This window comes from Streptomyces sp. NPDC051987, from assembly GCF_040680735.1.
In the GTDB taxonomy this organism is placed as follows: Bacteria; Actinomycetota; Actinomycetes; order Streptomycetales; family Streptomycetaceae; genus Streptomyces.
Genome location: NZ_JBFAXI010000040.1, coordinates 1 through 55,789, shown reverse-complemented (window position 1 = coordinate 55,789; position 55,789 = coordinate 1). Strand labels below are relative to the sequence as shown.

Below are 55,789 nucleotides of genomic sequence, written 5' to 3'. Positions count from 1 at the left end.
CGGCAAGGGCGTTCAGCACGTCCTGGGTGGTGTCCGAGCCCACGCCGACCAGCTGGCGGAAGGCACCGGCGTCCGGGTCGGCGACCGCCGGGGTGGCGAGGGCGAGGCCGCCGGCCACCACGGCAGCGGCGACGAACGCCGCCGAAGAGCGCATTCTGCGCATCGAGAGTCTCCTGACAAGAGCTAGCTAGCTGGGTGTCGCCAGAGGATCTGGCAGGGTGGTGCGAACCGTCCGCCCCGACTGCCTTTCGGGGCGGACGGCCGTCTGTGGGGAGTACCTGACTCCGGTGGGGCAGCGCCCCGTCAGGGGCGCGGGACCTTATCCATGTCCGGCTTCGCCGCGTGGGCGCGACCAGCCCCCGCGGGCCCGCAGCCGACGCACTGCCGTCCGTACGGAGGCAAGCGACAGCCGACGCCCGCCCGCGAAGGGCGCCCCGACCCCGGCGACCGCCCCGAGCGCGGCCCCCACCGGCACGGCGTAGCGCAGCGGCGTGGCCGGGTCCGCCGGGGTGTTCCCGGCCGCGGTGGTCTGCAGCGCCTTGCCGCCGTCGAAGGACGGCTTGGCGCTGGGCGAGGTGCTGGTGCCGTCGGTCGGTGTACCCGTGCCGGCGCCGCCGGTCGTGCCGCCGCCGACCGCGCCGGTACCGCTGGGGGCGCCGCCCCCGCCCGTGTCGGTGCCGCCGCCGTCGGCAGACCCGCCGGTGGAGGTCGGTCCGGTGTAGTCGAGCAGCGCGTTCGCCGCCTTCACGGTCTCGGCGCGCAGCTTCGAGGGGAGCGGGGCGTAGCCGTCGGGCAGCTTGCCCGGGTCGGCGCCCGGCGTCTGGCCGGTGCCGGAGGCGTAGTGCAGCAGGGCCGCGTAGTCCTGGCGGGCCGCCTTGCTCACCTTGCCGGGCCGGACCGCCGCGTAGACCAGCTCGGCGAGCGGGTAGGCGGCCTTGGCCGTGGCGTTGGCCGGGGTGATCTCGGCGACGCCGGAGCCGGTGGCGGTCGCGGCGGCCGCGGTCAGGCCGGCCGTGCTCGGGGCCACGTACGCGCCGGCGGTGTTCTTCAGCTCCGCGGTCTGCAGGCCGTACCGGGCGGCGGAGGCCGTGTCCGTGATCGTGATGATGAAGCGCGAGCCGACCGTCTGCGGACCCGGGCTCTTGTACGCCTGGGGGCTGGAGAGCGCGTCCCAGGAGGACTTCCACAGGGTGTCCGCGCGCCGGGTGTGCAGGGCTCCGGAGTGCATGTCGTCCACGTAGGGGTGGAAGTCGGTCATGCACTGGGTGGCCGTGGACGGCGCGTCCGAGCCGGGCGGCACCGTGCACCAGGGGTCGCTCTTCGGGTAGTCGTCGGTGCTCGCCGGGTCGAAGGCGACACCGGTCGGGTTCAGGTCGGTGTTGGTGCTGTAGTACGGGTTGACCCGCATGCCGTCGTCGTCGGGGACACCGGAGAGGAACTGCCGGGCGTCCTTGTCGGCGAGGATCCACTGCCAGACCGCGCGGGCGGTGTCGGAGTGGCCGAGGGCGGTGATCAGGTCGGTGTCGGTGGCCGGCGTCTCGGCGACGGACAGGTACTGGAACTCCGGGTTCAGGGCGATGAACTCGGGGTCGGAGGCGATGCCGGCCGGGTTGTTCTTCGTCCAGCCGTATCCCTTGGACGACGTGCCGTTGATGACCGAACCCCAGGTGGAGTTGCGATACGACTCGGTGAGCAGCTTGGCGACCAGGCGCTGGTTGAGCTTGATGGACTCGACCTTGGTGCCGGCGAGTTTCCTGATGTCGTCCGGTGCCCCGGACTTCGGTCTGCGCTCGATCGTGAACCCGATGACGGCTCCGGAGAGTGCGACCGGAGCGTACGTCGTCGTCCCCGACGGCGCCGTGGTGCCCGCGTCCGCGCCCAGTTTCCGGGTGGTGAAGGCCAGGCCCGTGGAGGAGGCGTCGGAGATCATCCGGGACCGGGTGTCGGGCTCACCGAGTTCGGTGTAGCCGTAGACCTTCCCGGCCGAGCAGAGCTGGGCCTGCCAGCTGGTCATCGCGTCCGCCGCCAGCTCGCTGCCGGTGGTGGGGCGTTCGTCGGCGCCGAGGGCGCAGTTGCTGCCGACGCTGTTGAAGTCCAGCTTGACCGCGATCCGGTTCTTCCAGTTGGTGGAGGAGACCGGCGAGCCCGCGTTGACCTGGCTCTGGTCGGCGTACGGCTTGCCGTCCAGGTCCAGATGACCCTGCGGGACGATCACCAGCCAGCAGGAGCGGGGCCTGGTGACGCCGTCGGTGGTGACGGGGACGCCGCAGCCGAGGTGGGGTGCCTCGTTGGCGGTCTGGACCTCGAAGAACTCCTTGCCGGTGCCGTTGGTACCGGTACGGGCGAAGTCGATCTCGTTGGTGGTGTTGTAGTTGAACAGCGAGTTGTTCTGGGTGTTGGTGGTGATCGTCGTGCCGTCCACCGACTTGAAGGGGACCTCGCCCGGGGCGTTCGGGTTGGCGGCGCCGTACCGGTTGTCCTGGCCGTAGTTGGTGGGGTCGGCGCTGTAGAAGATCTGCCGGGTGTCGTCCTGGCCGTTGCCGGGCCAGCTGGTCCGGTTGGTGGTGGGGGAGGCGCCGTACTGGCACTGGGTGCGCGGCGGGCCCGGGTTGGACGGGACCGTGCCGTCGTCGTCGCCCCAGCACTGCATGATCTGCACGAAGTCGGTGTTGAACTGCGTGCCCGCGAAGGTGGTCGGGGTACCGCCGGTCCAGCTCACCGTGACGGCCTGGCTGGTGAGGTCCTTGGTCTGGGAGACCGTGAACTTCATGTTTTTGAACTCGCCGCGGCCGGAGACGGTCACGGCGGAGTCGGTGGCCGCGGCCGCCGTGGGCGCGGTCTGGGCGACCGCGAGTCCGGCGAGGGCGCCGACCGTGGCACCGGCCAGCAGGCGTATCAGCGCGTTGCGCATCCGGGTGCGTCTCATCGCGAACTCCCGTCTTCCGAGCGGCTGTTCCCGTTGGTGTCTCCGTTGCCGCCCGCCCGGCTGCCCACCAGGCGGGAGACCAGCGAGGGCAGCAGGAGCAGGCCGAAGACCAGGACCGCGGCCAGCAGCATCAGCGTCTGGGTGCCGGTCCAGCCGTGCGCGGTGGCGACGGCGACGGGCTGGGCCAGGGCCACCGTGCCGCCGGCGGCCGCGCCGGTGCCGCCGGCGGCGGAACCCGTGGTGCCGTCGGGCGAGATGGTCTGGCCGGTGTCCGGGTCGACGGAGGGCTGGGCGCTGTTGCCGCCGGCCGAGCCGGAGCCGCCGCCGGTGGAGCCGCCTGCGGTGCCGGTACCGGTGGAGCCGGTCGAACCGCCGGAGGAACCGCCGCTGCCGTTGCCGGAACCGGTGGTGGCGCCGCCGCTGCCGCTGGTGCACGGGGCGGCACCCTTGCGGTCACAGGCGGGCGGGTAGGGCGCGGTCTGCGCCAGCCGGTTCTCGCCGTTGGCCGAGAAGGTGGGGTTGTTGCAGTTCTTGATGTTGATGTTCTGCGCCTGCACGCCCGGAATCCGGCGGATCTGGTCGAAGCCGGCCTGGACGAGGTTGATCGGCAGCGGCGAGTATCCGAGGTTCGGCGCCTGCTGCTGGCCCTGGCACATGAAGTAGTACGAGAACGCGCCGAGCGTCTTGCCCTTGGCCGCGGTGAAGGTGCCCTGCACCTTCAGCGGCAGGATCATGTACGAGTAGCTGGACAGCGGGTAGTTGCGCTTGTCCGAGTCGTTGTAGACGCCGTCGAGCTGCTGGGTGAGGTAGTCCGCCGAGTTCTTGTTCGTGTTGATCTTCGCCTTGAGCAGCGAGACCGCCACGTTCTGTGGGGTGGGCTCGGTGTAGTAGCCCGCGTGGTTCAGGACCTTGGCGACCGGGTAGTGCGCATTGAGCGCGTACGAGTAGTTGACGTACCCGATCGCGCCCTCGCCGTAGTTCTGGGCGACGTACCCGGCGACGCCGAGGTCACCGGACTGGGCGATCATGCCGGAGACGGTGGGGTAGTACGACGTCTGCCCGCACGATCCCGAGCGGCCGACCTTGGAGCAGTAGGCGTTCCACAGATCTTTGTGCTGGTTCGCCATCCACATCGTGAACTGGGCGGTGGAGCCGGACCCGTCGGAGCGGACGACCGGGACGATCGTGCGGTGGGGGAGCTGGAGGCCGGGGTTGTCGGCCTTGATGACCGGGTCGTCCCAGGTCTTGACGGCCCCGGTGAAGATCTTGGTGACCACGTCGCCGGAGAGGCGGAGGTTGGTGACCTTCTTGCCGTTGACGGTGAGGTGGTACATGAACACCGTGCCGCCCGCCACGATCGGCATGTAGGCGTACGAGCCCTTCGCGGGGCGTTCGGCCGCGCTGCCGTCGGTGGGGTTCGTCTGGAACGGGATGTCCGAGACGGCGAAGTCGACGGTGCCGGACAGGAACTGGCGGCGGCCGTCCGACGAACCGGTACCGGCGTAGCTGATGCGCATGCCGTTCTTGTTGACGTCGCGACGCCACTGGTCGACGGCGTTCTCGGCCCAGGTGGAGCCGGCGCCGGCGATGGGGGTGTAGGAGTCGGCCGAAGCGGGGGTGGCTGTGGCGAGGATGCCGATGAGTGCGGCCAGGATGCCCAGCCGTCTCAGGGCGTTGATGACAAGGCTGGACATCAGTGCGCGTCTCCTGTAGCGGGGTCTGAGTTCCCACCCGCACCACCCGTGCGAGTTTCGTTGTCAGGTGCGGGTGGCCCTTGTGGGGCGGGACCGCCGTCGGCGGCTGCGGGTGCGTTGTCCTCGGGGGACTGCTCGCCGTTGTCGGCTGCTGGTGCGTCGGGGCTGGGCGCGCCGTTCCCCGCGCCCCTTTCGGGGCGCTCGGTGTGGCCGCTGCCTTCAGAAGCACCGGTCTGCGCGCTGCTTTCGGGGTGCTCGGTCCCGCCGTCGGACTCCGAGGAACCGGTCTCGAACAGCTCCAGGCCCGGCGTGTGGAGTTCGGCGAATCGCGTCACGTCCCGGCGGGAGGCGCGGGCCGCCCGCCTCGCCTGGCGCTTGTTCTGGTGGCCGGGGCCGCGGCCGCCGATCACGCGGGCGATCACGAAGAGGACCAGGACGAGTGCCATCAGGACCGCCGCCGCGCCGAAACCACGGGCGATCATGGTGGGCTCGGGGGACTTGACGAAGTTGAAGACGGCCAGCGGGAGGGAGATCATCGGGCCGCTGGTCGGGTCGGCGTTGAGCGCCGCCGTGAAGCCCGCCGTGAGCAGGACCGGCGAGGTCTCGCCGATGCCGCGGGCGGTGCCGAGGATGACGGCGGTGGCGAGGCCGGAGCGGGCGGTGGGCAGGACCACGTGCCAGACCGTCCGCCAGCGCGGCGCGCCGAGCGCCTCGGACGCCTCCGTGAGGGTGCCGGGGACCAGGCGCAGCACGACGTCCGCTGCGCGGATCACGATCGGCAGCATCATCACGCTGATCGCGAAGCCTGCCGCCAGACCCGACTTCTGCATGCCGAGGTTGAGGATCCAGACGGCGTAGACCATCAGGCCGGCCACGATGGACGGCAGCGCGGTCATCGCCTCGACGATCGTGCGGACGAACCGGGAGAAGCGGCCCGGGATCTGGTTCAGGTACACCGCGCAGGCCAGGCCCAGCGGCACCGTGATCGCCAGCGCGATGGTGATCATGATGAGCGTGCCGAGCATGGCGTGCGCGATACCGCCGTCGGTCAGCGGGTCGAGCGGGCCCGCCGCCTGCATGTCCTGGGTGAAGAAGTTGGCGTGCGGCAGGGCCTCCCGGCCGCGCCACGCGGTGAAGCCGACGACCAGGGTGAGCGCGGCGAACATCATGCCGCCCGCCGACCACAGGACGACGGTCATCACCCGGTCCCGTACCGCCTGCCCGTCCTCCTCAAGCCCTGTCAACACCGCGTAGATACCTAGGAAAGAGAGGTATGCGGTGACGAAGAACCCCAGAGCGCCGGAGAACGGCGCCAGTTCGCCGAAGAGGAGGACGGCGACGCACAGCCCGGACGCGGCGGCGCCGAACACCGACAGCACACCGGAGCGGGTGACCCCGCCGATCCGGCGCGGCACGTCGGGTAGGCCGGTGACCGCGGAGGCCGCGGCGGTGCGCGGACCCTTGCCCTCGGCGGTCTGCCGGGGGATGCTCCGCGGGGCGTCCTGGGGAGCGCCCTTCTCAAGGTCTACGACGGTCATCGTCAGGCCTCGCTCTGTGCGCCGGACCGTGACCGCGCCACGATCGAGGAGGCGGTGAAGTTGACCGCCAGGGTGAGCAGGAACAGCGCCAGGCCCGCTGCCATCAGCGCCGACATGCCGAAGGTGGAGGCATCGCCGTAGTGCAGGGCGATGAGGGAGGAGACGGAGTTCGAGCCGGTCTGCAGGATGTGCGGCTGGATGGTGAAGACCGGCGAGATGATCAGGTAGACCGCGATGGTCTCGCCGAGCGCGCGGCCCAGGCCCAGCATCGTGCCGCCGATGATCCCGCCTATGCCGTAGGGCAGTACGACCGCGCGGATCATGCCCCAGCGGGTGGCACCGAGCGCATAGGCACCCTCCCGTTCACCGGCCGGCGCCTGCGTGAACACCTCGCGCATCACCGAGCACTGGATCGGCGCGACCATCAGGGCCACGACGATGCCGGCCACGAAGGTGGAGGCGGTGTAGACGCTCTGGGAGGACAGCGGCTCGCCCGGCTGGACGCCGTCGACGTGCAGGAAGGGGATCCACCCGAACCAGTCCGACAGCCAGCGGGAGAGGCCGATGACGTGCTGCTGGAGGAAGAACAGGCCCCACAGGCCGTAGACCACGGACGGCACGGCGGCCATCAGGTCGACCATGGAGACGAGTGTGCGGCGCAGCGGGCGGGGCGCGATGTCCGAGATGAACAGGGCGGTCCCGAGGGCCAGCGGCACGCTGATCGTGACGGCCACGGCGGCGATCAGCAGGGTGCCGGTGAGCACCGCCGCGATGCCGAAGCGGTGCACGTCCGGCTGCCATTCGGCGGTGGTGAGAAAGCCCCAGACCCCTCGGGTCCGCAGCGCCTGCCCGGCCCGGAGCAGCAGGAACAGCCCCACGGCAGCCATGATGGCGAGGACGGTGACGCCGGAGGCCGTCAACTGGACCCGGAAGATCCGGTCCCCGAGACCCCGGGCGGCCGACAGCTGCCTGGGCACGGGTCTTTCGGATTCCGCCCCTGCGGAACCCTTGAGCGCGGACACCACTGTGCCCCCCCTAAACGGAAACGAATGACCCCCTACGCGGCTCCAACGGGTTGCCGCGCGAGAGGAGTCAATGGCCGGTTCCTTGCGCACCGCCACGTCGAAGGTGGAGCGCAGGTGAACTGTTCATGCCGTTTCGGTGGGGGAGATGTGGGTGCCTGTGTACTGGAGGGTCACGCGGTCGGTACTCCGCGCGGCCGCCGCGCCGCTCAGCAGGCGTTCGGGCAGAGGGAGTTCGGGCGAAGCGGATGCGGTCCGGCCGGACGGGCGGTCATGCCGCCGCCCGGCCGGGTGGGCCGGTGACGTGACCGGAAGCAGACGAACGCGGGTCGAGGATCAGCCGCGGCCGGCGCCGGCCGCGCGGTCCAGAGCGCTCTTGGCGGCCTGCTCGTCCTGTCCCAGCAGGGCCTTCTCCAGGCTGTGGTCCTCGTGCCGGGAGAACCGCTCGCCCTCCGCGACGTCCTCCTTGCTGAGCACGCGTCCGCACCACTCGCCCTGGTCGCCGGTGTGGTCGTCGAAGGGCACGGCCCCGCCCTCGCCGAGGACCGCCCAGGCGCCCGCGTGCCAGCGCAGGGCGAGCAGGTAGGTGTGGCCGGTCTGGAGGCGGGGCGCGTCGGTGGCCATCTGGGCGACCCGGGTGCCGCTGGAGCGGTAGACGTCCCAGCCGGGGCCGACCACGTCGAAGGCGGGGCCGAGGCTGTGCCGGGGTGCGGTGCGCGACCACAGTCTGCTGTCGGTGCGGAAGCTCACCAGCCGGTCCGTCGCGTACGCCACGGGCCCCTTGGCGTAGGTCCGCCGGTTCGTCTCCCGCTCCCCGGTCGGACTGGCGACGACGACGTGGTCGGCGTACGACACCCAGTCCTTCGCCGTCTGGGACGGATACAGGTCCGCCGTGGTGCCGCAGCCCGCCACCGTCTCCAGCCCCGGCCTGCCGACCAGCACGCCGGCGACGACGCCGACGGCGGCCAGCAGTGCGGCGACCGGCCGGCCCGGCCGGCGCCGAGGCATGGCGAATCGTTCCCCCATGATGATGAAGCCCCCTGTGCGTCCCGTCTCCCCTGTCCGGCGGCGGAGGTGGTCAAGATCCGCGAGCCGCGTTGATCACCTTAAGGAGGGCCGAACGAAAGTGAACAAGAATCACCTCTGGTGCGCACAGAACTGTGACGTGGGAGGAGCGGCCGGGCGGCTCAGCAGCCGGCGCGGGACGGGACGAACTCCAGTCGGGCGTGGCCGGCCGCGGCCTGGGCGTCGCCGTAGACCGAGCTGCTGACCTGGTACCAGACGTCGTCCCGCCGCTTGTCGCCGTTCACGTCGTTCAGCTCCACGCACCACTTCTCGGGGCGCACGGTCTCGCGGTAGGTCTCGGTGCCGCGGTGGACCTTGGTGCAGGACCGGTACCGCTCGGTCGTGTACCAGGTACGGGTGGTGCGTCTGCGGCCGGTGCCGCCGGTGGCGGTGTGCCGGACCCGGCGGGTGGCGGTGGTGCACGTGCCGACCAGGCGGGGCCGGGTGGCCCGGGTGGTCTTCGCGGTGACGTGCCGGACGGCGTCCTTCAGCCCGTGCACGGTGTTGTCGTCCCGCACGGTGCCGTCCTGGGCGGCGGAGGTGCCACCGGAGCCGAAGCCGGTGCCGGAGTCAGTGCCGGTGCCGGTGCCGGTGCCGGTGCCCGTGCCCGTCGCCGGGTCGGTGCGGGTGTCGTCCTGTTCGTAACTGACGCCGTCGTCGCTCCCGCTCCCGCTTCCGGTCCCGTCCCCGGAGCACGCGCCCAGCGTGCCGATCAGAATCGCTATGGCTCCGCTCATCAGGAGTCGCTTACCGAACATGTATCCCCACCCTGTGAAGCGTGCCGAAGACCGGCCGATCATCGTTCGACCACCGGACGGTGATCCGGCCGATTCTGCACGGAACCCCGCCGCGGGCGCGAGACAGAGCGGGTATAGCGTCGCGCAGTGGACGAAGGAGGGTGAGCCGGATGGCCGAGCTGACCGTGGGCCGGCTGCTGACGTCGTGGCAGCCGGACGTGCCGGCGCTGCTGCTGGTCGTGCTCCTGGGCGGCCTGTACGCCTGGGGCGTGCGGCGCGTGCGCGCCGGGGGAGGCGCCTGGTCGGCGGGCCGGACCGCCGCGTTCGCGGGACTGGGCCTGGGCGCGCTGGTCGTCGCGACGATGTCGGGCCTGGCCGTCTACGACCATGTGCTGTTCTGGCCCGCGGCCGTGCAGAACATCCTGCTCGACCTGGTGGCCCCGCTCGGCCTGGCCCTGGGCGACCCGCTGCGCCTGGCCACCGAGGCGCTGCCGGCGCCCGCGGCGGCCCGGCTGCGCCGCGCGATGACCGGCCGCCTGGTCCGCCTCCTCACCTTCCCGCTGGTCAGCACGGCGCTGGTGCTGGCCACCGAGCTGACGGTCTACTTCACCCCGTACTTCGCCACCGCACTGAGGGTGGGTTGGCTGCACGAGTTGATGTACCTGCACCTGCTGGTGGCGGGCTGCCTCTTCGTCGTGCCGGTGCTGACCCGGGAGGAGACCCTGCCGGCCTGGTGCACCCACCCCGTACGGGCGGCCCTGGTCTTCCTGGACGGCGTGATCGACGCGGTCCCCGGGGTCGTCGTGATGACCCACGGCACGCTGATCGCCGGCGCCTGGTACCTGCACCACCACCCGGCCTGGGCCCCCGACGTCCGGCAGGACCAGCAGATCGGCGGCGGCGCGATGCTGAGCATCGCCGAGCTGGTCGCCCTGCCGTTCCTGCTGGCGATCCTGTTCCAGTGGGCGCGCGCGGAACGCGTCCAGACGGCGGCCCTCGACCGCCACCTGGACGAACAGCTGGCCCGGGTCCCCGCGCCCGCCCCGGCCGCCGCGTCCTCGACGGCTCCCGGCCCCGACTCTGCCTCCGTCTCCGCCCCCGTCCCCTCCGCCGAGCGGGTCCGCCCCTGGTGGGAGACGGAGGAGAACGAGGTGGCGGCGCGGATCCGCCGCCAGCACGGCGAGAAGTGACCTCGGCGGCCGCGCCCGCGGCGGCCGCCGCGGGCGCGCGAGGTGACCGGCTCACGCGGTCGCGAGGGACACCTCGGTCGCCTTGATCAGCGCCACGACCGGCGCACCGGCCGCCAGGCCGAGGTCGCCGACGGCGTCCCTGGTGATCGCCGCGGTGAGGTCCTGGCCCCCGGCCACGGCGACCTTGACCGTGGCCATCGCGCCGCCCGTGGCCACGTCGCTGACCGTGCCGGGCAGCTGGTTCCGGATGGACACCCCCGGCAGCCGGCCGGTGGCGAGCGCGACCTCGGTGGACTTCACCATCGCCCGTACGGCCGTACCCTCGGCGAGCCCCAGCTCCCGGACCGCCTCCAGGGTGATCGCGGCGGTCAGCTCCTGGCCGCCGTCGAGACGGACCTTCACGGTCGCCATCACCTCGCCCGGGGTGACGGCGGTGACCGTGCCGGGGATCTGGTTGCGGATGCTCAGACTCATGACGGGCCGCCCCTGGAGGAAGGAAAAGAGGAAGGAGAGAGAGAAGGAAAAGACGGATTGGCGGAGTTTGTGGCGACTCCGTTTCTCCAACCTAGCGCGGACCGCCTGCGCGAAGCCCAGGACGAGGCCGTGGCGCTGTCCGGGGTTTCCACGAGGAGCCGCGCCCCCCTCTGACGGTCCGTCCGTCGTCGTCGGGGCCCGGGTCGCGCCCGGCCCGTTCTCACGTCAGGTGGCGGCGGAAGAACCGGTTGCTGTCCTCCAGTTCGAACCACGGGGTGCCGGTGTGCCCGCCCAGATTGGCGTGCAGCGTCTTCTCCTTCGCGCCGAAGGCGTCGAACAGGTCCAGGGCCCGCTGCCGGGGGTTTCCCTCGTCGTCCCACTGCAGCAGGAACAGCAGCGGAACGGTGACCTGCCGGGCCTCCGCGCGCTGGGCGCGGGGTACGTAGCCCCCGGCGAAGAGGCCGGCGGCCGTGATGCGCGGCTCGGTCACCGCCAGCCGGATGCCGAGGGCCGTCCAGCCCGAGTAGCCGACCGGACCGGCGATCCCGGGCAGGGCGAGCAGGGCGTCCAGAGTGGTCCGCCATTCCGGGGCCGCGTGCTCGACCAGCGGGCCGACGAACGACTCGAAGATCTCGTCGACCGGCTCGCCGGCCCGCATCGCCCGGCGGAGGTCGGCGCGGGCCCGCTCGTCGGCGGCGGAACGGGGCCGGTCACCGCACCCGGCGGCGTCGATGGAGGCCACCGCGAAGCCGTACGCCGCGGTTTTCCGGGCTCGGGCCACCAGCCGGGCCTCGCCTTTGGGCAGGCCGTTGTTGTGGGCCATCAGGATCAGCGGGACCGGGGCGACGGATTCCGGCGTCCACAGGGTGCCGGGGATCTCGCCGAGGGTGAACTCGCGCGCGAGGACGCCGTCGTCGAGGCGCCGTTCGGAAGTGAAGTGCATGGTCGTGCCTTTCGGGAGTGCGCGGAAACGGCGCTCCCGGACGACCTATCGCCCGACCGCGACCCCGGAGGGGAGCACCCATGTCGATACAGCGTTCACGGGTACCACCTCCTCGTCTCTGGCACGGCCCGGCAACGCTAACAGCGGTCGCCGGGGCCCGCCAACGGGTTTTCGCCGCCGTCCGCGGCGGCCCAGGCGCTCCTGAGGACAGATCCGGCCCGGGGCAGGAAAATGGCAGAGGGCTGGACCGCGTGGCGGGCTGGACCATGCGCAGGGCTGGACCACGCCGCAGGCTGGACCATGCGCAGGGCCGGACCGCATGGACGGCTGGACCACCAGCCGTTTCCGCCGCCGTGCCCTGCCCGTTCCACCGCCACCGGATCGTCGTCCGGACGGAGGCAACCATGGGCGCAGTTCTCGGTGACGTGCTGGGTTTCGCGGCGGCCGTCGCGGTCAGCCCGCTTCCGATCATCGCCGTCATCCTCATCCTCGCCACGCCCCGAGGGCGGCTCAACGGCGTGCTCTTCACCGTCGGCTGGATCCTGGGGCTCGCGGTGCTCGGCGCGGTCATGCTGGCGATCGCCTCCCCGGCCGGCGCATCCGCCCACAAGCACCCGGCCACCTGGGTGGGCGCGGTCAAGCTCGCCCTGGGTCTCTTCCTCGTCGTCTTCGGTGCCCGGCAGTGGCACCGGCGCCCCAGGGATCCCGCACAGGCCCGGCTGCCGAAGTGGATGAGCGCGATAGACGGCCTCACGCCCGTCAAGATCTTCGCACTGGGAGTCGCCCTGGCCGCGCTCAACGCGAAGAACGCTCCGCTGACCATCGCCGCCGGAGCGACCATCGGCTCGGCAGGACTGCCGGTCGGGCAGCAGATCGCCGCCCTGGCGGTCTTCGTCGTGATCGCCACCCTCGGCCTGCTCGCCCCCCTGACGGTCTTCCTGGTCGGGGGAGAGCGAGCCAGGGCCACGCTCGGCAACTGGAAGGAGTGGGCGGCTCAGCACAACGTCGCCGTGATGGCGGTCCTGTTCTTCGTCCTCGGCCTGAAACTGCTCGGGGACGGCATCTCCATCCTCACCTCCTGACGGGCGCGGGCGCCGACGGGAGCACCGCGCTCGCACCCTGTCGCGGCCGACGGGCCGTGGCGTTCACTTGCGACGATCGTCATTGCGGAGGGGCACGGCAGACTATGACGGCCCGTTATGGTCACGGCACCAAAAAGGGCGAGGCCCGAAGACCCCGCCCGCCCCTAGAGGAACCTCAGCTCACGGCCACACCAGGCAGTACGGCTGATGCCCCGCCTCGTGCAACCGATGGCTGAAGTCCTGCCACTCGTGCAGCTATTGGAAGAGGCGGGGTTGTGACCTGTGCATTCTCGGTGAAACGTGCGTTGACCTGCGGGAACTCGTCTCGGTAGTTCTCACGGGTCAACGCCGTTTCCCAGGCTCATGTGCCCTGGATGCGCCCTCCGGGGACGTGGCTGGGGAGGCGCGTTCAGGCCCAGCTTTCGCGCCTAGGGCGCCGTGATGAGGGCAGTGATGCGGAGAAGGATCCCAGTCGGGCAGTGTCCGCGAGGGGTCTTGAGCTGTTTGGTAGGTGTACCCGTACGCATACGGCTTGGATGAACGCGGGGCCGCTGCATGCGGTCGAATCCCAGTGAGGCAGGGTGGGGGCCATGGTGACCTTGGCGAGTTCCCTGACGGGCGGTTCTGTGCGGGAGGCTTCTCACGCCTTGCTGGAGCCGGGCGGGCAGGCCCGAACTGTTTCTGTCTTCGGGACCGAGGCGCTGTGCTTCTACCGTCTGAACGAGGGCGAGCATGCGCGGCGCGAGGAAGTCTCCGCCGCCCGGGTGGATAAGCTGCCCGATCTTGAGTGCCTGCTGACACTCCCGGTGGACGTTCCTGTTCCGCTGCAATCGCTGGACTCGCCGGCGCGGCGGGCGGTGCGAGGGCTGCCGTCGGGAGCGGTGGAGCGAGACCGGAAGACGGTCACCCGACGTGCCGTGCGGCCCCTGCAGGTGGATCTCGCTGTGGTTCGCGCTTCCGGGTGGCGCCAGGGCCTTGAGCGAGCGGGCCAATTTGCTCCCTTCTGCCGCCGGGCCATGCTCTTGGACCGTCTTCCAGCCCGACTGGATGAGGTCCTCGTCGAGGCCGACTTCTACGGCATCGGCGTGTTCGTCGCCTCTGGAGACGAGGTCGAGCTGGTACTGGAGCCGGAGGACTACAGGCCGCCCCGGCACACCGCTGCGGCCTGGTGGTTCGTCGAGGATGTGTATCAGCGCCTACGCTCGGCGGCGGCTGTCTGAGCCGGTGTCTTGGCGGTTTCGGGAGTGGTCAACGCCCATCGATCGAGCTGCGCCGGAGGCTTGAACGCCTTCGGCTGCCTGATGGACGTGTTGATCAGTTCGTACTGATCGAGAGCTTTACGGCAGCGGTCGAACCACCACTGCTGGCGTGCTGTGCCGGGCTTGACCGAAGTCAGGGCACGCAGCCACTCCATGAGGACCGCGACGTTGTGTGCCGCCGCTGCGGCAGGAAGCTCGCCGCGGTTGCTTGTGAAGGCGTCCAGTGCGAGCTTGCCGGCACAGGCCGAGCAGAAGCAGACCGGAGCTTCGGCGCCACCGTAACGCTTGGCGATCGTCTCACCCAGGAAGAAGGCCATCAGGTCGGGGAAGAGAACGTGCGGTGACTGGACGGGGATGCTCTTGTTGGTCTGCGCTTTTTCGCCGGGGGCGACGACGTGCCGGTAGCGGCTGCTGGCGCCGAAGGCTGTGAAGGCGGCACCGAAGGCCAGCGCGCCGAATGCCGCGAGATCCGTGCGTAGCAGGGCAGCCCCGGGGACTTCCTCGATGACCTGCTTGAGATGGCTTACGGCCTTGGCGTAACGCGCCAGGGGGTCCATCTGTCCGCCCAGCATGATGGCCTTCGGCCCCTTGACCATCCGCAGGTAGGCGATGAGCTGGCGGGTCGATTCCTCGTCGCGTAGCCAGGAGACATCCACCGGAGCGGCGAAGATCACCTCTGGGTCGTCGAGTTCCAGGACACGGGTCACGGCGGCCCGGAGGGCATCGGAGTCCTCGGCCCTGATGTAGCCGGTGGGGGTCATGGGGAGCGTTGCTCCGGCGTCCCGCTGCTCGGCCAGAGACAGTTCCAGGGGATCGTCGAGGAAGAGCGTGGGCTCGACGTCGTAGGGGAAGGGGTTCTCCTCGGTCGCGGCGCTGACCTCGTACACCGCCGGGTCGATCAGGAGTGGAGCGGCGTAGCCCTCCCTGTATCGCAGGGCGCCGGCCTTCTTCACGGCGTCGGTGCCACACAGGATGAGCCCACTGCGTACCGGGTCGACCTGTCCCTGGACGTAGCCGAGCCGGGCGGCGCTGACCTGGATCAGCATGCGGCCCTGCAGACCGTTCAGGCTGTCCGGCCGGTCTGGCGCACCCGCAGCGTCGGGAGGCTCGGTCAGATCGGAGCGCGGACGAGGCAGCGGGGCGGAACGGTCGGTCATGGTCACCTTCGGAAGGCCGGGAATGATGATGAACCGGCGCCCTCGACGTACAGGCGCTGGAAGTCTTCAGGAAGCAGGTACGCGCAGGCAGCCGCATCCTCCAGAGTCATCTGGCGGTCGGTCAGCAAGGTGTTGACAAGGGCAACGAGGCGCTGCGGCTGCTCAGGGAGGACATCAACAGGCTCTGCGGTCCGGTAGCCGAGCGCTGACATCTCGATCATCAGGGTGCGGTACTGCCACTCGCTGACGGCGTTGAGCGTTTGGGCACGGCGCAGCAGCGCGCTCATGGAGACACCCCAAACCCGCTTCAGCTCCATCAGCTTGGCCAGATCGACGCCGCCGGAGAACGCCTGCCGGATATCGGAGGCAGGCATCAAGAACTCGGCAGCGAAGGCGTCGGCCTGCTTCTCCTGCGTGGACCCTGTGCCCGGCTCGTCATGCATCACCAGGTGACCCAGCTCGTGCGCGATGCTGAAGCGACGTCGGTCGCCCGGTGCCCGGGTGTTGACCAGGAGCAGAGGACGCCCGCCCGCTTCCCACTGGCTTACGGCGTCCAACAGGTCGCTGTCCAGGTCGCGGGTGATCACCAATGCGCCGGCATTCTCCAGCACCGCGACCATGTCGGGTACCGGACCGGGGGCCACGCTCCACTCCCTGCGGACTCGCCGGGCAGCGTCCTTCGGGGTGGTGAGGTCATCCAGTGGCACCCTGAAGAAGCGATGTGAGACTGGCGGCAATGCCGCTGCGGACGCCAGGCCGTTCAGCTGAATCCGTGAGAGCGCCACATGGGCGTGCACGCGTCGCAGAGCGGAGGCAGTCAGAGCTGCTTTCTTGCGGTGGTGGACCAGGCCCACCCCGATGCCGCTGACCTGCGGATCCAGGCACAGCAACTCAGGAGGGTAGCCAAGCGCGGCAGCGTACAGCTCAAGACGCTCATGTGTGACGACGAGACGACCAGCCTCGGCTCGGCTTACGTAGCCCTGGGAAACCGGCGTGGCGCCGCCTGGCGACGCCTTGGTCATAGCCGCGGCGACCTCAGCCTGCGTCAGCCCGCGGGACTCGCGCGCCAGCACGAGCATCCCCGGCTGCGCCTGCAGCTCAGTGATCGCCATACACGACACCACCTCGTATCAGACCTCAAAACAGTAGCACGAAATATTCCGCGAGTGATGCGAGGCTCTGTGGCGAGAGTGGCGCTGCGGCGTTCTTGTGCGCCCGCAAGATCTCAGCTGCGAGACCCGCTTCAGGGGGTGCCCTTGGGGCGGGGCTGTGACCTGTGGGAACGTCGGTCAGGCTGGGACAGGGCGCGGCTCGCCGTGGAAGACCTGGCGGGTGTGCCAGTCGCGGTGGGTGTCGGCAACAGGGCGCGCGCCTGGTTGTGGACCGACGATTGGGCGGCCCGCGAGGGCTATGACGTGGTCGCGAGCGGCGGGGCTGTGTCCGATAAAGCGCTGTGAGACCAGGATGCGGTGGTCGTCGCCCAGGCCGAGAACGCCCTTGTCGAAAAGCTTGTGGTGCAGCGAGCAGAGGCAGAGACCGTTCTCGATGTCATCGGGTCCGCCGAACGCCCACCAGCGCACATGGGCGGCTTCCAATCCGACGGGTACAGCGCCGATTCTGCCGTCATATCCGCGGAAGGCGCATCGATACTCGTAGGCGGTCAGCACCATCTCCCGCATCCGCCGGTCCCGCTGCCTCACTCTGGCCCTGAGCTGCTCGGCCTCCGTCGGTTCCAGGTCCAGTCCGAGGGCTTCGCACAATTCCGCGTGCAGAGAGGGTGGGAAATGCAGGTCGAGGATCAAGCGGGCGATTCTGCTGAGCAGTTCCGGTTCACGGTGCAGGGCCGCTCTCAAGTCCTGTGCGAGCCGGCCGGTGGCGCCCGTCTCGCGGAGGTCCCGTATCCCGCTGCCGGGGCTGCCCGGTCCGTGATCGGTGCGCACTTCCCAGACGCCGTCGCTGACCAGGTGGTGGAAGGGGTAGGCGGGTGTCGTCTTGTTGGGTGGGCCGTACTCGGTCAGCAGACGTTGCAGGTCCTGTTCCACCGCGGTGTATCGCAGTCCGCCCTCGGCGTCCTGCTGGAACCGGCCGAGGGCGTAAAGGAGCAGCAGCGGTTTGTGGGGGGCGCGCGTGCCGCTCCTGGTCCACTGCCTCAGCTTCGCTATCCGCTCCAGCCAGTCCATGGCGGCTGATCGTAGACGGGCCGCCAGAACGGGGGGAGTTGTCTTCCTCGCGTACTTCTGGATCGGCTTTGCTACGTGAAGGCAAGTCCCCGGAAGCTGTTGCGGATGTCGGTCAATGGCGCGCGGTCGCGCGTGTAGTAGAGCTTGTTGGTCAGGAGCACCGCCCAGCATTTCTTGGTGGGGGAGATCCACATCCCCGTGCCGGTGAAGCCGTAGTGGACCCAGACGTCCTCCCCGGTGGTGGTGCCGGGAGCGGGATGCCAGAACAGGCCACGAGCCGGCTGCAGCTCACCGGTCTCGATGGTCAGGGAGCGGGTGGTCCACTCGCTGCCGAAACCAGCCCGCACATGGGACGCGGCAGGGTCGAGCATGTACCGGAGGAAGGTGGCGAGGTCGTCGCGGACGGTGAAGACGCCTGCGATGCCGCAGACGCCGCCCAGGAGGCGGGCTGAGAAGTCGTGGGCGACTCCCTTGAGGTGGGTGTCGGTGTCCTGGTCGCGTTCGGTGGGCGCGCAGCGGGCGGCGACGTCGACGGGCAGGGGGCCGAATCGAGTGGAGGTCATCCCCAGGGGATGCCAGGTGCGGCCGGCGGCCAGCTGATCCAAGGGCTGACCGGAGAGGTGCTCGGCGAGGTAGCCGAGGATCAGGGCAGCTCGGTCGGTGTACTCGACGGCTTCTCCGGGTGTCCGGTGAAGTTGTTCTTGGAGGACGCCTCGGCGGATCTCGTGGGGGTTGGTGCCGTAGAGGTTCTTCAGCTGGGCTCGCAGTGGGACGCCGGCGGTGTGTGTCAGCAGCTGCCGGGCGGTGACGGATCCGAGTGGGTGCCTGGCGACTTCCTGCCAGAAGCTGCCGAGTGGCTGGTCGAGGTCGAGGGTTCCGTCCTCCCACAGGGCGCCGATGGATGACCAGACGGCCAGGATCTTGGTGAGGCTGGCGGCGTCGAAGACGGTGTCGGTGCGCATCGGCACGTCCGGCTCGTCGGGGTCGAGGACGCCGGTGGTGCCCTGGGCGAGGGTGCCGGTGGCGTCGCCGACGGCCCACACGGCGCCCGGATACACCTTGTCGCGGACTCCCTCGTCGAGCAGGGCTTCGATGCGGTCGCGGTCGTACGTCATGGTCTCCCTCTTCGCCGGGGGTGTCCCGTCGGTCAGCGTAGTGACGTTCGTGGAGCGGTTCGGGTAGTGACGTGTCGGGTCGTCTGACGGTCGGTTCAAGTGAGCTGTCGGCCGAGGTCGGTCAGGGATCGTGCGGTCGCCGAGAGGGGATAGCGTGCCGCGTTGGCATAGCTCGCCTGTCGGAGCGCGGTCAGCAGCCCGGGTGTCTTTCTCAGCCGGTCGAGGTCGCGCGCGAGTGCGGCGGAGTGGGTGAAGTCGGTGGCCATGCCGGAAGCGGCGAGGACTTCGTTGAGGCCGGGTACGGGCTGGTAGAGGACGGGGAGCCCGCACGCTTGGGCTTCCAGTGCGACCAGTCCCATGGCCTCCAGGGTGGTGGACGGCATGACCAGTACGTCGTGTTCGGTGAAGGCTTTCCACAGCTGTGGGCGACGGAGCCAGCCGAGGTAGTGGACTCGTACGCCGGCTCGTTGCAGCAGTGGGGCCAGTGCGTGGAACTGGGCTCTGGGCGCTGCGACGCTCAGGTCGACACCGGGCACGGGAGCCAGGCTTTTGATCAGGGCCTCGACACCTTTTTCTGCGGTCAGGCGTCCTGCGTACAGGAGCCGCAGGTGGGTGGTGGAGGTGCGTGCCGGCCGGGCGGGCGGGGCGGTGAGCAGGTGGTCGGGGATCCCCCAGGGGATATGGGTGATCTTGCGGCGTTCGATCTGCGGGGCGAGCTTGAGGAGGCGGTCGGCCATCGCGGTGGTCGGGACCACGATGGCGTCGGCGGCCCTGGCTGTTTCGCGTACCACCTGGAGCTGGTCTCGGTGGGTCTCGGCGAAGAGCAGGTCCGTGCCGTGGACGAGGGCGATCCGGGGATGCGAGGGCAGAGCCCGGATGAGGGCAGGAGTGGCGCCGAATGCGAGGTGCTGCAAGTGGAGGACGCCGATGTGTGTGGGATCGAGCGTGCCTGTAAGCGCTCTGCGCAGGGTGGCGACGTAGCGGCTGAAGGCCGTTCCTTCCAGGCATTTGCCCGCTACGGGGAGCACGTTGAGTCCGGCGGGTGGACGGGGAGCGTGACCAGGTGGTGCGAGCATGAAGGCGCGGGCCGGGATGAGGGGTTGCTGGCCGGTGTAGAGGTCGAGGAAGAGCTCGACGCTGCCGCCGCGGCTTCCGACGGGGAGATCCAGGAAGGTGGCGGCCATCGGACCGGTGGCCGAGCGAGCGTTCACCGCGCTCCTCCGTCGATCTCCTCGTAGAGGCGCGAGATGTCGATGCCTTCCGTGGACGCGTACTTGGCAGGCTGCTGCTGGTAGCTGGCCGGGGCGCCGAAGGTAGTGAGGAAGACGAGCTTGCCGAAGGTCATGCCCGGATACACGCGCACCGGTCGGGCGGCGCGGATCTCCAGCGTCCAGCGGATCGCATGGCCCTGGTGCCCCAGCGGAGCCGACACGTGAACCCAGATGCCCAGGGAGCCGGTGGTGCGGTCGCCGTTCAGCAGCTGCGCGTACGTCTCCGAACCGGTCCGCTCCAGCGTGATGCCGAGGTAGAGCAGGTCAGGGCGCAGCACGAGGCCGGCGTCGGGGATGGGCTGCTCGGTGAAGGCTGTGGGGGTTGCGGCGTCGAGGTTACCGTCGCAGACGCGGATCGTGTCGCCGAGCCGCCAGTCGTAGGCGTTGGGGGAGACGCGGCTGGGCTCGTACGGGTCGATGGTGATATCGCCGGCCTGGACGGCCGCGGCGATGGCGGGGCCGGTGAGGATCACGATGCCACCGCCCGGAGTCGGGCGAGGTCTCGCCAGTAGGCGGAGGGTTGCGGTCCTGTGGCGGCCTGGTACTTGCCGCGGTAGAGGTCGATGGCGCCGGTGGAGACGAAGAACATGATCTGCCCGATCTTCATGCCGGCGTACACGCGCAGCGGTCGGATCGGGGTGAGCATGAGCGTCCACTGGCCGTGGAACCCGATGTCGCCGATGGGGGCGGTGATCTCGACGAACAGGCCGAGGCGGCCGACGGAGGAGCGGCCGAACAGCAGTGGCACAAAGGTGTCGGAGCCGACCACTTCGAGGGTGTGGCCGAGGTAGAGCTCGCCCGGCTGGAGGATGTGCCCGTCCGGGCCGATGGTGGTTTCGCGGGTGGGGTTGGGCCGGTGGGCGTCCAGGACCGTGCTCGTGTAGGTGATCAGGGTGGGGCCCAGACGCACGTTGTAGCTGTTGGGGTTGACCTGGTCGGCGGCGAACGGGGTGATGCGAAGGCGGCCGTCGTGAGCGGCAGCGCTGATCTCCGGGCCGGTGAGGATCATTGCCTACCTCCTTCCGTGGTGTCGGGAGCGGTGAGGACGTGCTGGACGGCCTGGTCCAGACGCAGGCCGGCCTCGTGCGTGCGCTCGCCGAGGTAGGTCTCGGCGAGATAGTCGGTGGTCAGCACGGCGGTGAGGGTGTCCGGCAAGGGGTCGGGGGCGGTGACGAGCGGGCCGGCCTGGGTGGTCAGATGTGACAGCCAGCCAGTGAGGTCCCTGCGTGCCGGCTCAGGTACGTGGGCGTGTACCAGCTGGTTGGCGAACGGCTCGATGGAGAGCATGTCGCCCGGGGTGAGGGTGTCGTCGAGTTGGACGGCGCGTAGTGCCGTCTCGTTGAGGATGACCGCGTCTGATCCGAGTGCCGTACGCAGGCGGGCAGTGAGGTCCACGAGCAGGCTGCGCCGGTCGAGGGACTGGTGGCGGTAGGCCGGTCTGATCGAGCCGAGGACGCCGGCCAACTGCTGCTTGACGTCCTCGATGCGTGAGCGCAGGCCCGCAAGCTCCGTGGGAACGACGCTCGGGGCTCGATCCGGGAAGAACGTGGTGCCCGCACCCCATCCCGTGCCCACGGGCGTGGCTATGGCATAGCCGCCGGCGAGTTCCCGACCCTTGACGACCAGGGTGTCGTCGACCCGGACCGGCCCGTACTGATCGCTGTGGCAGTGCCCGGTGAAGACCACATCGAGGAACGGACAGGCTGCCACGAGTTTCCGGTCCTCGTCGAAGCCGGAGTGGCTGAGCAGGACCCAGCTGTCCACCTCGTGGTGGTGAGCGAGCATCAGCTCGCGTAGGGCCTGGACGGGATCAGTGACGCAGTGGCCGGCTCGCTGGGCGACCGGGATCGAGTGGAAGGCTTGTCGGCCGATCACAGCGGTTACGCCGATGCGACGTCCAGCGATGTCCGCGATGTACAAGCGGCGGAAGAGTGCGTCGCCGGTGTTGGCATCGACGGCGTTGGCACAGACAGTGCGCTGGTGAAGGTCCGGCTCGAAGTGGTGACCCCAGCCGTGATTGCCGGGGGCCAGCACGTCGTACAGCTTGAGCAGGATCTCCCGCTCGATGGTGCCGCGAGCGAGACGGTAGTAGCCGCTGCCTTCGAAGAAGTCGCCGCAGTCCACGATGAGCGAGGTCGGGCGCAGCGTGTGGAGGTGGGTCAGGAACGGCGTGGCGTTGTGGAAGGAGGAGTGGACGTCGGTCGTGGCAACGATCTGGCGCAGGTTCCGGCCGTCGGTGGTCATGGGGTGACCTCGCAGATGTCGGCGCCCAGGGTGCGCAGCTTGCCGGACAGGTCGGCGTGGCCGCGGCGCAGCTGGTCGAGGCCGCCGATAGTGGTGACGCCTCGGGCGGTGAGGCCGGCGATCATGAGAGCGGACCCGGTGCGGATGTCAGTGGCTTCGACGCCCGCGCCCGTCAGCTGCTGGGGCCCGGTCAGGCGGCATTCGGTGGGGGAGATCTCCTCGATCTCGGCGCCCAGGCGGGACAGCTGCGGCAGCAGGTTGCCGTGGCGGCCGGGATTGATGGCGTCGGCGAACAGATGCGTGCCGGGCAGTCCGAGGGCGAGTGCCATGAGCGGTGGTTCAAAGTCGGCGTCCAGGCCGGCCGGGCTCAGAGAGGCGATGGCCCGCAGGGGACGGCCAGTGGGGGCTGTCTCTTGGGCGCGGACAGTAAGGCCATTCGGCTCCGCATCTGCGGGGATGCCGAGCTGATGAAGGGCAGCCACGAACGGGCCTACGTCCTTGCCCTGCACGCCGTCGATACGGGCAGTACCGCGCGTCGCGGCGATCGCGCAGGCCAGCGTGGCTGCCTCGATCTTGTCTCCGGGCACTGTCCAGGCAGCGGGGGCAGCCGGCGGCGAGGAGGGCGGTGAGAGGGTGAGTACATGCTCGCCGGCGTGCGTCTCCCAGCTCACCGAACTCAGGGCGTCGAGCACGCTCAGGACTTCGGGCGAGAGGTTTGGCTGACCCAGCCGTAAAGGTCGGCCGGTTGTGAAGGCGCGCAGTGTCGCGGCCACGGTCGCACCGCGGGAGCGGAAGGGCAGTGCGATGGAGACGGTGCCGGTCTGTGAGGTGTGGGCCTCAATGCCGTATCCGGAACTGTCCTGCCGGTTCCGGTCGCCGAACGCCTCGTACACCTTGAAGTGCAGATCCATCCCGCGTGCACCGATCCGGCAGCCGCCTGGCCAGGGCAGCCGCGCCTGGCCGTAACGCGCGAGCAAGGCGGGGACGAGGTAGTACGAGGCTCGGATGTGGGCTGCCTGCGCCAGATCGGGCAGTCCCCGAGATGACTCCGTCGGCAGGATCACATAGGTAGTCGGTTCACCGACGGGCTGCGTGACATGCCAGCCCGCTTGTTGCAGCAGAACGAGCATGATCTGGACGTCCGTGCTGTCCGGGACGTTGCTCAGCCGAACCGGGCGGCCGAGGGCAGCCGTGGCGGCCAGGAGCGGCAGAGCGGCGTTCTTGGACCCGTCGACGCTCACGGTGCCGGCGAGTGGCGGCCCAGGGCGTACGACGATCACCTCGGCGGCCACGCCGGGGGCGTGGGTGGTCGTCATCATCAACTCCTCTGCAGAGGAAGGAAACAGGCCATGTCCTGGCTGGCTTTGGTGATCAGATCGATCTCGGCCCAGCAGCGCTTGCCGTTCTCCGTCGGCTCGGCGCGGTATCGGTCAGCGAGAGCGGCGACGAGAAACAGGCCCCGGCCGCCCTCACTGTCCGCATCGGGCAGAGCCGGCTGGGGCAGCACCGGGCTCGCGTCGCAGACCTCGACTCGCAGGACGGCCTCGTCGAGACAGACTGTGAGCGAGGCCGATCCGGTGCCGGCGTACTGCACCGCGTTGGTGACGAGCTCGCTGACCAGTAGTGCAGCCGCGTGCACCACCTCGGCGTCCAGCTCCGTGTCCCAGCCCGCTATCGCGACCACGGCCTGGTGCCGGGCCTCGCTCGCTGCGGCGGGCGTCGAGGGCAGGGAAAGAGCGAGCCGGTGCGCTTCCATGAGCGGCCTCCCGGTGTAGGTGGGGCCACACCAAGCAACCAGCCCGTCGCCGTATGTGGTTAGCTCGTGCGCGGGCGCTGCATGAGTTATGCAGGAGCTGCATCACCGCCAACTACGACTGATCTATGCTCGATTGAGCAGGCAGGATCAGCGACGGCGGAGGGAGCCGTGGCAGATGGCCGATGCATATGGGGAAGCGAGACGGATCGGAGAACGGATCCGTCGGGCACGGGTGTTACAGCGGCGTTCACAGCACGACGTGGCCGCAGCGCTCGGGTATCACCAGTCCAAGGTGAGCCGTCTGGAGAGCGGTCGCGGCACGGAGGACATCCGCGTATTACGCGCCGTCGCGCAGGAACTGGACATCCCGCCCCACGAGTTGGGCCTCGCCCCCGCTCAGGACGCCTCTGTCGCCGACCCAGAAGCTGATGACATGCACCGCCGCACCTTCCTCGCCGCGAGCATCGCAGCGCTCGCGACCCCGGCTGGCTCTTCCACCCCGCACACCGCCCTCGTCCAGGCACTCCTGCCCGGCCCCGGCCACGCGGGCACCGGTGGCCCACAGGACACGGCCGTCCTGTACGAACGAGTCGGATCGGCGCTCAGGCTCTTCCACACCTGCCACTACACAGAGCTGGAGCGCACCCTCCCGGATCTGATCGGTGACCTGCGACTGGCCGCCAGCGAGGCGACGGACAGGGATACGGTGTCCGGGCTCCTGGCCACGGCGTACCAGACCGCGACCAGCCTGCTGCTCAAACAGCACGACCAGGGCAATGAATGGCTCGCCGTCGGCCGGGCGATGGCCGAAGCAGAACGTTCGGGCGACCCGGTGGTCCTCGCCTCCAGCGTCCGTGTCCAGGCCCACGTCCTGGTGCGCGAGAAGCACGCCACCGAAGCCGTCACCCTGGTCCGGCACACCGCCGACCAGCTCACCGGTTCCTACGACCGGCGCTCTCCGAAGTACCTCGCTGCCGTGGGACTGCTACTCCTGCGCGGCGTGACCGCGGCCAGCAGCCGCGGTGATCGCGCGGCCACGAAGGAATTCCTCACCGAAGCCAAGGAAGTCTCCCGGTACGTCACCCTGGACCGGCCCGACGCCTGGGCCACCTTCAGCCCGACCAATGTCGCCCTGCACGAGCTGAGCGCCCTGGTGGCCTTCGGTGACGCAGGCCTTGCCCTCCAGGCGGCCCGCCCCCTCATGCGCCGGCACATCCCGGTCCCTGAGCGACGCGCCGCCCTGTGGGTGGAGGCGGCCCGCGCCTACAGCCAGCAGGGCCGTCTCGCCGACGGCTATCAGGCCCTGCGCATCGCCGAGACCTGCGCCGCACAGGACATCCGCCGCCCCGACGTCCGCAACCTGGTCGCCGACATGGCCGCCCGTGACCGCCGTCGTACGCTGCCGGAGCTGCACCACTTCAGCCGCCAACTGGGAGTCCCCGCGTGACCGAACCGACCGCCTCGGACAAGAAGCCCTTCCTGTACGTCGTCGTGTGCGCGGCCGGTGTCGCCCGTGACGTCGGCAACCTGATCACCGCTGCCCAGGAGGCGAACTGGGACGTCGGTGTCGTCGCCACACCGCAGGGCCTCGGCTTCATCGACGCGACGGCGGTCGAGGCACAGACCGGCTACCCGATCCGCTCCGCCTGGCGCTCGCCGGGAGACCCGCGCCCACTGCCCCCGGCGGACGCGATCGCCGTCGCTCCCGCCACCTTCAACACGATCAACAAGTGGGCAGCTGGGATATCCGACACCCTCGCCTTGGGCATCCTGTGCGAGGCGTACGGCATGAGCATCCCGACCGTGGCATTGCCCTACCTGAACTCCGCCCAGGCCGCCCACCCCGCCTACGAACAGAGCCTGGACCGGCTGCGGGGGATGGGCGTCCTGATCGGCTCCTGCAAACCGCACCAGCCCAGGGTCGGCGGCGGGGCGGACCGGTTCCGCTGGGCGGAGGCCCTGGAGCTGCTGGAACCTGTGATCAGCGCGGTGCAGTGACGCCATCCTTCCCCATGAGCGGGTCGCGACGATCAGCGCCAAGGTACGTTCCGTTCCAGAAAAGCAAGAACGTTCCGTAAGGAAATCACGGCTGATCCGAAAGTAGCAGCGACCGTCTGCTGGACACTCATGAGGCAACGGCAGGGATGACGGCCTGGGCCACGACCGCACGGTCTCGGGTGAGCGGGGCGACCACTTTCTGGCACGGTCCCCATGGCGGAAGCCGGGGGCGGAACCGCAGAATCTAAATCCATCGCTTCAACGTGCTGCCAGCAGTACGTTCCGAAGAAAGGCTGCGCAGACCTTGGGCGGGACAGATCACGAGACGGACGAAGAGGTCACCTCTCCTTCGCCTACGACCATGGAACAGCTCGTCCGTCGAGTGCGCACACCGCTGGTCGCCTCCCTCGGCATTGTCATATCGGTGGTAGCTGCTTAAGCGGCTTGGGCACTGTTGGAAGGCAACGGCCCCGCCTATGACAACCCCGAACGCAGTGCTTGGCTGGAAACAGCGACCACGACCGCCGCCGTCCTCCTCGGCATGTCCGGGGTGATCTTCTCCGTGTTGTGGGCGGCGAGCCGTTCTTTCGCCAGCGAGGCCGAGAGCGCACGTCAGCGTGTTGAGGGCCCCGATTCCTCTGTCCACATCTACGGCAGTGGTTCGCGGGTCTACATTCATCCCCGAGAACCGCGCTCCGAGCACAGTGGAACCGCAGCGCTCCTGGAGCCCGACGCCCAGGCGTCGATGCTGACTCAGATTTACTCCCATGGGCTCGCACAGGCCAAGGTCAGCTTCTTCGTCAGTATCGTCTTCGGCATGGTCGGGTCGGCAGTCCTCCTGACCGGAGTCGGCCTGGCGATTGGGCACGCTGACAGCAATGGGAGCCGATACGCGGCGATCGTGACACAAACCGCCGGAGCGGTCATCAACCTCTTGGCCGGAGTTTTCTTCCTGCAATCCAACCGCACTCGCCGAGACAAGGGTGCGCAGGGTGTGATGCTCCGCGACGACGGCCGCTTCGACCGCAGGCTGAAGGCCGCGAGCGTCCTGTCCGACAACATCAGCGATGAGCCCCTCCGTAATCGGGTGCGTGCCGAAATGGCCCTGCAGCTCGTCGGTGGTGAACTCGACACGTCGGCGGCTGACGACAACGAAGGTGCACCCACCGAATCAGCGCCTTCGGATGCGGCAACTAGTACTGGAACTTGACGCCAGATCACTGAGCTTTCGCAGGTCTGATTCAGCCGCAGGCAGATTCGCCCACTTCACTCCGTTGTCGACCACGTAGCGGACTGCGTCCAGCATCACGCGGTGGCAATAGCTCTCCGGCCGGCCGCCCCGTCCTTCAAGCCACGCCGGCACCGGCAGCACCGCCCGGACGACCTGCCATTCCGCGTCCGTCATGTCCGAGCCGTAGCACCGCACGCGCTCCGGCCCGTCCGCCGCGTTGCCGAACCTGTGCGCGAGGCAGTCACACGACAGGGACGACGAGTTGGACTCCACACAGGTGAGCACGAAAGACTGCGGCAACAGGGCCTCCTGGTGATCGGTTCGGTTCGCACCCCCGACCTACCAAGAGGCCCTGCTGTCATGCGCCGACCCTTGCGCGATCACCCGAACAGGAACCCTGTTCGACCAGACCAACCCCGCCATCGATAAGCGGATGGCGTCTGACGTGTACGACCGCTGGCACAAGTCCCACCCCAAGCCCACCGAGGCCGAATGCGGCGAGCACAAGAGCCGTACGAAGCGGATGGTCCCCACCAGCGACCACGGAATCGGCAAGCGTTGGCAGGTTCGCTACCGCGACCTGGAGGGCCACCAGCGCAAGGAGAACTTCCACACCAAGGCGGAGGCCGACAACCGCGCCGCCGAGGTGGACGTCGAACTCCGGCGCGGCTCCTACGTCGTACCCGCCGAGACGAAGCAGACGCTCGACGCCTACGCGCAGAAGTGGCTCGCGGCGAACTCCGTCGGCCCGACGACCGCGCTTCGCTACGAGGCGACCGTCCGCAACCACATCGTCGAGCACCTCGGCCGACGCGAGCTGCGGTCTTTCAACCAGCCCTCGACCATCCAGGGGGTGGATCCGGACCCTCCAGGACGGCGGCCTCGAAGTGTCCACGATCGAGGGCATCTTCGACATCCTCTCCAGCATCCTCGGCGCGGCAGTGGAGGACGGGCTGTTGCCGAAGAACCCCTGCAAGGCGAAGTCCGTCAAGCTGCCGACCTCGATCAAGAAGAAGATCGTCCCCTGGTCGCTGGAGCGAGTGCGTGCCGTCATCGCCGGTCTCCCGAAGCGCTTCCAGGCCGGCGGCAAGCTCGCCTTCGGCTGCGGCCTGCGTCAGGGTGAGGTATTCGGCTTCGCCGTCGAGGACATCGACTTCAAGGGTGGCTGGATCCACGTCAACTGCAAGGTACGGCTCGTCGGCACGAAGCCCGTCTTCGCTCTGCCCAAGGGCAACAAAATCCGATCGGTGCCTCTATCGGCCCAGCTTGCTGCCGCCCTCAAAGCCCACATGAAGGAGTTCCCGCCGGTCGAGGCTACCCTGCCCTGGGCCAAGCCGGACGGTGATCCGAAGACCTTCCGTCTCCTCTTCGTCGACGCGAAGGGACGGGCCTACAACCGCAGCGTCTTCAACATGGGCGACTGGAAGCGCGCCCTGGCCGCCGCCGGTGTGATTCCTCCCCGCGAGCGCGGCGCGCGCTACCTCCAGGCGGCCCCGGAAGACGGCATGCACGCCCTCCGGCACGCCTACGCCTCCGTGCTCCTGGACGCGGGGGAGAGCATCAAGGCGCTCTCCGAGTACCTCGGCCACTCGGACCCCGGTTTCACCCTGCGGACGTACACGCATCTACTGCCGTCTAGCGAGACCCGCACCCGCAAGGCGATCGACGACGCCTTCACGGAAACGGAAGCTGAGGCGAAAGACGAGGGCGCCCCGCCCGCCGTCCAGGGCACATCCGTGCCCCCGGCGAAACCCATGTGCCCTCAATGTGCCCTGGCCGCCTGACGACCCCTCCGGCACCAAAAAGGGCGAGGCCCGAAGACCCCGCCCGCCCCTAGAGGAACCTCAGCTCACGGCCACACAAGGCAATACGGCTGATGCCCCGCCTCATGCAACCGGTGGCTGAAGTCCTGCCACTCGTGCAGCAGCTGGTACACGTTGAACGCGTCTCTCGGGCCGCCCCGGTCCGGGACCGTCGACCAGATGAAGGCGGCCGCGCCGACCGCTTCCTCGCCCACGCCGCGCAGCGGGTCCACCACCGTCATGGGGAGTTTCACGACCGCGTAGTCGGGGTGCAGCACCACCAGCTCCAGCGGCGGCACCTTGTGCAGAGGCACGCCTTCGATGCCCGTCAGCACCATCGCGGCCATGGTCTCCGGCTTGATCTTCGTGAACATGCCGTTCATGCCGAGCTCGTCGCCGCCGAGTTCCTCGGGACGCATCGAGATCGGGACGCGGGCCGCGGTCGCGCCGTCCGGTGCGCCGAAGTATTTGTACGTCACCCCCACCCGACCACCATTCCTGCTCCCGGTCTGAAGTCGGTCGATCCGCCGATCGATCCGCTGGTCCCGATCCGTCTGATCGCGGTCCCGCTGATCGATACGTCGCTCGCGCCGCTCCGACTCACTCGGTACGCCCTGTTCCTGACGTGCTGCTTCGGTCGCTTCCTCCGCGTCGCGCCGGTGCCTTCCCCGATGGGCACGCCGAGGACCCAGGTCATCGGTCCCCTCGCCCAGCCCGCCACCGCGATGCATATCTCCACCCGACTGCTTTTCTAGGACGCGTGGCCCCCGCCGCGCAACCCGATCATCGTGTCAGTGACCTCCCCCACGGCCGCCCGCCGAAACGTGCGTCGAAACATCAGTCCGCAGGATCTTCGCAGCCTCCGGCCCGCCACCCGCCGGATGAGCTGCGTGTATCGAGTCACAGTCTCGCAGATGCCCCGCCCACCGCGCCGGGACAGCCGCCCTCCACTACAGGGTCACCCCCGGTGTCCGCCTACCCTGAGGAGGTCACCAAGCAACCGGAGTCCGAGAAGCCGGAGAAGTCGCACGTCATGAGCGCCCAGAGCGAAACGCCCTATCCCTACGACGCGCCCGTCTCACAGGCGCTCTTCGACCGCGCCTCCGCCGTCACCCCGGGCGGTGTGAACTCACCGGTGCGCGCCTTCCGCGCGGTCGGCGGCACCCCCCGCTTCATGGTCTCCGGCAAGGGGGCCTACCTGACGGACGCGGACGGGCGCGAGTACGTCGACCTCGTCTGCTCCTGGGGTCCCATGATCCTCGGGCACTCGCACCCCGAGGTCATCGCCGCCGTCCAGGAGGCCGTCTCCCGCGGCACCTCCTTCGGCACCCCCGGTGAGGGCGAGGTCGCCCTCGCGGAGGAGATGGTCGCCCGGATCGCGCCGCTGGAGCAGGTCCGGCTGGTCAGCAGCGGGACGGAGGCGACCATGTCCGCCATCCGGCTCGCCCGCGGGTTCACCCGGCGCACCAAGGTGATCAAGTTCGCCGGGTGCTACCACGGCCACGTCGACAGCCTGCTGGCCGCCGCCGGGTCCGGTGTCGCCACCTTCGCGCTGCCGGACACCCCCGGCGTCACCGGTGCGCAGGCCGGCGACACGATCGTGCTGCCGTACAACGACCTCGAAGCCGTGCAGGAGGCCTTCCACCGGCATCCCGGGGAGATCGCCTGCGTGATCACCGAGGCCTCGCCGGGCAACATGGGGGTCGTGCCGCCGCTGCCCGGGTTCAACCAGGGGCTGAAGGACACCTGCGCCAGGAACGGCGCCCTGTACATCTCCGACGAGGTCATGACCGGTTTCCGGACCAGCCGGGCCGGCTGGTTCGGTATCGACGGGGTGGTGCCCGACCTGATGACCTTCGGGAAGGTGATGGGGGGCGGGTTCCCCGCGGCCGCCTTCGGCGGGCGGGCGGACGTCATGGCCCACCTCGCCCCGGCCGGCCCCGTCTACCAGGCCGGCACCCTCTCCGGGAACCCGGTCGCCACCGCCGCCGGCCTCGCCCAGCTGCGGCTGCTCGACGACGCGGCGTACGACAAGGTCAACTCCGTGTCGGAGCAGATCCAGGGGCTGGTCGCCGAGGCGCTGAACAAGGAGGGCGTCGCGCACCAGCTGCAGACCGCCTCGAACATGTTCTCCGTCTTCTTCACCAACCGCCCCGTGCGGAACTACGAGGACGCGCGGGGCCAGGACTCCTTCCGGTTCACCGCCTTCTTCCACTCCCTGCTCGCCGACGGCGTCTACCTGCCGCCGTCGTCCTTCGAGTCCTGGTTCGTGTCCACGGCCCACGACGAGCGGGCCATCCAGAAGATCGCCGACGCCCTCCCGGCGGCGGCCCGAGCGGCCGCGGAGGCCACGGCAGCATGAGCGAGCAGAGCGAACAGCGGGACGTCACCGTCGTCCACGTGATGCGGCACGGGGAAGTGGAGAACCCGGACGGGGTGCTGTACGGAAGACTTCCCGGCTACCACCTCTCCGAGCTCGGCCGGCAGATGGCCGACCGGGTCGCCGAGCACCTCGCCGCACGGGACGTGACCTACGTCGTCGCCTCCCCGCTGGAGCGCGCCCAGGAGACGGCGACCCCCATCGCCAAGGCGCACGGTCTCGACCTCGCGACCGACGAGCGGCTCATCGAGGCCGAGAACATCTTCCAGGGCAAGACCTTCGGCGTCGGCGACGGAGCGCTGAAGAACCCGGCCAACTGGAAGTACCTCGTCAACCCGTTCCGGCCGTCCTGGGGCGAGCCGTACGTCGACCAGGTCGTCCGGATGAAGGGCGCGCTGGACGCGGCCAAGGACCGGGCGCGCGGGCACGAGGCGGTGCTGGTCAGCCATCAGCTGCCGATCTGGATCCTGCGGTCGTACGTGGAGAAGCGCCGACTGTGGCACGACCCGCGCAAGCGGCAGTGCACCCTGGCGTCCCTGACGACGTTCACCTACCAAGGCGACAGGATCATCTCCGTGGGATACAGCGAGCCCGCGATCGATCTGGTGCCGGCCCATCTGCGGGCCGGTGCGCAGCCGGGTCAGGGGCAGGGTAAGGCCTTCGGGGCGTGAGGCGAGGGCGTGCGGCGTAGGCCGTCAAACCTTGCTGCATGAAATTAGTCTTAAAATATGCGGTTCCTTTCGGAACCGCCCTGTTCGTCACGCCCTCTGAGTGGGTGACCACCAGAGGACGTGACGAATCGGGGAACCATGCGGACCTTCACCCGAAGGGGACTGTTCGGTGTCGGCGCGGGCGCCGCCGCCGGACTCGGCCTCGCCGGCTGCGGCACGCACACACCGTCGGACGGCAAGACCCATGCCGGCGGTTCCGGCGAGCAGCCCTCGAAGAAGCCCACCGCCACCGCCCACCCCCTCGGCGACGGCTCCACCTCCCGCACCGGCAAGCAGCCCCACCAGCCCGCCGCCCCCGAGCCCCTGGAGCCCGGCCAGACCCCGCCGCAGTTCGTCATCTTCTCCTGGGACGGCGCCGGCGAGGTCGGCAACGGCCTCTTCCCGCGCTTCCTCGACCTGGCGAAGGAACACGGGGCGTCCATGACCTTCTTCCTCTCGGGGCTGTACCTCCTCCCCGAGTCCAAGAAGCGGCTCTACGACCCTCCGAACAACCCCCGGGGCGCCTCCGACATCGGCTACCTCACGGACGCGCACATCAGGGCGACGCTCACCAACGTCCGCCGGGCCTGGCTCGAAGGCCACGAGATCGGCACCCACTTCAACGGGCACTTCTGCTCCGGCCACGGCACCGTCGGCAACTGGACGCCGAAGCAGTGGCTCAGCGAGATACAGCAGGCGAAGGCGTTCGTGAAGGAGTGGCGGACCAACACCGGCTGGACCGACCTGCCCTCCCTCCCCTTCGACTACGACAAGGAGCTGGTCGGCGGCCGCACCCCCTGCCTCCTCGGCCAGAACAACCTGCTGCCCACCGCCCGGGGGCTCGGCTGGCGCTACGACGCCTCCTCGCCCGGCGGCCGCCAGGTCTGGCCGGAGAAGAAGCTGGGCGTCTGGGACCTGCCGTTGCAGCAGATCCCGTTCCCGGGCCGCTCCTTCGAGGTCCTCTCCATGGACTACAACATGCTCGCCAACCAGTCGGTCAACTCGACCAAGGCCCCCGCCTACAACTACCCGCACTGGCGGACGCAATCGGCCCAGGCGTACATAGCGGGCTTCGAGCGGGCGTACACGACAAACCGGGCGCCGTTCTTCATAGGCAACCACTTCGAGCACTGGAACGGCGGCATCTACATGGACGCCGTCGAGCAGGCCTTCAAGCACATCGCCCGGGAGAAGGAGAAGGGCGCCGACGTCCGGATGGTCTCCTTCCGGCAGTTCGTGGACTGGATCGACGTGCAGAAGCCGGCGGTCCTGGCCAAGCTGCGCACCCTTGACGTGGGCCAGCGTCCCGCGGGGGGCTGGAAGAGCTTCCTGAAGCAGGGCGCGGCGGCCTGAAAACGGGCGCATCCCGGACGGAGGGGGGTGCCCAAGATCCCCAGAACGGGCATGCGAAACTTTTCACATGAGTACCCGTAGCCGCGCCCTCCTGCTCGGCGCCACGGCTGCCGCGGCGGCCCTGACCCTGTCCGCGTGCGGCAACGGCGGCACCTCCGGCGGAGGCGGCAACACCAATTTCGTCACCGGCAAGGACGGCATCGACACGGTCGCTCAGGGCCACCGCGCGGCGGCCCCCGACCTGTCCGGCAGGACGATCGACGGCACCACCCTGGACGTCGCGGACTACAAGGGCAAGGTCGTCGTCATCAACGTCTGGGGCTCCTGGTGCAGCCCCTGCCGGGCCGAGGCGCCCAACTTCGCCGCCGTCTCCAAGGAGTACGCGAGCAAGGGCGTCCAGTTCGTCGGCATCAACACCCGCGACACCAGCACCGGTTCCGCGGTCGCCTTCGAGAAGCAGAACGGCATCGACTACCCGAGCCTGTACGACCCGACGGGCAAGCTGATGCTCCGCTTCAAGAAGGGCACGCTCAACCCGCAGGCCATCCCCTCCACCCTGGTACTCGACCGGCAGGGGAAGATCGCGGCGCGCTCGCTGGCGGCGCTCAGCGAGGAGACCCTGCTGAAGATGATCAAGCCGGTCGTCGCGGAGAAGTGACGTGAGCGCACTCGTCACGATCGCGGCCGAGACGGGCCGGAACGCGACCGTCCTCAACGGCGCCCTGCTGGTCGCCATGCCGGTCGCGCTGCTCGGCGGACTTGTCTCCTTCTTCTCGCCCTGCGTGCTGCCCCTCGTCCCCGGCTATCTGTCGTACGTCACGGGCGTCGCCGGCACCGATCTGGCGGAGGCCCGGCGGGGCCGGATGGCGGTCGGCGCCTCGCTCTTCGTCCTCGGCTTCACCGCCGTGTTCGTGTCCGGCGGGGCCCTGTTCGGCTACTTCGGCCAGACCCTCCAGGAACAGTCCGGCATCCTCAGCAAGGTCCTCGGGGTGCTGATGATCGCCATGGGCGTGTTCTTCATGGGCATGATGCCCTGGTTCACCCAGCGCGAGTTCCGCTTCCACAAGCGGCCGGTGGCCGGACTGGCCGGGGCGCCGGTGTTGGGCGCACTGTTCGGGATCGGCTGGACACCGTGCATCGGCCCGACCCTGTCGGCCGTCACCACCCTGTCCTTCAACCAGGCGAGTGCCGGCCGGGGCGCCATACTGACCGTTGCCTACTGCCTGGGCCTCGGTGTCCCCTTCGTGCTCACCGCGATCGCCTTCCGCAAGGCCCTCGGTGCCTTCGGCTGGGTCAAGCGCCACTATGTCTGGGTCATGCGCATCGGCGGCACGATGATGATCGTGACCGGTGTGCTGCTGCTGACCGGGGCCTGGGACAGCCTCGTGCAGGAGATGCAGGGCTGGTCCAACGGCTTCACTGTGGGGATCTGATCAATGAGCAAGACCGAATCCGAGAACACCGAGCAGGACCTCGGCGCGGCGGGCTCCCAGCTCTCCACCGCCCCCGCCGAACCGCCGATCGCCCCCGGGCTCGGCGTGATCGGCTGGGCCCGCTGGTTCTGGCGGCAGCTCACCTCGATGCGGGTCGCGCTGCTGCTGCTCCTGCTGCTGTCGCTGGGCGCGATCCCCGGCTCGCTGATCCCGCAGTCCGGCGCCGACATCAACAAGGTCGCCGACTTCCAGAAGTCCCACAAGACGCTGGCGCCGATCTACGACAAGCTCGGCCTGTTCCACGTCTACAGCTCGGTGTGGTTCTCGGCGATCTACATCCTGCTCTTCGTCTCGCTCGTCGGCTGCATCATCCCGCGCGCCTGGCAGTTCGTGGGCCAGCTGCGCGGCCGTCCGCCGGGCGCCCCGAAGCGGCTCGACCGGCTTCCCGCGTACACGACCTGGCGGACCACGGCCGACCCTGAGGAGGTCCGCGAGGCGGCGCTGACGCTGCTGAGGAAGCGGCACTTCCGCGCGCACCACGCCGGGGACGCGGTCGCCGCCGAGAAGGGCTACGTCCGCGAGTTCGGCAACCTGGTCTTCCACATCGCGCTGATCGTGCTGCTGATCGCCTTCGCCTCCGGCCAGATGTACAAGTCGGACGGCACCAAACTGGTCGTCGAGGGCGACGGGTTCGCCAACTCGATTCTCCAGTACGACGACTTCAAGTCCGGCTCCATGTTCAGCACCGACGACCTGGTGCCGTTCAGCTTCGACCTGAAGAACTTCCACGCCACCTACCAGACCAGCGGCCCCAGCAGGGGCACGCCGGTCACCTTCGCCGCGGACATCGACTACAGCAAGGGGGCCTACGGCAAGCCGAAGCGGACCACCATCAAGGTGAACGAGCCGCTGGAGATCGACGACGCCAAGGTCTACCTGGTCAGCCACGGCTACGCGCCCGTCATCACGGTCCGCGACGCCACCGGCACGATCGTCTACCAGGACGCCGTGCCGCTGCTCCCGCTCGACAGCAACGTCACCTCCCAGGGCGTGGTGAAGGTGATGGACGGCTACAAGAACGCCCAGGGCGTCAGTGAACAGCTCGGCATCTCGCTGTTCTTCCTGCCGACGTACAGCGGCGGCGCCTCGGTGCTCTCCAGCTTCCCGGCGCTGGAGAACCCGGTGCTGAACCTGACGCCGTACCACGGCGACCTGGGGGTCGACTCGGGGATCCCGCAGAGCGTGTACCAGCTCGACAAGACCCACATGAAGGAGTTCAAGGACTCCAAGGGAGCGCAGTTCCGGGACAACCTCAGGCCCGGTCAGACCATGCAGCTGCCGAACGGCGCCGGGTCCGTGACGTTCGAGAAGGGCGTCAGGGAATGGGCCGGCTTCGAGATCGTCCAGGAGCCCGGCAGCGGCTGGGCGCTGGGCGGCGCGCTCGCCGCGATCTTCGGCCTGGCCGCCTCGCTGTTCATCCAGCGCCGCCGCGTCTGGGTGCGCGCGGTGCAGGGTGCCGACGGCGTCACGGTGGTCGAGATGGCCGGGCTGGGCCGCAGCGAGTCCGCGAAGGTGCCCGAGGAACTGGGCGACCTCGCCGGAATCCTCTACGACCAGGCGCCCGGCGCCCCCGACCCCGCCGACACCACTGACGACGATCCCGCAGAATCCCCCGACCCCGAAGTCGTACCTGCCGAAGGGGCTGAGAAGCGATGACTTCCGCCGCCGCAACCGCGCTCGACGCAACCACCCTCGCCGCGACCAACGAGCATCTGGCGAGCATGAGCAACACGCTCATCTACTCCTCGATGGCCGTGTACACGCTGGCGTTCTTCGCCTACATCTTCGAGTGGCTGCTCGGCAGCCGCAGCCGGGTGGCGCGCACCGCCAACGCGCTCACCACGAACACCGCGGCGAAGAAGGCGCCCGCCGTCACGGTCAAGAAGGCCGGCGGCACCGCCGTACTGGAGCGTCCGCAGGTCGTGGTCCGCTCCGCGGCGGGCTCGCGGGACGTGCCGGACGGCCCCGGCGCGCACGGCGGCGACGAGCAGGGCGACCTCTACGGCCGGATCGCGATCTCGCTCACGGTCCTCGCCTTCCTGGTGGAGCTGGCGGGCGTGGTCGCCCGCGCGGCCTCCGTGCAGCGGGCGCCGTGGGGCAACATGTACGAGTTCAACATCACGTTCTCCACGGTCGCGGTCGCCGTCTACCTGACCCTGCTGGCCCTGAAGAAGAACGTCCGCTGGCTCGGCCTCTTCCTGATCACCACGGTCCTGCTGGACCTCGGCCTCGCGGTCACCGTCCTCTACACGGCGAGCGAGCCGCTGGTCCCGGCCCTGCACTCGTACTGGCTGTACATCCACGTCTCGACGGCGATCTTCTGTGGCGCCGTCTTCTACGTCGGCGCGATGGCGACCATCCTCTACCTCTTCAAGGACGCCTACGAGAGCAAGCTGGAGAACGGCGGCAAGCCCGGCAGCTTCGCCACCTCGGTCCTGGAGCGCCTGCCCGCCTCGGCGTCCCTCGACAAGTTCGCCTACCGCGTCAACGCGGCGGTCTTCCCGCTGTGGACCTTCACGATCATCGCGGGCGCGATCTGGGCGGGCAGCGCCTGGGGCCGCTACTGGAACTGGGACCCCAAGGAGACGTGGTCCTTCATCACCTGGGTCGCCTACGCCTGCTACCTGCACGCCCGCGCCACCGCCGGCTGGAAGGGCCGCAAGGCCGCCTACCTGGCGATGATCGCCTTCGGCTGCTGGCTCTTCAACTACTACGGCGTCAACATCTTCGTCACCGGCAAGCACTCCTACGCGGGCGTCTGAACCCGCGAGGGGCGACACTGGTGCCATGGCCGGTTCCATCGAACAGGGCACCCGTCAGACCCACGGAAGTACGCACATCCTGCACTTCCTGGTACGACTGCCGAAGCCGACGGACCAGGTCTGGCCGAGCCTCTCCACCCCGGAGGGCCTGGCCGCCTGGTTCACCCCCGTCGACGTCCTGCAACCGCGGCTGGACGGCACGGTCACCCTCGGTGACCTGGGCACGGGCACGGTGACCGCCTGGGACGTCGACCGCGTCGCCGAGTACACGGTGGAGGGCGGCGGCCGCCTCCGCTTCCACCTGGAACGCGACGGCGACTCCGGCACCGCCCTGCGCTTCACCCACGAGTTCGAGGGCGTGGGCGAGACAGAGCCGGCGTGGCGGGCCAGATTCGAGCGTCTGATCGACTCCCTGAGTTCTTGAGGGGCCTTTCGCCCCACCCACCCGCACCCGCTCACGACGGCGGCAGACACTCCCCACTGGGCGGCTTCCCCTCCGGCCACGCAATGGTCACGAACCTGGACCCACCCTCGGCCCGCAGCTCCACGATCGGCACCGCCTTGTCGTACGGGTTCCCGTGCGCGTCCAGGCAGATCCACCCGCTCGCCCCGGCCACCCGCAGCGACCCCTTCACCTGCGGCCACTGCAACCCCACGTCGGCCAGCGCCGGCACGGACCGCCCCGCCGGCACCGCCTCGCGGATCCCGTGCACCGCGAGCCGCATCGCGTCGTAGGCGATGATCAGCTGGCCGTCCTCCAGGGCCACCGACCCGATCGGGCCGGCCGGCGCCTTCCGCGCACCTGCCAGCAGCCCGGTCAGCGTGGCCATGTCGGCCGCCGAACCCCCCGTCCTCGGGCTGCCTCTGCCCCACGCGTCGGGATGGGCGAGGGCGGTGTAGCGGACGGAGAGGTTGTGCCGCAGCGCGCTGCGGTCCAGCTTCGCCTCACTGGTCAGGTACGACCCCTCGTCGCCGGTCAGCACCGTGAACCTCCGGTCCTGGCAGCCCCGCCCGCCCAGCGCGTTGATGAACTGCCGCAACTGGGTGTGCCGGCCGGCGAAGAGGATCGTGTCGGTCGACCGCGAGGTGTCGCAGACCAGGTTGGTGATCTGCCGGAAGGTGTTCGCGGTCGTCCCCTCCTGGCTGCGGTCGGCCGGCGGTGTGAACGGCTGCGGCTCGTACGGCGAGCCCTTGATCAGCGCGGCGAACGAGGTCTGCAGCGTCCGCGTGTACGGGTCGCCCGGCTTGTCGTAGACGAGCAGGGCCCGGCCCGCGCTCACCTTCGCGAAGGAGGCGAGGGCGCGGGCCTCGTCGGTGTTGGTGGGGGAGACCCGGGCCAGACCGGGGTAGGGGTCCTTGCCGTCCTGCCCGTTGGCGAGGTCGTCCGCCGTGATCGACGACCCCACCACCGGAATGCCCAGCCGGGTCAGCTCCTTGACGGCCTTCTTGTTGTCGTCCGTGCTCTGCCCGACCCCGGCGACCGCCCGCAGCCGGTCCGGAGCACCGGTCATGCCCGCCAGCTGGGTGACCATCCGCTGCCAGTACTGGCTGGTCGCCCCGGGGTTGGCCAGCACCAGCCGGATCGCCGGGGACTCGCCGTTGGAGTCGTGGTTGGCCTGGTACTGGGCCAGGTAGGCGCCCTGGAGCTCGTGCTGGATGTCGGCGAGGCTGGCCGTCGCCGTCGCGCTGTACGGCAGCATCACCGCGACCGTCACGTAACTCCCGGTCTTGAGGCGGGCGTTCTCCCGGGCGATCGCCCGGACGGTGTCCCGCAGCTGCGGATGCCCGAAGTCGTACGCGGCCGTCGCCACACCCACGCACTCCGCGCTGCCCTCGGGCCGGGCCACCCCCGGCGCGCAGGACCGGTCGTCATGGACGGCCGCCCGCACCCCGACGACCAGGCCGGCGATCACCACGGCCGTCACCAGCAGGGCGACGTACCGGCGCAGCGGAATCTCCCAGACGCCCTCACGCACCCACGTGCCCACACCCCGCCCCGCCATCACGCCACCCCGCTCCGCTGGTCGTCACCCTCGTCGTCGTCCGGGTCCGCCGACGGGCGCCCCGCGAGCACGGCAGGCCAGGCCCGGGAGGCCTGCCACAGCAGCGCGTTGTCGGCCGGCCGCAGATTGGACAGCTGCTCCAGCTCGAAGCGCAGCCGGTCGCCCACCCTGGGGTCGGGCAGCACCAGCGGGTCGGAGAGATGCCACATCGCGTGCAGCAGGCGCCGCACCCGCAGATGCAGGACGGCGTCCACCCCCTCCGGCACCCGCTGGTCCGCGTCCGTGCGGCCCAGCGCCACCGCCGCCCGCAGGTCGCCGTGGCCGGCGAAGTCGTGGCCTTCGGCGTCGTGGGCGTGGAAGTACGGCGCCGTGCCGAGGAACCGCAGTCTGCGCAGCCAGACCGGGGTGTCCAGGACCGGGAAGGCGTCGCGGAGATGGGCCACCGCGGGGTCGGCCAGGCCCAGCGCCAGCTGGCGGTAGAGCCGGAAGCCGGCCTGGTCCTCCGCCGCGTAGAAGTCGATCAGGGTCTCCTGGGCGGTGCGCCAGCCGCTGTGGTCGGCGTCCCGCAGGTGCAGCCGGAGCAGCAGCAGGGTCCGGGTGAAGCGGTCGCCGACGAACTGCCCGTACCGGTTCGGCATGCCCTCCTGGGCCAGGCGGCCCTGCAGGGCCCGTACACCGGCCGGCCCGAAGTCGTCCGGGAGCAGTGCGGCGGCCAGCGCGCACGCCGAGCCGTAGTCGTGGGCGGCGGCCAGCACGGTCAGTTCGTCGAGACGGTCGCGCGGCACCAGCCGGTCGAGGAGCTGGAGGTAGGCGGGGGCGGCCGGGCCCTCGTCGGTCAGCCGTACGTCGGCGGTGAGCAGGTCGGCCGGGGAGTCCGCCCGCTCCGGGTTCTGCGCCGCGGACTCGGCGAGCAGGGCGACGCCCAGCGGGTTGCCGCCGGTCAGCCGGTGGACGGCGGCCGGGAGCCGGGGCGCGGCCGGGGCGCCGACCAGGTGCAGGGTGTCGTCGGGGGACAGCGGGGGCAGCGCGACCAGCAGGGCCCGTGAGGACGGGACGGCCGGGTCCGGTGTCCACTCGGTGTGCCGGGCGACCGCGGCCAGCTCCCGCCGCACCCCGCCGCGCAGCAGCTCCCGGCCGTCACCGCGCAGTCCGGCGACGAAGGCCACCTGGTCGGCGATGCCCTCGGCGCGGTCCCTGAGCACCGCCTCCACCAGGCCGGGCCCCGGTCCGGTCTGCAGGTCGTCGAGCAGCACCAACGGCCGGCCGAGCCGCTGCATCCGCGGCAGCACACCCGCGTACGCCTCGGTCAGGTCGGAGAGCAGGGCCCGCACCAGGTACCGCTCGGCGTGCTCGCGGGAGGTGCCGCCCGCCCGGAAGTGCCCGGAGAGCAGGATCAGCCCGCGCTGCGCGTGCCCGCCCGCGTTGGGGTAGGTCCGGTACCAGACCGACGCCTTCTGGTGGCGGCGGCTGGTGAAGCCCTCGGCGACCGACTCCAGGGTGGCCTCGATGGCCCCGGAGACCAGCGGGCCGGTGCCGGTCGCGGCGGCGACCACCTTCGCCGCCACCTTCCCGGCCCACCGCCCGGCGAACCCGCTGATCCACGAGCCGTTCTCGTTCAGCAGCAGGATCCGCTCCACCTCGCGCCGGATCCGCTCCGAGTCCGCGTCGCCCCAGCCGCCGGCGGCCACCGCGACCAGCCCCGACATCAGCCGCGGGAACGTGATCCGGCCGGCGCCGGTCACCGGTTCGGCGAGCTGCTCGGCGACGACCAGCAGCGCCTGCGCGACCGGTGACCAGGACTCGGCGGGCCGCTCGGGCGGCGGCGCGGCGAACTGCTCCTCCTCGCAGTCGACGAGCGCGACCGGGGTGTGACCCTTGTACGCATCCCGCAACTCGCCGAGCACCGCGCTCTTGCCGAGCCCCCGAGCTCCGGTCAGCACGACGAACGGCAGCTCCCCGGAGTGTTCGAGAGGAAGGGCACGATGCTGGTACGGCCGTAGGCCGACGATTCTGGGCACGAGCCCGGCCGGCTCGACGTCGAACAGCGCTCCACGCCCGTGCAACCCTCTGTGCAAGGCAGTCCCCCCTTGACCCAAGTGTAGGAAGAGGGAGTTGCTTCAGGCCAGATCGCGTGATGACTGTTGGGTCACGAATACTGACGCTCTGAGATCAGCCGACGGTGATGGCGTCCAGCTTCTCCCGCAGGTACACGTGCGAGTCGACCGGCGGGTAGGCGACCCGGCCGACCGGCGCCGGAACCGACTCGACGGTGGTGCCCGGGGTGCACTCGCCGAAGTAGACCAGGGACATCAGCTCCTCGGCGGGCGCGTCCGTGGGCGGCGGCAGCACCCGGTGCCGGCCGGAACGCCACCGGTCGCCGGTCCAACGGGCCATCAGGTCACCGATGTTGATGGTGAACGCGGCCGGGTCGAACGGCGCGTCCTCCCAGCCGCCCGCGTCGGTGTACACCTGGAGGCCGCCCTTGCCGGCCTGCCGGTCCAGGATGGTCACCGTGCCGAAGTCGGTGTGCGGCCCGATCCGGAACTGCCCCGGCTCGGGTTCGCCGACGACGTCCGTCCCCGGATACCAGTTGATGTTGAAGCCGTACGTCGGATGGTCCATGTGCCGGGAGAAGAAGTCCCGTTCGACGCCGAGGGCGTACCCCAGCAGCTCCAACAGCTCCTTCTCCAGCGCGGCCATCCTGGCCAGGTACTCCTCGCAGAGGGGGCGCAGCTCCGGCACCTCGGCCGGCCACACGTTGGGCGCGTACCACTCCGCGTCGACCACCGGGTCGTCGAACGGCTCGTGGGTCGCGAAGGTCAGCGACTCCTTCAGGTCCGGCGGGGTCTCGGTGCCCTCCGCGTAGCCGTTGGCCTCGGCACCGGGCCCGAGCCAGCCGCGGCCGCCGACCTTCGCCTCGTACGCCGCCTTCACCGGGGACGGCAGCGCGAAGAACCGGCGCGCGGCCGCCCGGACCCCGCTGCGCAGCTCCGGGGCGACCCCGTGCCCGGTGACGAGCAGGAATCCGGCGGTCTGCAGGGCGCTGTCGACGGTCCGGGCGATCTCCCGCCGCTCGTCCTTGCCGCCGTCGAGCCAGGGGCGCAGGTCGACGGTGGGGATACGGGGGCTGCTCATGTCATTCACCGATGTCCTCGTTCCACAGGGCCGGGTTGCTGCTGATGAAGTCCCGCATCATCGCCACGCACTCCGCGTCGTCCAGCAGGACGATCTCCACGCCGTGCTCGGCGAGCCAGTCGTGGCCGCCGTGGAAGGTGGCCGCCTCGCCGATCACGACCCGGGAGATGCCGAACTGCCGGACCAGGCCGGAGCAGTACCAGCACGGCGACAGGGTCGTCACCATGGTGGTGCCCCGGTACGTCCGCTGCCGGCCCGCCGCGCGGAACGCGGCCGTCTCCGCGTGCATGGCGGGATCGCCGTCCTGTACGCGCCGGTTGTGGCCGCGGCCGAGCAGCACGCCGTCGGCGCCGTAGAGCGCGGCGCCGATCGGGATGCCTCCCTCGGCGAGCCCGGCGCGGGCCTCGGCGACGGCGGTGGCGAGCAGGGCCCGCGCTTGCGACTGGTCCATGGCTCCACTCTCCTGTGGCCGAAACACGAGGGCAACGTGCGGAAAGTACCCTCCGGGCAACCCCCGGCCGGACGAAATGTCAGCGGCCGCGCCCGTCCCCTGGAGGTCGCCGTGCCCGCACTCACCCTCCGCGAAGTCCTCGCCCTCGACCCGGTGCGGGCGGCCCGCCCCGAACTGCTCGCCGGCGAGGCCGCCCTGGACCGCCCCGTCCGCTGGGTCCACTCCAGCGAGGTGTACGAGGGCGCCAACTTCCTCGACGGCGGTGAACTGCTCCTCACCAACGGCTTCGGGCTGACCGACGCCGGCGACGAGGTCCGCCGACGGTACGTGCGCGAGCTGGCGGCGCGCGGTGCGGCCGGGCTCGCGGTGGAGGTGGGGCGCGCCCTGCCCAGCATGCCGCCCGAGGTGACCGACGAGGCCGGCCGGTTCGGCCTGCCGCTGCTCGCCCTGCACCGGGTGGTGCCCTTCGTGCGGATCGCCGAGGCCGCCAACCGGGCGATCGTGGCCCGGGGCCTGGCCGGCCGCCGTGCGGTCGTCCGGCCCTGGGGCGACGACCACGCGGCGGCGCTCCTCGCGGACCTGGCCGACGGACAGGCCCTCAACCAGCCCGAGGTGGAGGCGCGGGCCGCCCTCGCCGGGTTCCACCCCGGCCCCGGCGCCCGGCTGCTCGGCGTCTCGCTGCACGGCAGCCGGGGCGTGGGCGCGGTGGACCGGGCGGTACGGGCGCTGGGCGGGGCCGGGGTGCTGCGGGCCGCCTTCCCGGGGGACGCCCTCGCGCTGCTCGCGGTGCCGGCCGCGGTGCCCGGCGATCCCGTGCGGGCCGTGCAGGCGGCGTTCCGGGGCGCCGCCGAGCCGGGCGCCACGGTCGCCGTCGGCCACGCGGTCGGCCCCGGCGGCTGGCTGCACTGGAGCGAGACGCTGCGAGCGGCCCGGACCACGCTGGAACTCGCGCTCACCGTGCCGCCGGCCGAACCCGGCGCGGCCGAGGGCCCGCTGGTGACCTCCGCCCGCGCCCTGGCCCTGGAGCGCGAGCTGACCCGGGGCGGTGTCGCCGCCAACCGCGACCGCCTCGCCGCGCTCGTCCAGCACACCCTCGGGCCGCTGCTCGCCTGGGAGGCGGCTCACCCCAGCGACCTGGTCCGCACCCTGGAGGTGCACCTGCGGCACGGCTGCTCCCCGACCCGCACCGCCGCCCTGCTGCACATCGGCCGCCAGTCCCTCTACCAGCGGCTGGAGCGCATCGAGTCCCTCCTCGACCTGGAGATCGACGATCCGGACCTGCTGGGCGAACTCCTGACGGCGGCCTGCGCGCACCGGGTGGTGCGGGGGACCGGGGCGGCTCGGGCCCGGGGGCTGCGGCCGGTGGCGTAGCCGGCGGGCCGCCGCCTCGCCCGGACGGCCCGCACCTGGTCGGCAGCGGGTGCGCGGACCGCGGGCCGCCCGCAGGCTGGGAGCGTGGGCGACGGGACCAGCGATGAGCCGATGATCGTGACGATGGTGTCGGTACCGGACGGGGGCACGACGACGATCTCCCTGCCGGAGGCGCGCCGGCGGCTCACCACGGACCCGTTCCTGCTCCTCGGTGTCGAACTGCCCGAGGAGGAGGGCCCGGCGGAGGGCCTGGCGGAGGTACCGGTGGTCCGGCGGCTCGGGCTGGACGACGAGGACCTGGAGTGGTTCGGCCGGCCGGACGCGTCCGCACGCGCGGAGTTCCTGGGCGACACCGCCGCCTTCGCGGTGCCGGTGGTCCACCAGGGCCGGGTCGCCCATGTGCACGCCCTGGCCTCCGAGCGCTTCCTGGTGATCACCCACTGGGGGCGCCGGGCCGGGCTGGCACGGGCCGTCACCGCCCAGGTGCGGCGGGAACGCCCGCACGACACCGTGGCCACGCTGTTCCTGCTGCTCCAGGAGGCCCTCACGACGTTCCGGCGGGCCGCGGTGGACGCCCTGCTCCAGGTGGAGGAACTGGAGGACGACATGTTCCAGAGGCGGCGCCCCGAGCAGGTCCACCGGCTGTCCCAGCTGCGCCGCCACTCCGCCGTCCTGCACCACGCGCTGCTGCCCTACCTCCAGGGGGTCGACGAGGTGATCACCCGCAGGATGATGAGCAGCGACTTCCCGGCGGAGCGGCAGCGGCTGGCCCAGGAGTTCCAGCGGGCGGCGCGGCTGGTCCTGGCGGACATCGAGTCCCTCCAGGAGGCGACGCGGCGGGCCTTCGCCAGTTACGGCTCCCTGGTCGCGGGCGAACAGAACGGTGTGATCAACCGGCTGACGATCGTGTCGGTGATCTTCCTGCCGCTGTCGTTCCTCACCGGGTTCTTCGGCATGAACTTCGAGTTCCTGACGAACCGGCTGGAGACCAGGGACGAGTTCTGGCTGCTCGCGGTCGGGCTCCAGCTGGTCGCCGTGGTGGGCTCGCTGTTCCTGCTGCACCGGAGCCGGATCTGGCGGCGGTTGCGGGACGAAGAGTGACAGCGCGCCCCTGACGGGGCGCTCCAGCGAGGGTGCTGTCCGGCGAGGGTGTTTTCAGCGGGTGCGCTTGCGCAGGGCCGCGTAGAGGAGGGCGCTCACCGTGAAGCCGATCACGGGGGTGATGTCGCCGAAGGACGGCCAGTGCTCGGGGACGTAGCCGACGTAGTCCTCCTGGTTGGAGAAGAGGGGGACGGAGACCGCCACGCCGATCAGGAGGGCGGCGAGGCCGGGCCAGTTGGTGAAGGAGCGGTCGGTGAGGCGGGCGGCGAGCTCCTCGTCCGTGGCGGTACGGCCCTGGAGCCACCGCTCCACCAGCACGACCCCCAGCCAGGGTGCCACCCAGTACGCGATGACCAGCAGGAACGCCTCGTAGGCCGCGCCCGCGTCGTCCAGCGAGGCCCAGGCCGCCGCCGTGCCGGCGATGCCCGACACCACGACCAGGGCGCTGCGGCTCAGCCAGGTGGGGAGCTTCAGCCCGAAGGAGGCGATGGAGATGGCGCCGGAGTACACGTTGAGGGCGTTCGCGGAGATCCCGCCGAGCATGATGGCGAGCAGCACGAGGTCGCCGAGCCAGCCGGGGAGGTGGCCGGTGAAGGCGGCCGTCGGGGTGGCGTTCTTCGGGGCGACGATCGTCGCCGAGGCCGCGCCGATGACCGCGACGATCGAGACCGACACGAAGAGGCCGACGGCCGGCCACAGCACGGTCCGCACCTTGTTCGCGGTGCGCGGCAGGTAACGGGAGTAGTCGGTGGCGTACGGGTTCCAGCCGGCCGCGTAGCCCCAGGCCGCGCTGAACGCGAGCAGGAAGCCGCCGACGCCGCCGCCCGAGCCGCCCCCGCCGAGGTCCGCGTCCTTGAAGGTCCACACGCCGGCCAGCAGGAAGATCACCGCGAGCGCCGGGAACGCGTACTTCTCGAAGGTGTGCACGAAGTTGTGGCCGATGAAGCCGATCAGGATCTCGGCGACCACGACGAGCAGGAGGGAGGGCAGCGGGCGCAGTCCGGTCAGGGTGTTCAGGGCGAAGGCGGCGCTCACGCTGTTCACCGCGAACCAGCCGACGCCCGCCAGCAGGCCGTTGGCGGCGGAGGGCAGGATGTTGCCGAGGAAGCCGAAGGAGAAGCGGCCGATCACCATCTGCGGGACGCCGAACCGGGGGCCGTCCAGCGACAGCACGCCCTGGGTGACCGCGCCGATCGCGGTGCCCAGCAGGATCGCGGCGGTCGCGGTCCAGAAGTCCAGGCCGAAGAAGAGGACCGCGATCACGCCGATGTAGACGGTCGCGAACTCGATGTTGGGAGATGCCCAGGTCCACAGCAACTGGAGCGGGCTGCCGTGGCGTTCGGCGTCGGGGATCGGTTCCGAGCCCGCCGCCTCCACGGCGATGACCCGGTCGCCGTACTCGGGCGCGATACTGGTGGTGGAACCGGCGGGAGCAGTCGTCATACGAGGTAAGTGTCGGGATCGCTCCCGGTGCGGCCCAGGGGCGCACTGTCCGCTTCGGGCGGCTCACCGGCGTACAACCTGCACGCAGGCGAGGCTTCCGGAGGCGAAGAGCCTCCGGAAGCCTCGTGAGTATCCCGCGGTCGGGTCCGGGTCAGCGGTTGACGCAGGTGTTGCCGATCGCCGGGTTCAGCAGACCGGGCACGTTGATGGTGTTGCCGCACACGTTGATCGGGATGTTGATCGGGACCTGGACGACGTTGCCCGACAGCACACCCGGGCTGCCGAACGCGGCACCGTGGGCCTCGGCGCCGTTGCCGGCGAACGCGGCGGTGGTGCCGGTGAGGGCGAGGGTGGCGGCGAGTGCGCCGGTGACGGCGAGGGAACGAATGCGCATGACGGCCTCCGAGGTGTCGGGATGTCAGAACGCGTTCATCACAACCGGCCGCCACCGGGTCCGCATGTGCTGCTGGGCCGATCGGCGCAACCGGTCCCGCGCCGGGGTGATCCCGGGCCGGCACGCGCCCTACGCGGCGAGGCGGTCCGCCAGTTCCTTCGCCTTGCCGGCCGCGTCCCGGAGGGCGCGGTCGCGGGAGGCCTCGTAGAGCGGCACGAGTTCGGCCATCGCCGGGTTCTGCGGGGCCATGGTCAGCTCCGGCACGATGAAGTCGACGTCCAGGCCGAGACCGTCGGACAGCAGCGCGGTCAGGTAGTTCTGGACGTACTCGAACGACTCGCGCGGGGTGCCCGGCGCGTAGGAGCCGCCGCGGCTGGCCACCACCGTGACCGGCGTGCCCTTGGCGGACGGGTTCTCGCCCATCGTGCGGTTGAACAGGACCACGTCGTCCAGCCACGCCTTGAGCGTCGACGGGATCGTGAAGTTGTACATCGGGGCGCCTCAGTCGGGCAGCCGGTCCAGGATCCAGCCGCCGATTTCCTCGGTCATGGCCGCGTGCGCCCCGTTGGCGGAGGAGAGCAGGAAGTCGTCGGCCTCCGAGTCCTCCGGCGGGAGTTCGCCGATGTCGGCGTAGAGGTCGGACTGCTGGTCGAGGTCGCGGATGGCGACGGCGCTGACGGAGGGCACGAAGCACACGCGGCGGTGGGCGGCCTCGGTGTGCTCACCGGCGGCGGCCAGCGCGTCGGCGAGCAGGCCGAAGGATTCGAGCGTGCCGCCCGGTGCCCCGTCCAGCTCGGGAAAGCCGTCGGTGGTGATCGTGCGGGGGGCGCCGAGGACGCCGCCCACTGCGGCCACCTCGGCCTTCTGGCCCTGCGCCTGGGCGAGGAAACGGGTGCCGTCGAAGAGGGGGCCGGCGCAGCTGAGGATCTTCGCCCCGGCGCGGACGCCGTTGCCGGTCCCGTCGCCGCGGCCGCTGGAGACGGCGAGGACCCGCGGGATGCGGGGCCAGTCGCCGACGTCGTGGAGCCGCTGCCTGAACGCGGTCCGCAGCGGGCTCTCCTGCGGGGTGCCGCCGGCGCTGTCCAGGTGGCGCCAGAGGAGTTGCCGGGCGGCGGGGCTGCTGATCTGCCGCAGGAGAGTGTCGTCGTAGGGGGCGACATGGTGGGCGAGGGCCTGGAGGCCGATCGGCAGCCAGGCGCCCCGGTGCGGGCTGTCGAACGAGAGGTAGACGCCGGCCCGGTGGTCGAGACGCCGGGTCTCCATCCAGGCCATCGCGTACCGGGCGACCATGCCGCCGGTGCCGAACCCGCCGACGAGCAGCCGGGCGCCGCCCAGTTGCTCGGCGGTGGTCCGCAGGACCGCGGCGGTCATCGTCTCGGCGTTCCGCAGGACGGACGCGCCGCGGTCGGCGAACCCCACGAGCACCAGCGTGCGTCCACAGCGCCGCAGTTCGCTGACGAACGGGAACGGGCCGTTCTCCAGGTCGTGCCAGAGCCGGTCGAAGTCGGTCGGCCCGAGGCCGAACCCGTCGGCCAGGACGACCGGCCGGACCATGCCCCTGGGGCCCGCCCCGTAGTACAACCGGGCTCTGCCGCCGGGAAGTTCCCACTCCTCGTCGGCGGCGGGCGCCGGCGCGGCGGCCCGGGTGCCCGCCGCGGTCACGAGCCGGAACGACCCGGCGGCCCGCCTCGCCTTCTCGACCTTGCTGTCGGCCACAGACATCCCTCTCCACGCTGCCGGCAACGGTTCAGGGAGGATCTTCGGCGAGCGAACCGGGCATCACGCACTTTCGCCACGTTTTCACCAATGCGTGTTAAATGGTGCGATTTGCGGGTCAGGGGGGACCGGAGGAGGCTTGAAGGGCAGATGAGGGGCCAACTTGGCGGGCGGGGGCGGGATTCGGCGGTACGTTCGGGACGCCCGTCGTGGACGCCGATGCGGCGGAGGGTCGGACGTTCCGGCAGTCGGTTAAGTCGGTTCAGTAGGTTCAGTCGGTGCGTGGATCGTCCGGCTTCAGGGACTTCAGGAACTCCGGGTTGTCGTCCGGCGCGACCCACCGTTCGCGTGGCTGCCGGGTCCGGCCGGCGATCAGCCAGGCGAGCGGGCCGACCAGGACCTCGCCGAAGAGCAGGATGACGAACACCCACGCCAGCTTCGGCAGGGCGCGGACCTCGTCCTCGGGGGTGTTCAGGCAGTCCACGAAGGCGTAGATCCACAGCGCGAGGACCAGCAAGTACGGCAGATACCTGAGCATGGCGGCCAGAGTAGCGGGTGACCGGGACCGCGGATCGGCACCCGGGCATCATGGTTCTCCTGCGACGGGAGGGGAAGCGGTGGGGATGCGCGGGTGGTCTCGCCGGAGGCGGGTGGCGGCCGGGCTGGCCGGGGCGGGGCTGCTGGCCGGGGCCGGTCTCGCCGTCGGTGAGCTGGACTCGCCGGTGTTCGGTCTGGCGCAGGGGCCGTTCGCCCAGGACCCCGCGTGTGCGCGGCTCGCCGACCGCTACCCCGGCCGGCTCGCGGGCGCCACGCGGGACAGGGTGACCTTCGAGGGGCTCGCGGTGTGGGGGCACGGAGCCGTGGAGCTGCGCTGCGGCGTGAATCCGCCGGCCCCGACCACGGACGCGTGCGTCAGCGTGGACGGCGTGGACTGGGTGTGGCGCGAGACGGCCGGGGACGGCCGCAAGAAGCTGGTCACCTACGGCCGCAGCCCCGCCGTGGAGATCTCGATCGCCGGCTCCGTGTCCGGCCCGGACGCGGTCCTGGTGGACCTGAGCCGCCTGGTGGCACCGATCCCGGAAGGGGACAGGTGCCTCGCCGGCGGCGGGAGCTGACGAGCCCCGCTACTCCGTCAGCAGCGGGCGGACGACGGTGCGGACCTCGGCCTCCGTCATGGGGCTCACGTACTTCGCGGCGATCTTGCCGTCCCGGTCGATGAAGAGGGTGTACGGCAGCGCCTGCGGCATGTACCCCCGGGGCAGCCGGACGAGCTTGCGGCTGCCGGCGTCGTGCAGGCTCGGGTACACCAGGTGGTGCTCGTCCTGGAACGCCCGCCCCTTGTCCTGCCGGGCGTCCGTGTCCACCCCGAACACCTGGACCCCCCGCGCCGCCAGCGCCTGCTGCGCCCTGGACAGTTCGGGCGCCTCGGCCCGGCAGGGCCCGCACCAGGACGCCCAGACGTTCAGCACGACGACCTTGCCCCGGTAGTCGGCGAGGCTGACCCGCTTGCCGTCCAGGCTGCTGCCGGCGAGGTCGGGTGCCGTCTGCCGGTCGGCGGCCGCCACCCGGGTCAGCGGGGAGACGGCCGAGACCCCCTCCCGGGCGGGCGCACAGGCCGCGGCGAGCAGGAGCAGCGGGACGAGCAGCGGTAACCGGCGATGTCTGGTCATGGCCGACGAGTATGCAGGGGGCGGTGACCGGCCCCCGACCCCGGGTGGCCGATACTGGGACACATGGCTTACGACGATCTTCGCTCCCTGCTCCGGGCACTGGAACGCGAGGGTGACCTCAAGCGTGTCAAGGCCGAGGTCGACCCGTACCTGGAGGTCGGGGAGATCGTCGACCGGGTGCAGAAGTCCGGCGGACCCGCCCTGCTCTTCGAGAACGTGAAGGGGTCGGACATGCCCCTCGCGATGAACGTGTTCGGCACCGACCGGCGCCTGCTGAAGGCCCTGGGCCTGAAGTCGTACGGCGAGATCTCCGAGAAGATCGGCGGGCTGCTCCGCCCCGAACTGCCGCACGGCTTCGTCGGCGTGCGCGAGGCGTTCGGGAAGCTCGGCGCGATGGCGCACGTACCGCCGAAGAAGGTGAAGTCCGACAGCGCGCCCGTGCAGGAGGTCGTCCTGCGGGGTGAGGAGGTGGACCTGGACCGGCTCCCGGCCCTCTTCACCTGGCCGCAGGACGGCGGCTCCTTCTTCAACCTGGGGCTCACCCACACCAAGGACCCCGAGACCGGCATCCGCAACCTCGGGCTGTACCGCCTGCAGCGCCACGACCGGCGCACCATCGGCATGCACTGGCAGATCCACAAGGACAGCCGCAACCACTACCAGGTGGCCGCCCGGCGCGGCGAACGCCTCCCGGTCGCGATCGCCTTCGGCTGCCCCCCGGCCGTGACCTACGCCTCCACGGCCCCGCTCCCCGGCGACATCGACGAGTACCTGTTCGCCGGGTTCGTCGCGGGCAAGCGGATCGAGATGGTCGACTGCAAGACGGTCCCGCTCCAGGTGCCGGCGAACGCCGAGGTCGTCCTCGAAGGCTGGCTGGAGCCGGGCGAGATGCGGCCCGAGGGTCCCTTCGGCGACCACACCGGCTTCTACACCCCCCAGGAGCCGTTCCCGGCCCTGACCATCGACTGCGTGACGATGCGCAGGCGGCCGCTGCTCCAGTCGATCGTCGTCGGCCGCCCCCCGACGGAGGACGGCCCGCTGGGCCGCGCCACGGAGCGCTTCTTCCTCCCCCTCCTGAAGATCATCGTCCCGGACATCGTGGACTACCACCTCCCCGAGGCCGGGGGCTTCCACAACTGCGCGATCGTCTCGATCGACAAGCGGTACCCGAAGCACGCGCAGAAGGTCATGCACGCGATCTGGGGGGCGCACATGATGTCCCTCACCAAGCTGATCGTGGTCGTCGACTCCGACTGCGACGTCCACGACCTGCACGAGGTCGCCTGGCGGGCCCTCGGCAACACCGACTACGCCCGTGACCTCACGGTCGTCGAAGGCCCCGTCGACCACCTCGACCACGCCTCCTACCAGCAGTTCTGGGGCGGCAAGGCGGGCATCGACGCGACGAAGAAGTGGCCCGAGGAGGGCTACACCCGCGACGGGGGCTGGCCGGACATGGTCCTGTCGGACCCGGACACGGCGGCCCTCGTGGACCGCCGCTGGAAGGAGTACGGCCTGTGAGCTCCGCCTCCGCAGCCCTCCCGCAGCCAGGACGGACGAAGGCCTTCCTGCGCCTGGTGATGATCGAGCACTCGGTCTTCGCGCTGCCCTTCGCGTACATCGCCGCGCTGACCGCGATGTTCGAGCTGGACCGGAACGTCCACTGGGGGCGGCTGCTCCTGGTGACGATCTGCATGGTCGGCCTGCGCACCTTCGCCATGGCCGTCAACCGGATCATCGACCGCGAGATCGACGCCCGCAACCCGCGCACCGCCCACCGCGAGCTGGTCACCGGCGCGATGAGCGTGAAGCACGCCTGGACGGGCGCGCTGATCGCGGTCGCGGTCTTCCTCGGCTCGGCGGCGCTGCTCAACCCGCTCTGCCTGGCCCTGGCCCCCGTGGCCGTGATCCCGATGGTGGTCTACCCCTACGGCAAGCGGTTCACCAACTTCCCCCAGGCCATCCTGGGGCTCGCCCAGGCCATGGGCCCGATCGGCGGCTGGCTGGCGATCACCGGCGAGTGGTCCTGGGACGCGGTGATCCTCGGTCTCGCCGTCGGCGTCTGGATCGGCGGCTTCGACCTGATCTACGCCTGCCAGGACGTGGAGACCGACCGCGAGATCGGCGTCATGTCGGTCCCGGCCCGCTTCGGCATCCCGGCGGCCATCCGGGGCGCCCGGGTGTGCCACGCGGTGACGACGGCGCTGTTCGTCTGGTACGCGGTCGCCACCGACGCCGGCGCGTTCTTCTGGCTGGGTCTGGTGATCGTCGCGGGCGCGTTCGCCTACGAGCACACCATCGTCCGTCCGCACGACCTGTCCCGCCTGAACAGGGCCTTCTTCAGCGTCAACGGGTTCATCGGGATCGCCCTGTTCGTGTGCGCGCTGCTCGATCTCCTGGTGCGCGGGCTCACCGTCTGACCACGGTGCGGCCGCACGGGGCGCCCGGTCGCTCTCCTGAAGCCCGGCCCCACGGCTGCCTCGGCCCCCACCCGGCCTGAACCTCGGTCGGCGCGCCGGTACGCTCAAGGTGTGAACGCAGGAGAAACGCAGCGCGTGCCTTGGATCGTGGGGGTGTCCGGGGCGTCCGGAACGCCGTATGCCGCTGCGGTGCTGCGTGCCCTGCTGGAGGCGGGGGAGAGCGTCGACCTGGTGGTCAGCCGGGCCTCGCGGCTCACCCTGCTGGACGAGACCGGGATCTCCTTCCGGGACGCGCACTGGCGGGACGACCTGGGGGAATGGCTGGCCCGGGGTGCCGACGGCAAGCCGGACACCTTCACGGCCGACCTGACCCGGGTGCGGTACTGGAGCGCCGGGGACCTCGCCGCCGGGCCGTCCTCCGGGTCGTACCCGGTGAAGGGCATGCTGATCGTGCCGGCGTCGACCGCCGCCGTCGCCGGGGTCGCCCTGGGCCTCTCCAAGGACCTGCTCCAGCGGGCCGCCAGTGTCACGCTGAAGGAGCGCCGGCCGCTCGTCGTCGCCGTCCGCGAGACCCCGCTGAACGGCCAGACCCTGCGCCACCTGGTGACCCTGGACGACCTGGGAGCGGTCGTCGTACCCACCTCACCCGCCTTCTACGCGGGCGCGACCCACATCCAGGACCTGGTCGACTTCGTCGCCGGCCGGGTGCTGGACGCGGCCGGTGTGGGGCACCGGCTCTACCGCCGCTGGGAAGGGGATCTCGGCGGCGCGAGCGCGCACCACGCGCACCGGTGACGCGCACCCTCAGCACGACTGCACCACCATCTCTCATCTACTTCAGGAATCTTCAGCGGAAGGCTTCGATCGCATGGACGCCGTGGACAGGCAGCTCATCCAGGCCCTGAGGGAGAACGGCCGGGCCTCCTACGCTGAGCTGGGCCGTCTCGTCGGGCTGTCGGGACCCAGCGTCACCGACCGCATCAACCGGCTGGAGGCGGCGGGAGTCATCACCGGCTACCGCGCCACCGTCGACGCGGCCTCGCTCGGCCTCGGCGTCACCGCCCTGATCGGCATCTCGCTCTCCGACGCGGCCGACCACGAGGACGTGGCACAGCGGCTGCGGGACCTGCCGGAGATCGAGGACTGCTGGTTCATCGCCGGCGACGACTCCTTCATGCTCAAGGTGCGCTCCACCGACGTGGACGGGCTGGAGAAGACCATCCGGCGGCTCTCCGGGACGAAGGGCGTCTCCCGGACCCGGACCACGATCGTGCTGTCCACGAAGTGGGAGAACCGGGTCGGGGAGCTGCCCGAAGAGGTCTAGCCGTACGGTTGTCAGAGTCTTCCGGGGGAGTCTTCCGAGAAAGGTGTGGGAATGGACGTCGGGCTCAAGCGTGAGCTGGAGGAGAAGGTCAGGGCCGGTGAGCGGCTGACCCGCGAGGACGGCATCGCGCTGTACGAGTCGGACGACCTCGCGTGGCTGGGCGGCCTCGCCCACGAGGTGCGCACGCGCAAGAACGGTGACGTGGTCCATTTCAACGTCAACCGGCACCTCAACATGACGAACGTGTGCAGCGCGTCCTGCGCCTACTGCTCCTTCCAGCGCAAGCCGGGCGAGAAGGACGCGTACACGATGCGCATCGAGGAGGCGGTGAAGCTCGCGAAGGCGATGGAGAGCGAGAACCTCACCGAGCTGCACATCGTCAACGGCCTGCACCCGAACCTGCCGTGGCGCTACTACCCGCGCTCGCTGCGCGAACTGAAGGCGGCCCTGCCGGACGTCTCCCTGAAGGCGTTCACGGCGACGGAGATCCATCACTTCGAGACGATCTCCGGCCTGTCCGCTTCCGAGATCCTCGACGAGCTGATCGACGCGGGGCTGGAGTCCCTGACCGGCGGCGGCGCGGAGATCTTCGACTGGGAGGTCCGGCAGCACATCGTGGACCACCGCACCCACTGGGAGGACTGGTCCCGGATCCACCGCCTGGCGCACGAGAAGGGTCTGAAGACCCCGTGCACCATGCTCTACGGCCACATCGAGGAGCCGCGGCACCGGGTGGACCACGTCCTGCGGCTGCGCGAGCTCCAGGACGAGACCGGCGGCTTCCAGGTCTTCATCCCGCTGCGCTACCAGCACGACTTCGTGGACATGAAGGACGGCAAGGTACGCAACCGCCTCCAGGCCCGCACCCAGATGGCGACCGGCGCCGAGGCCCTGAAGACCTTCGCGGTCTCCCGCCTGCTCTTCGACAACGTCCCGCACGTCAAGGTCTTCTGGGTCATGCACGGCGTCCAGACGGCGCAGCTGGCGCTGCAGCACGGCGCCGACGACATGGACGGGTCGGTGGTCGAGTACAAGATCACCCACGACGCGGACAACTACGGCACGCCGAACAAGCTGACCCGCGAGGACCTCCTCGACCTCATCCGTGACGCGGGCTTCCGCCCGGTGGAGCGGAACACGCGCTACGAGATCATCCGCGAGTACGACGGTCCGGACCCGGCGCGCCGGGAGTCCCCGCAGCCGATGCGGGTCTGAGCACCGGGCCGAGGGTGCGTTTCCGGCTGCGGGTGCGTGGGGGCCGATCGCGCAGTTCCCCGCGCCCCTGTTTTTAGGCGGCGGTGCATGCCTCGACCGGTTCGCCGGTGCGCCGTTCGACCGACTCCATCACGTCGTGCCAGGCGCCGACCGTCCGGCGGCTC

52 protein-coding genes and 2 pseudogenes (1 of these 54 cut by a window edge) are annotated in these 55,789 nt (G+C 70.4%); 23 read left to right on the top strand and 31 right to left on the bottom strand.

All coding sequences use genetic code 11. The features are described from left to right. The 7 genes from AB0M11_RS22335 to AB0M11_RS22305 form a co-directional block, all read right to left on the bottom strand. Positions 1–163: the start of an Ig-like domain repeat protein gene (locus tag AB0M11_RS22335; RefSeq protein ID WP_365708066.1), read on the bottom strand. The gene continues 1,832 nt to the left of window position 1, outside the view; only the first 163 of its 1,995 coding nucleotides appear in the window; the start codon lies at positions 161–163; its stop codon lies beyond the left edge, outside the window. 156 nt (positions 164–319) lie between these two features. Next, a complete protein-coding gene (locus AB0M11_RS22330; RefSeq protein WP_365708064.1) occupies positions 320–2,926 on the bottom strand; it encodes a hypothetical protein in 2,607 nt (868 codons plus the stop codon). After that, on the bottom strand, positions 2,923–4,620 hold the full coding sequence (gene pstS / locus AB0M11_RS22325) for a phosphate ABC transporter substrate-binding protein PstS (protein WP_365708063.1): 1,698 nt from the start codon (positions 4,618–4,620) through the stop codon (positions 2,923–2,925). The genes AB0M11_RS22330 and pstS overlap by 4 nt, the downstream gene beginning before the upstream one ends. Beyond that, on the bottom strand, positions 4,620–6,158 hold the full coding sequence (pstA, locus tag AB0M11_RS22320; RefSeq protein WP_365708061.1) for a phosphate ABC transporter permease PstA: 1,539 nt from the start codon (positions 6,156–6,158) through the stop codon (positions 4,620–4,622). Before pstA ends, pstS begins: the two co-directional genes overlap by 1 nt. Before the next feature lie 2 nt (positions 6,159–6,160). After that, positions 6,161–7,135 (bottom strand): phosphate ABC transporter permease subunit PstC, encoded by a 975-nt coding sequence (pstC, locus tag AB0M11_RS22315; RefSeq protein WP_365708059.1) that lies wholly within the window; start codon positions 7,133–7,135, stop codon positions 6,161–6,163. A 381-nt stretch (positions 7,136–7,516) separates the two neighbouring features. Beyond that, positions 7,517–8,206 (bottom strand): hypothetical protein, encoded by a 690-nt coding sequence (locus AB0M11_RS22310; protein WP_365708057.1) that lies wholly within the window; start codon positions 8,204–8,206, stop codon positions 7,517–7,519. 161 nt (positions 8,207–8,367) lie between these two features. Further along, the gene (locus AB0M11_RS22305) at positions 8,368–8,982 is read right to left on the bottom strand and encodes a hypothetical protein (RefSeq protein WP_365708055.1); all 615 of its coding nucleotides are present in this window, start codon (positions 8,980–8,982) and stop codon (positions 8,368–8,370) included. 170 nt (positions 8,983–9,152) lie between these two features. Between AB0M11_RS22305 and AB0M11_RS22300 the strand changes: the two genes are divergently transcribed. After that, positions 9,153–10,172, top strand: a complete 1,020-nt coding sequence (locus tag AB0M11_RS22300; protein ID WP_365708051.1) for a cytochrome c oxidase assembly protein — start codon at positions 9,153–9,155, stop codon at positions 10,170–10,172. Between the two features lie 51 nt (positions 10,173–10,223). Here the strand turns inward: AB0M11_RS22300 and AB0M11_RS22295 are convergent, their stop codons facing one another. Continuing rightward, complete coding sequence (locus AB0M11_RS22295; RefSeq protein ID WP_365708049.1) at positions 10,224–10,646, bottom strand: TOBE domain-containing protein; 423 nt, start codon at positions 10,644–10,646, stop codon at positions 10,224–10,226. A 220-nt stretch (positions 10,647–10,866) separates the two neighbouring features. Continuing rightward, on the bottom strand, positions 10,867–11,589 hold the full coding sequence (locus tag AB0M11_RS22290; RefSeq protein WP_365708047.1) for an alpha/beta hydrolase: 723 nt from the start codon (positions 11,587–11,589) through the stop codon (positions 10,867–10,869). A 404-nt stretch (positions 11,590–11,993) separates the two neighbouring features. On the opposite strand from AB0M11_RS22290, the gene AB0M11_RS22285 reads away from it, so the two are divergent. Continuing rightward, a complete protein-coding gene (locus AB0M11_RS22285; RefSeq protein ID WP_365708045.1) occupies positions 11,994–12,671 on the top strand; it encodes a GAP family protein in 678 nt (225 codons plus the stop codon). Positions 12,672–13,261: 590 nt separating this feature from the next. Next, positions 13,262–13,891, top strand: coding sequence for a hypothetical protein (locus AB0M11_RS22280; RefSeq protein WP_365708043.1), 630 nt, complete (start codon positions 13,262–13,264; stop codon positions 13,889–13,891). Here AB0M11_RS22280 and AB0M11_RS22275 read toward each other — a convergent pair. The 10 genes from AB0M11_RS22275 to AB0M11_RS22230 all read right to left on the bottom strand — a co-directional run bounded on the left by AB0M11_RS22275 (position 13,861) and on the right by AB0M11_RS22230 (position 23,653). After that, positions 13,861–15,087: a hypothetical protein gene (locus AB0M11_RS22275; RefSeq protein WP_365708041.1), complete on the bottom strand. Its 1,227-nt coding sequence runs from the start codon at positions 15,085–15,087 to the stop codon at positions 13,861–13,863. The two genes, AB0M11_RS22280 and AB0M11_RS22275, sit on opposite strands and share 31 nt — an antisense overlap. A 2-nt stretch (positions 15,088–15,089) precedes the next feature. Continuing rightward, a complete protein-coding gene (locus AB0M11_RS22270) occupies positions 15,090–16,199 on the bottom strand; it encodes an ImmA/IrrE family metallo-endopeptidase (RefSeq protein WP_365708039.1) in 1,110 nt (369 codons plus the stop codon). Between the two features lie 177 nt (positions 16,200–16,376). After that, positions 16,377–17,267, bottom strand: a complete 891-nt coding sequence (locus AB0M11_RS22265; protein WP_365708037.1) for a phosphorothioated DNA-binding restriction endonuclease — start codon at positions 17,265–17,267, stop codon at positions 16,377–16,379. Positions 17,268–17,338: 71 nt separating this feature from the next. Continuing rightward, entirely contained in the window at positions 17,339–18,382 is a 1,044-nt protein-coding gene (locus tag AB0M11_RS22260; protein ID WP_365708035.1) for a serine hydrolase domain-containing protein, read from the bottom strand. A 95-nt stretch (positions 18,383–18,477) separates the two neighbouring features. Beyond that, the gene (locus AB0M11_RS22255) at positions 18,478–19,566 is read right to left on the bottom strand and encodes a glycosyltransferase family 4 protein (protein ID WP_365708098.1); all 1,089 of its coding nucleotides are present in this window, start codon (positions 19,564–19,566) and stop codon (positions 18,478–18,480) included. Positions 19,567–19,589: 23 nt separating this feature from the next. Then, positions 19,590–20,126: a deoxycytidine triphosphate deaminase gene (locus AB0M11_RS22250; RefSeq protein WP_365708033.1), complete on the bottom strand. Its 537-nt coding sequence runs from the start codon at positions 20,124–20,126 to the stop codon at positions 19,590–19,592. Next, positions 20,123–20,662: a dCTP deaminase gene (dcd, locus tag AB0M11_RS22245; protein WP_365708031.1), complete on the bottom strand. Its 540-nt coding sequence runs from the start codon at positions 20,660–20,662 to the stop codon at positions 20,123–20,125. Before dcd ends, AB0M11_RS22250 begins: the two co-directional genes overlap by 4 nt. After that, complete coding sequence (locus AB0M11_RS22240) at positions 20,659–21,897, bottom strand: bifunctional metallophosphatase/5'-nucleotidase (protein WP_365708029.1); 1,239 nt, start codon at positions 21,895–21,897, stop codon at positions 20,659–20,661. Before AB0M11_RS22240 ends, dcd begins: the two co-directional genes overlap by 4 nt. Then, entirely contained in the window at positions 21,894–23,213 is a 1,320-nt protein-coding gene (locus AB0M11_RS22235) for a UDP-N-acetylglucosamine 1-carboxyvinyltransferase (RefSeq protein WP_365708027.1), read from the bottom strand. Before AB0M11_RS22235 ends, AB0M11_RS22240 begins: the two co-directional genes overlap by 4 nt. Positions 23,214–23,215: 2 nt before the next feature. Beyond that, positions 23,216–23,653: an ATP-binding protein gene (locus AB0M11_RS22230; protein WP_365708025.1), complete on the bottom strand. Its 438-nt coding sequence runs from the start codon at positions 23,651–23,653 to the stop codon at positions 23,216–23,218. Between the two features lie 175 nt (positions 23,654–23,828). On the opposite strand from AB0M11_RS22230, the gene AB0M11_RS22225 reads away from it, so the two are divergent. From AB0M11_RS22225 to AB0M11_RS22215, 3 genes are all read left to right on the top strand, one after another. After that, a complete protein-coding gene (locus AB0M11_RS22225) occupies positions 23,829–25,100 on the top strand; it encodes a helix-turn-helix transcriptional regulator (protein ID WP_365708023.1) in 1,272 nt (423 codons plus the stop codon). Further along, complete coding sequence (locus AB0M11_RS22220) at positions 25,097–25,651, top strand: flavoprotein (RefSeq protein WP_365708021.1); 555 nt, start codon at positions 25,097–25,099, stop codon at positions 25,649–25,651. The genes AB0M11_RS22225 and AB0M11_RS22220 overlap by 4 nt, the downstream gene beginning before the upstream one ends. 454 nt (positions 25,652–26,105) lie before the next feature. After that, complete coding sequence (locus AB0M11_RS22215) at positions 26,106–26,861, top strand: hypothetical protein (RefSeq protein WP_365708019.1); 756 nt, start codon at positions 26,106–26,108, stop codon at positions 26,859–26,861. Here the strand turns inward: AB0M11_RS22215 and AB0M11_RS22210 are convergent. Then, positions 26,823–27,056 carry a transposase gene (locus AB0M11_RS22210; RefSeq protein WP_365708096.1) on the bottom strand — a complete coding sequence of 78 codons (234 nt, stop codon included), beginning with the start codon at positions 27,054–27,056 and terminating at the stop codon, positions 26,823–26,825. The two genes, AB0M11_RS22215 and AB0M11_RS22210, sit on opposite strands and share 39 nt — an antisense overlap. A 271-nt stretch (positions 27,057–27,327) precedes the next feature. On the opposite strand from AB0M11_RS22210, the pseudogene AB0M11_RS22205 reads away from it, so the two are divergent. Continuing rightward, positions 27,328–28,666 (top strand): annotated as a pseudogene (locus AB0M11_RS22205) (site-specific integrase). 65 nt (positions 28,667–28,731) lie between these two features. On the opposite strand, the gene AB0M11_RS22200 reads toward AB0M11_RS22205, so the two are convergent. Next, entirely contained in the window at positions 28,732–29,415 is a 684-nt protein-coding gene (locus tag AB0M11_RS22200) for a hypothetical protein (RefSeq protein ID WP_365708018.1), read from the bottom strand. Between the two features lie 302 nt (positions 29,416–29,717). Between AB0M11_RS22200 and hemL the strand changes: the two genes are divergently transcribed. The 8 genes from hemL to AB0M11_RS22160 all read left to right on the top strand — a co-directional run bounded on the left by hemL (position 29,718) and on the right by AB0M11_RS22160 (position 37,806). Further along, the gene (gene hemL / locus AB0M11_RS22195) at positions 29,718–31,046 is read left to right on the top strand and encodes a glutamate-1-semialdehyde 2,1-aminomutase (RefSeq protein WP_365708094.1); all 1,329 of its coding nucleotides are present in this window, start codon (positions 29,718–29,720) and stop codon (positions 31,044–31,046) included. Next, positions 31,043–31,735, top strand: a complete 693-nt coding sequence (locus AB0M11_RS22190) for a histidine phosphatase family protein (RefSeq protein ID WP_365708016.1) — start codon at positions 31,043–31,045, stop codon at positions 31,733–31,735. The genes hemL and AB0M11_RS22190 overlap by 4 nt, the downstream gene beginning before the upstream one ends. Before the next feature lie 138 nt (positions 31,736–31,873). Continuing rightward, positions 31,874–33,127, top strand: coding sequence for a hypothetical protein (locus AB0M11_RS22185; protein ID WP_365708013.1), 1,254 nt, complete (start codon positions 31,874–31,876; stop codon positions 33,125–33,127). Between the two features lie 67 nt (positions 33,128–33,194). Further along, positions 33,195–33,785, top strand: coding sequence for a TlpA disulfide reductase family protein (locus AB0M11_RS22180; protein WP_365708011.1), 591 nt, complete (start codon positions 33,195–33,197; stop codon positions 33,783–33,785). A 1-nt stretch (position 33,786) separates the two neighbouring features. After that, positions 33,787–34,560, top strand: a complete 774-nt coding sequence (locus AB0M11_RS22175) for a cytochrome c biogenesis protein CcdA (RefSeq protein ID WP_365708009.1) — start codon at positions 33,787–33,789, stop codon at positions 34,558–34,560. Positions 34,561–34,563: 3 nt separating this feature from the next. Beyond that, a complete protein-coding gene (locus AB0M11_RS22170; protein ID WP_365708007.1) occupies positions 34,564–36,276 on the top strand; it encodes a cytochrome c biogenesis protein ResB in 1,713 nt (570 codons plus the stop codon). Continuing rightward, positions 36,273–37,382 (top strand): c-type cytochrome biogenesis protein CcsB, encoded by a 1,110-nt coding sequence (gene ccsB, locus AB0M11_RS22165; protein ID WP_365708005.1) that lies wholly within the window; start codon positions 36,273–36,275, stop codon positions 37,380–37,382. Before AB0M11_RS22170 ends, ccsB begins: the two co-directional genes overlap by 4 nt. A 25-nt stretch (positions 37,383–37,407) precedes the next feature. Further along, positions 37,408–37,806 (top strand): SRPBCC family protein, encoded by a 399-nt coding sequence (locus AB0M11_RS22160; protein WP_365708003.1) that lies wholly within the window; start codon positions 37,408–37,410, stop codon positions 37,804–37,806. Between the two features lie 31 nt (positions 37,807–37,837). Here AB0M11_RS22160 and AB0M11_RS22155 read toward each other — a convergent pair whose 3' ends face one another. From AB0M11_RS22155 to AB0M11_RS22140, 4 genes are all read right to left on the bottom strand, one after another. Beyond that, complete coding sequence (locus AB0M11_RS22155) at positions 37,838–39,385, bottom strand: hypothetical protein (protein ID WP_365708001.1); 1,548 nt, start codon at positions 39,383–39,385, stop codon at positions 37,838–37,840. Next, the gene (locus AB0M11_RS22150) at positions 39,385–41,460 is read right to left on the bottom strand and encodes a hypothetical protein (RefSeq protein WP_365707999.1); all 2,076 of its coding nucleotides are present in this window, start codon (positions 41,458–41,460) and stop codon (positions 39,385–39,387) included. Before AB0M11_RS22150 ends, AB0M11_RS22155 begins: the two co-directional genes overlap by 1 nt. Before the next feature lie 94 nt (positions 41,461–41,554). Further along, positions 41,555–42,520 carry a 2-oxoglutarate and iron-dependent oxygenase domain-containing protein gene (locus AB0M11_RS22145; protein ID WP_365707997.1) on the bottom strand — a complete coding sequence of 322 codons (966 nt, stop codon included), beginning with the start codon at positions 42,518–42,520 and terminating at the stop codon, positions 41,555–41,557. A gap of 1 nt (position 42,521) precedes the next feature. Further along, the gene (locus AB0M11_RS22140) at positions 42,522–42,971 is read right to left on the bottom strand and encodes a nucleoside deaminase (RefSeq protein WP_365707995.1); all 450 of its coding nucleotides are present in this window, start codon (positions 42,969–42,971) and stop codon (positions 42,522–42,524) included. Positions 42,972–43,082: 111 nt separating this feature from the next. Here AB0M11_RS22140 and AB0M11_RS22135 point away from each other — a divergent pair, with 111 nt between their 5' ends. Together AB0M11_RS22135 and AB0M11_RS22130 are read left to right on the top strand one after the other, a co-directional pair. Continuing rightward, complete coding sequence (locus AB0M11_RS22135; RefSeq protein WP_365707993.1) at positions 43,083–44,342, top strand: PucR family transcriptional regulator; 1,260 nt, start codon at positions 43,083–43,085, stop codon at positions 44,340–44,342. Between the two features lie 84 nt (positions 44,343–44,426). Further along, positions 44,427–45,443, top strand: a complete 1,017-nt coding sequence (locus tag AB0M11_RS22130; protein ID WP_365707991.1) for a CorA family divalent cation transporter — start codon at positions 44,427–44,429, stop codon at positions 45,441–45,443. A gap of 54 nt (positions 45,444–45,497) precedes the next feature. Here the strand turns inward: AB0M11_RS22130 and AB0M11_RS22125 are convergent, their stop codons facing one another. From AB0M11_RS22125 to AB0M11_RS22105, 5 genes and pseudogenes are all read right to left on the bottom strand, one after another. Beyond that, a complete protein-coding gene (locus AB0M11_RS22125) occupies positions 45,498–46,886 on the bottom strand; it encodes a cytosine permease (RefSeq protein ID WP_365707989.1) in 1,389 nt (462 codons plus the stop codon). Between the two features lie 151 nt (positions 46,887–47,037). Beyond that, positions 47,038–47,280: a chaplin gene (locus tag AB0M11_RS22120; RefSeq protein WP_365707987.1), complete on the bottom strand. Its 243-nt coding sequence runs from the start codon at positions 47,278–47,280 to the stop codon at positions 47,038–47,040. 129 nt (positions 47,281–47,409) lie between these two features. Then, a pseudogene (locus AB0M11_RS22115) lies at positions 47,410–47,781 on the bottom strand (NAD(P)H-dependent oxidoreductase); the annotation flags it as partial. Next, positions 47,782–49,002: a hypothetical protein gene (locus tag AB0M11_RS22110; protein WP_365707985.1), complete on the bottom strand. Its 1,221-nt coding sequence runs from the start codon at positions 49,000–49,002 to the stop codon at positions 47,782–47,784. Positions 49,003–49,267: 265 nt separating this feature from the next. Beyond that, positions 49,268–49,534, bottom strand: a complete 267-nt coding sequence (locus AB0M11_RS22105) for a PLD nuclease N-terminal domain-containing protein (protein WP_365707983.1) — start codon at positions 49,532–49,534, stop codon at positions 49,268–49,270. 85 nt (positions 49,535–49,619) lie between these two features. Here AB0M11_RS22105 and AB0M11_RS22100 point away from each other — a divergent pair, with 85 nt between their 5' ends. Continuing rightward, entirely contained in the window at positions 49,620–50,111 is a 492-nt protein-coding gene (locus AB0M11_RS22100) for a DUF3515 family protein (RefSeq protein WP_365707981.1), read from the top strand. Between the two features lie 9 nt (positions 50,112–50,120). On the opposite strand, the gene AB0M11_RS22095 is transcribed toward AB0M11_RS22100, so the two are convergent. Next, complete coding sequence (locus AB0M11_RS22095; protein WP_365707979.1) at positions 50,121–50,666, bottom strand: TlpA disulfide reductase family protein; 546 nt, start codon at positions 50,664–50,666, stop codon at positions 50,121–50,123. Between the two features lie 63 nt (positions 50,667–50,729). On the opposite strand from AB0M11_RS22095, the gene AB0M11_RS22090 reads away from it, so the two are divergent. From AB0M11_RS22090 to mqnE, 5 genes are all read left to right on the top strand, one after another. Next, on the top strand, positions 50,730–52,187 hold the full coding sequence (locus tag AB0M11_RS22090) for a menaquinone biosynthesis decarboxylase (protein WP_365707977.1): 1,458 nt from the start codon (positions 50,730–50,732) through the stop codon (positions 52,185–52,187). Then, a complete protein-coding gene (gene mqnP, locus AB0M11_RS22085; protein WP_365707975.1) occupies positions 52,184–53,086 on the top strand; it encodes a menaquinone biosynthesis prenyltransferase MqnP in 903 nt (300 codons plus the stop codon). Before AB0M11_RS22090 ends, mqnP begins: the two co-directional genes overlap by 4 nt. Before the next feature lie 135 nt (positions 53,087–53,221). After that, positions 53,222–53,881 carry a UbiX family flavin prenyltransferase gene (locus AB0M11_RS22080; RefSeq protein ID WP_365707972.1) on the top strand — a complete coding sequence of 220 codons (660 nt, stop codon included), beginning with the start codon at positions 53,222–53,224 and terminating at the stop codon, positions 53,879–53,881. A gap of 73 nt (positions 53,882–53,954) precedes the next feature. Further along, entirely contained in the window at positions 53,955–54,410 is a 456-nt protein-coding gene (locus AB0M11_RS22075) for an Lrp/AsnC family transcriptional regulator (RefSeq protein ID WP_103812702.1), read from the top strand. A 51-nt stretch (positions 54,411–54,461) separates the two neighbouring features. Then, on the top strand, positions 54,462–55,625 hold the full coding sequence (mqnE, locus tag AB0M11_RS22070; protein WP_365707970.1) for an aminofutalosine synthase MqnE: 1,164 nt from the start codon (positions 54,462–54,464) through the stop codon (positions 55,623–55,625). Positions 55,626–55,789: the final 164 nt, after the last annotated feature.

What these genes read in the sequence shown, in the direction of transcription:
- AB0M11_RS22075 (WP_103812702.1), top strand. Translation starts at nt 53,955, where the DNA reads ATGGACGCCGTGGACAGGCAGCTCATCCAGGCCCTGAGGGAGAACGGC.
- AB0M11_RS22330 (WP_365708064.1), bottom strand. Translation starts at nt 2,926, where the DNA reads ATGAGACGCACCCGGATGCGCAACGCGCTGATACGCCTGCTGGCCGGT.
- AB0M11_RS22180 (WP_365708011.1), top strand. Translation starts at nt 33,195, where the DNA reads ATGAGTACCCGTAGCCGCGCCCTCCTGCTCGGCGCCACGGCTGCCGCG.
- AB0M11_RS22125 (WP_365707989.1), bottom strand. Translation starts at nt 46,886, where the DNA reads ATGACGACTGCTCCCGCCGGTTCCACCACCAGTATCGCGCCCGAGTAC.
- AB0M11_RS22210 (WP_365708096.1), bottom strand. Translation starts at nt 27,056, where the DNA reads ATGACGGACGCGGAATGGCAGGTCGTCCGGGCGGTGCTGCCGGTGCCG.
- dcd (WP_365708031.1), bottom strand. Translation starts at nt 20,662, where the DNA reads ATGATCCTCACCGGCCCGGAGATCAGCGCTGCCGCTCACGACGGCCGC.
- AB0M11_RS22285 (WP_365708045.1), top strand. Translation starts at nt 11,994, where the DNA reads ATGGGCGCAGTTCTCGGTGACGTGCTGGGTTTCGCGGCGGCCGTCGCG.
- mqnE (WP_365707970.1), top strand. Translation starts at nt 54,462, where the DNA reads ATGGACGTCGGGCTCAAGCGTGAGCTGGAGGAGAAGGTCAGGGCCGGT.
- AB0M11_RS22155 (WP_365708001.1), bottom strand. Translation starts at nt 39,385, where the DNA reads ATGGCGGGGCGGGGTGTGGGCACGTGGGTGCGTGAGGGCGTCTGGGAG.
- ccsB (WP_365708005.1), top strand. Translation starts at nt 36,273, where the DNA reads ATGACTTCCGCCGCCGCAACCGCGCTCGACGCAACCACCCTCGCCGCG.
- AB0M11_RS22260 (WP_365708035.1), bottom strand. Translation starts at nt 18,382, where the DNA reads ATGACGTACGACCGCGACCGCATCGAAGCCCTGCTCGACGAGGGAGTC.
- AB0M11_RS22105 (WP_365707983.1), bottom strand. Translation starts at nt 49,534, where the DNA reads ATGCTCAGGTATCTGCCGTACTTGCTGGTCCTCGCGCTGTGGATCTAC.
- AB0M11_RS22295 (WP_365708049.1), bottom strand. Translation starts at nt 10,646, where the DNA reads ATGAGTCTGAGCATCCGCAACCAGATCCCCGGCACGGTCACCGCCGTC.
- AB0M11_RS22300 (WP_365708051.1), top strand. Translation starts at nt 9,153, where the DNA reads ATGGCCGAGCTGACCGTGGGCCGGCTGCTGACGTCGTGGCAGCCGGAC.
- AB0M11_RS22160 (WP_365708003.1), top strand. Translation starts at nt 37,408, where the DNA reads ATGGCCGGTTCCATCGAACAGGGCACCCGTCAGACCCACGGAAGTACG.
- AB0M11_RS22190 (WP_365708016.1), top strand. Translation starts at nt 31,043, where the DNA reads ATGAGCGAGCAGAGCGAACAGCGGGACGTCACCGTCGTCCACGTGATG.
- AB0M11_RS22145 (WP_365707997.1), bottom strand. Translation starts at nt 42,520, where the DNA reads ATGAGCAGCCCCCGTATCCCCACCGTCGACCTGCGCCCCTGGCTCGAC.
- AB0M11_RS22265 (WP_365708037.1), bottom strand. Translation starts at nt 17,267, where the DNA reads ATGGACTGGCTGGAGCGGATAGCGAAGCTGAGGCAGTGGACCAGGAGC.
- AB0M11_RS22090 (WP_365707977.1), top strand. Translation starts at nt 50,730, where the DNA reads ATGGCTTACGACGATCTTCGCTCCCTGCTCCGGGCACTGGAACGCGAG.
- AB0M11_RS22280 (WP_365708043.1), top strand. Translation starts at nt 13,262, where the DNA reads ATGGTGACCTTGGCGAGTTCCCTGACGGGCGGTTCTGTGCGGGAGGCT.
- AB0M11_RS22235 (WP_365708027.1), bottom strand. Translation starts at nt 23,213, where the DNA reads ATGACGACCACCCACGCCCCCGGCGTGGCCGCCGAGGTGATCGTCGTA.
- AB0M11_RS22185 (WP_365708013.1), top strand. Translation starts at nt 31,874, where the DNA reads ATGCGGACCTTCACCCGAAGGGGACTGTTCGGTGTCGGCGCGGGCGCC.
- AB0M11_RS22270 (WP_365708039.1), bottom strand. Translation starts at nt 16,199, where the DNA reads ATGGCGATCACTGAGCTGCAGGCGCAGCCGGGGATGCTCGTGCTGGCG.
- AB0M11_RS22120 (WP_365707987.1), bottom strand. Translation starts at nt 47,280, where the DNA reads ATGCGCATTCGTTCCCTCGCCGTCACCGGCGCACTCGCCGCCACCCTC.
- AB0M11_RS22290 (WP_365708047.1), bottom strand. Translation starts at nt 11,589, where the DNA reads ATGCACTTCACTTCCGAACGGCGCCTCGACGACGGCGTCCTCGCGCGC.
- pstS (WP_365708063.1), bottom strand. Translation starts at nt 4,620, where the DNA reads ATGTCCAGCCTTGTCATCAACGCCCTGAGACGGCTGGGCATCCTGGCC.
- AB0M11_RS22225 (WP_365708023.1), top strand. Translation starts at nt 23,829, where the DNA reads ATGGCCGATGCATATGGGGAAGCGAGACGGATCGGAGAACGGATCCGT.
- AB0M11_RS22240 (WP_365708029.1), bottom strand. Translation starts at nt 21,897, where the DNA reads ATGACCACCGACGGCCGGAACCTGCGCCAGATCGTTGCCACGACCGAC.
- AB0M11_RS22230 (WP_365708025.1), bottom strand. Translation starts at nt 23,653, where the DNA reads ATGGAAGCGCACCGGCTCGCTCTTTCCCTGCCCTCGACGCCCGCCGCA.
- AB0M11_RS22275 (WP_365708041.1), bottom strand. Translation starts at nt 15,087, where the DNA reads ATGACCGACCGTTCCGCCCCGCTGCCTCGTCCGCGCTCCGATCTGACC.
- AB0M11_RS22170 (WP_365708007.1), top strand. Translation starts at nt 34,564, where the DNA reads ATGAGCAAGACCGAATCCGAGAACACCGAGCAGGACCTCGGCGCGGCG.
- AB0M11_RS22095 (WP_365707979.1), bottom strand. Translation starts at nt 50,666, where the DNA reads ATGACCAGACATCGCCGGTTACCGCTGCTCGTCCCGCTGCTCCTGCTC.
- AB0M11_RS22110 (WP_365707985.1), bottom strand. Translation starts at nt 49,002, where the DNA reads ATGTCTGTGGCCGACAGCAAGGTCGAGAAGGCGAGGCGGGCCGCCGGG.
- AB0M11_RS22305 (WP_365708055.1), bottom strand. Translation starts at nt 8,982, where the DNA reads ATGAGCGGAGCCATAGCGATTCTGATCGGCACGCTGGGCGCGTGCTCC.
- pstA (WP_365708061.1), bottom strand. Translation starts at nt 6,158, where the DNA reads ATGACCGTCGTAGACCTTGAGAAGGGCGCTCCCCAGGACGCCCCGCGG.
- AB0M11_RS22255 (WP_365708098.1), bottom strand. Translation starts at nt 19,566, where the DNA reads ATGGCCGCCACCTTCCTGGATCTCCCCGTCGGAAGCCGCGGCGGCAGC.
- hemL (WP_365708094.1), top strand. Translation starts at nt 29,718, where the DNA reads ATGAGCGCCCAGAGCGAAACGCCCTATCCCTACGACGCGCCCGTCTCA.
- AB0M11_RS22310 (WP_365708057.1), bottom strand. Translation starts at nt 8,206, where the DNA reads ATGGGGGAACGATTCGCCATGCCTCGGCGCCGGCCGGGCCGGCCGGTC.
- AB0M11_RS22140 (WP_365707995.1), bottom strand. Translation starts at nt 42,971, where the DNA reads ATGGACCAGTCGCAAGCGCGGGCCCTGCTCGCCACCGCCGTCGCCGAG.
- AB0M11_RS22200 (WP_365708018.1), bottom strand. Translation starts at nt 29,415, where the DNA reads ATGCATCGCGGTGGCGGGCTGGGCGAGGGGACCGATGACCTGGGTCCT.
- AB0M11_RS22100 (WP_365707981.1), top strand. Translation starts at nt 49,620, where the DNA reads ATGCGCGGGTGGTCTCGCCGGAGGCGGGTGGCGGCCGGGCTGGCCGGG.